Genomic DNA, 57,448 nt, shown 5'->3' with positions numbered 1-57,448 from the left:
CAGCGGCTGGTCAAAGAGGTCTGCGTCATTGGCACTATCAAGAGCAAAGCGAATGTGCGCATCGGTCATTGCGGGAACGAGGATGACCGTGAAACCACCAGCTTTGTAGCCCTTCGAGATGGTCGCAACTTCGTCAGGAGACACAACGCGAACAGTCGCATCAGTTGCGTCATCAATGGTGGTGCAGAACAGTTTATCCTGAACTACAGCACCGCCATTCTCAGTAACAAAGTATGCGGTCGAGCCACCGATCCACTTACCAGTCGGCAATTGGGCCATAAGATTGCTGCTACCAGCTACGACCAGAACATCACCCGACTGGATACGTTCAGCGGCCTCGGCAACACTCAAGAGTTCGTTTTTCATAATTATAACCTTTGTTACCTTAGATGTTTGCCAAATCAGCCGCCAATTGCGGTTTGGTATCAGTGGTTTGCTGAAGTTCAGTCACAACGGCATCAATTGACGCTGGGTTGTTTTGAACTTCAAGGCGCATCCGCGTAAGCATGATGCGAGTGCCCAGCGATGCCTTTGAAAGGTCACTGTTGCTGGTTAGCAGAGCTTTTAGCTTTGCTGATGGAATAGTGGACATGCCGACCTTCTCCCTAATTAAAAAACAAAAAAGGGGGTCGTTCGTGAGTGCCGAGAACCCCTTTGGGTCCTCAACGGCAGTTGTCTAGCTCGTTTTATATATTAAAAAAATTAGATCTATTAAAAAAAACGCCGGCAGTGTGCTGCCGGCGTTTTCTGCATAGATTATTTTTGGCTGACTTACTCAGCTGGCATAGCCGCAACTTCGTTCGTCAGAGGTGCCTTGAGGTGAACGAGCATCTCTTTCGGGCAAACCTGAACAAAGTTCGCTTTCTCCGTCTCCCAGTGCTGAAGGATTTCAGCGGCCTTGCGGCTACCAGTTTCCTTCGCGTGGCGCTCAACCAGATCTTTCAGCTGAGCTTCCCAGTAATCAACGGTGACTGGGCAGGTGACCAAGGTTTCCATGTTCATGAGAGGCTCATTCGCGCCTTCAGGATCATAGAGGTAGGCCATACCGCCAGTCATACCAGCACCGAAGTTCGGGCCGATCGAGCCGAGGATAACCGCAACGCCGCCAGTCATGTATTCACAACCGTTGGAACCACAGCCTTCGACAACCACTTTCGCACCAGAGTTACGGACAGCGAAACGCTCGCCCGCGCGGCCTGCCGCAAAGAGGTAGCCGTCAGTCGCACCATACAGAACGGTGTTACCGATAATGGTGTTCTCAGATGCAACCAGCGGCGAGTTCATCGGAGGACGTACAACAATTGTCGCGCCCGATAGACCCTTACCGACATAGTCGTTCGCGTCGCCAGAGACTTCGATCTTCAGACCCGGTGCGCCAAACGCGCCGAGAGACTGACCCGCAGAACCTTTGAGTTTCACCGTCAGGTGATCGGGCTGCAGCGAGTTGCGCATACCGAAGTTCTTAACGATGTGGCTCGACGTGCGCGTACCGATGGTCCGCAGGGTGTTCTGAACAGCGTATTCCAGCTGCATCTTCTCACCATCGCGCAGGAAGCGCTCGGCGTCCTTAACGATCTCAGCGTCCAGTGTGTCTGGAACAACGTTCCGCGGTTTGTTCAGGTCGTATTTGATCTTTTCCGCGCCATCGACCGTGATCAACAGCGGGTTAAGATCAAGATCGTCGAGGTGAGCAGAACCACGGGATACCTGTGTCAGCAGATCTGCACGGCCCATAACCTCGTTCAAGCTACGCGCACCGATCGACGCGAGGATTTCGCGAACTTCGGTTGCGTAGAAAGTGATCAGGTTCACGACCTTCTCTGCGGTGCCGGTGAATTTGGCGCGCAGTTCAGGGTTCTGGGTACAAACGCCAACTGGGCAGGTGTTCGACTGGCACTGACGCACCATGATACAGCCCATCGCGATCAGAGCAGCCGTACCGATACCGAACTCTTCGGCACCCATCATTGCTGCCATGACGATGTCACGACCTGTCCGCAGACCACCATCGGTCCGCAGGGTAACGCGGTCACGTAGGTTGTTCATCGCGAGCACTTGATGCGCTTCGGTCAGACCCATTTCCCACGGCAGACCCGCGTATTTGATCGAGGTCGCAGGCGAAGCACCTGTACCACCGTTGTGACCCGAGATCAGGATGGTGTCGGCTTTCGCCTTCGCAACACCAGCCGCAATCGTACCAACGCCCGAGGACGCAACCAGTTTCACCGTAACCTTAACAGTCGGGTTGATCTGTTTCAGGTCATAGATCAGCTGAGCAAGGTCTTCGATCGAGTAGATGTCGTGGTGCGGCGGCGGTGAAATCAGCGTCACGCCCTTGGTCGAGTGACGCAGACGTGCGATCAGGTCGGTCACTTTCATGCCAGGCAGCTGACCACCTTCACCCGGTTTCGCACCCTGCGCGACTTTGATCTCAAGCTCTTCACAGTGGTTCAGGTATTCGGCTGTTACACCGAAGCGACCCGAAGCTACCTGTTTGATCTTTGCCGAAGGGTTGTCACCGTTGGGCTCAGGAACAAAGTGTGCTGGATCCTCACCACCCTCACCAGAGTCGGACTTCGCGCCGATGCGGTTCATCGCAACGTTCAGCAACTTGTGTGCCTCAGGCGACAGTGCACCAAGCGACATACCAGGCGTTACGAAACGTTTACGGATCGAAGTGATCGATTCAACTTCTTCGATCGGAACTGGCTTGCCCATCGGCTTGATCGCCAAGAGGTCGCGCAGGTGGATCGGCGGGTTCGACTGCATAACGGTCGAATATTGTTTCCACAGCTCATAGGAAGCGCGGTCACAGGCCGACTGCAACAGGTGCATAGTCGACGCTTCCCAAGCGTGCTTTTCGCCCGAACGACGCGATTTGTAGATACCACCGATCGGCAGCACGTTTGCGCCCGACTTCCAGCCTTTTGCATGCACTTCTTCCAGCTTGTGCTGGATACCGTGCAGACCAATGCCCGAAATGCGGCTGTGCATACCTGGGAAATATTCCGCAACCATTGCACGCGACAGACCAACGGCTTCAAAGTTCAGACCACCGCGATAGGACGCGAGAACCGAGATACCCATCTTCGACATGATCTTCAGCAGACCAGCGTCGACAGCAGCGCGGTAGTTTTCAACTGCGTCTGTCAGCGACAAATCGATCAAGCCACGTTCAATACGATCCGCGAGCGAGTCTTGTGCCAGATAAGCGTTCACGGTGGTCGCGCCACAGCCGATCAGAACCGCAAAGTAATGTGGGTCGATACATTCAGCCGAACGCACGTTGATCGATGTGAACGTCCGCAGACCTTTGCGGGTCAGCCACGAATGGACCGCCGACGTCGCGAGGATCATCGGCATCGGAACTTTGTTTTCGTTCTGATGTTCGTCGGTCAGAACGATGTGACCAGCGCCCGAACGCACCGCATCTTCTGCCTCGGAACGAACGCGAGCCAGGCCCTGACGCAGGGCTTCCTGATCCGATCCAGCTTCGAACGTACAATCAATGAACGCAACGCTATCGCCGAATTGTTCGACCATTTTGTCGAATTCAGCATTGCCAACAAACGGGCTTTCCAGAACCAGAATTTCGGTCTGCGAGCTGTCTTCGTCGAGCACGTTCTTGAGGTTACCGAACCGCGTCTTCAACGACATCACGCGTGTTTCACGCAGCGAGTCGATCGGCGGGTTGGTGACCTGAGAGAAATTCTGACGGAAGAAGTGCGACAGCGGACGGTACTGTTTCGACAGAACCGCAGACGGCGTATCGTCACCCATCGACGCGATGAGTTCCTTGCCGTCCTCGGCCATCGTTGCCAGAACCTGCTCAAGCTCTTCTAGTGAATAGCCAGCAGCAACCTGACGTTTACGCAGTGCGTCGCCAGAGAACAGGGTCTTTTCTTCGACATTGCCCATCAGATCGGTCAGATCGACGACTTTCTCGATCCAGTCACCGAACGGCTGCGCAGATGCGAGTTTGTTCTTCATCTCGACGTCGTGGTAGAGCTTGCCCTCTTTCATATCGACAGCAATCAACTGACCCGGACCGAGCGCACCTTTTTCAACAACGGTCGCCTCATCGGTCGGCACCATGCCAACTTCGGAACCAGCGATCAGCTGGCCGTCGCCAGTAACAACATAACGCAGCGGACGTAGGCCGTTACGGTCCAGACCACCGCAAACCCAACGACCATCGGTCATGGCGAGAGCAGCCGGACCATCCCAAGGCTCCATCACAGCGTTGCAATAGGAATACATGTCCTGCCACGCCTGCGGCATGTCTTCGCCCTGCTTCGACCATGCTTCGGGGACAAGCATCGTCTTCGCCATCGGAGCGTTGCGACCAGCACGAACGAGAACCTCAAACACAGTATCCAGAGCACCCGAGTCGGAGGTGCCAGCAGGGATAATCGGTTTGATGTCTTCAGCCATGTCACCAAAGGTCGAAGAAGCCATGCGAATCTCGTGGCTCTTCATCCAGTTGATGTTGCCTTTGATGGTGTTGATCTCACCGTTGTGCGCAAGCATGCGGAACGGCTGAGCCAAGCGCCACTCAGGGAAGGTGTTGGTCGAATAACGCTGGTGATAAATCGCGAAGGCCGATTCAAAACGTGCGTCCATCAGGTCTGGATAGAATTCCGCAACCTGCTCTGCCAGCATCATGCCTTTGTAGATGATCGAACGGCAGGACAACGAACAGAAATACAGCGACGGGATCTGTGCTGCGAGAGCTGCTTTCTCGATCCGACGACGGATGATGTAGAGTTCGCGCTCGAACTGCTCTTCGTCGATGTCCTTTTCACAACGGATCAGGATCTGTTCGATCTCAGGGCGGGTCGCGTTCGCTTTCTCACCAAGGCAATCAGTTTTCACCGGAACGTGGCGCCAGCCGTAGATGTAGTGACCCATACGGAGCACTTCGGACTCAACGATCGTGCGGCAACGCTCTTGAGCGCCGAAATCGGTGCGCGGCAGGAACACCTGACCAACTGCGATCAGTTTGTTCATGTCTGGCTCGTGACCGGTGCGACGGATTTGGTCGTAGAAGAAGGTCACAGGAATCTGAACGTGGATACCCGCGCCGTCACCCGTTTTGCCGTCAGCGTCGACAGCGCCACGGTGCCAAATCGCCTTGAGCGCGTTGATCCCGTTATCGACCACTTTGCGGGACGGTTTACCATCCAGCGCAACAACAAGCCCAACACCGCAGGACGAATGTTCGTCGTCGGTACGGTAGAGGCTGTTCTTCGACATCCACTCGCGCTTTGCCTCTTCGGCTGCGACCCAGTTTTCATCATAGATGGTCATGAGGCATCTCCTTGGAATTCAGGACATTGTCGGGCGCAACCGTCGCGCAACCGCAGTCATGATTAGTAATCAGGTTCATGAACGCACCGCCTTGGACAGCGTAGCGCCACAGTCATAGATCGGGGTCATGGACAGAAACCCGCCCTCGCCCGGAAAGATAAAGTCGACAGGGCGGTGATCTTGGGTGATCTTTTCGCCGCTGGCGGTCGTGAATGTACGCACACCAGATAGGAACGTGCGCCATTCGGGATGGACGTATTCGTTGCCTTGAACAGTTTCGATGTCACCGTTGGAGCGTTCGATCTGCACCACAAAGCTGGTGACCAGAACATCAACACCATCGATAGTTTCGGTTTCGCCGGTCAGCTGGTCTTCACCAATGTATTGGGTCGCCCCGTTTACATCACCGTTCGTGAAAAACTCGAACGTGTCGCCGCCTGTTGCCAACAACTCGGTCAAGGACGCAGGGTCGAGAGCCCCCGCCATCAGCCGCGTTGTTTCACCACGGGCAGGTGAAAAACTCTCGATCCATTGTGCTTCGGCGTCGATGATACCCAGATAGGTCATGCCTTCCTGATTGAAATCGACACGCCGCTGATAGCCTTCGGGATCATTTGCACAATGAAAGATGTGAGACACAGTGCAGCTGCGTTTCTGCATGCTGACGTAAGCCTCACAACCTTCGGGCAAAGCAACCTGCTGCGCACCCACGGCAGAGCCAGCGGCACAAACCGCTGTCAAAACCAAGGAGAGGGAGCGCAAACCGATCATCGCAAGCCTTATTCCGCTGCTACCGTTGCCGATTGGTTCAGGTAGGACAGGATGGACTGAGCGCAGTCGCGACCGTCACGGATAGCCCAAACAACAAGCGATGCACCACGAACGATGTCGCCCGCTGCATAAACACCGTCCAGGCTCGTTTGGCCTGTGCCAAAGTCTGCTTTCACAGTGCCCCAACGGGTCACGTCCAGACCATCAACGCCCCAGAGTTTCGGCAGGTCTTCGGGTTCAAAGCCCAGCGCTTTGATCACGAGGTCTGCGGGCTCGACATAGTCAGCACCTTCGATCACTTCAGGCATCTGACGGCCAGACGCATCTGGTGCACCCAGACGCATTTTCTGAACTTCAACGCCAGTAACCGCAGCATCGCCCTCGAAACCTTTCGGCGCAGCGAGCCAGACGAATTCGACGCCTTCTTCCTCTGCGTTTTGAGTTTCGCGCTGCGAACCCGGCATGTTTGCACGGTCACGACGATAGAGACACTTCACCGAGGTCGCGCCCTGACGGATTGCCGTCCGAACACAGTCCATCGCGGTGTCACCGCCGCCAATGACAACGACGTTTTTGCCTTCAGCGTTCAATTCACCCGAATCGTATTCAGGAACATCATCGCCAAAGTTCTTGCGGTTCGACGCGGTGAGGTAATCGATCGCACGAACAATACCAGATGCGTCAGAGCCCGGAGCAACCAGATCGCGGGTTTTGTAAACACCTGTCGAAATGAGGATCGCGTCATGTTTTCCACGGATCGCATCAAAAGTCAGATCTTCGCCAACGTTACAGTTCATGACGAACTCAACACCTGCTTCTTCCAACTGAGCGATGCGACGCATCACGACGTCTTTTTCCAGCTTAAAGCCAGGGATGCCGTAGGTCAGCAGACCGCCAGCGCGGTCGTAACGGTCATACACTGTGACCTGAACGCCTTGGCGACGAAGAACGTCAGCCGCAGCGAGGCCCGCAGGACCAGCGCCTATGATGCCAACAGATTCGCTACGCTCTGCGGCAGGAACGATCGGTTTAACCCAACCTTGTTCCCACGCGGTGTCAGTGATGTACTTCTCAACCGAGCCAATGGTGACAGTGCCGTGACCGGACTGTTCAATAACGCAGTTACCTTCGCACAGACGGTCTTGCGGGCAAATGCGGCCACAGATTTCTGGGAAGGTGTTTGTCGCTTGGCTGATCTCATATGCTTCTTGCAGACGGCCAGAGGCAGTCATGCGGAGCCAATCAGGGATGTTGTTGTGCAGCGGGCAATGCGCCTGACAATAAGGCACACCACACTGGCTACAGCGGCTCGCTTGCTCTTCTGCTTTCGCAGCAGCGAACTCGGAATAAATTTCGTTGAAGTCCTCACGACGAACTTCCGCGCCACGCTTTTCGGGCATGTCACGGCCAACCGTCACGAACTTTAGCATCTTTTCAGTAGCCACAGGCATCCCTCCGCAGTCTTCTCGGATTTGCTGATTAATTCCTCTCAAAAGAAAAGAAAAGTCAAAAGTGCTGACCTATTTTTCAATCATCAACCTCCGAACACTCTGTAAGTCAGACAATTGATCAAAATTTAGGTAACTTATACTGACCTTTTAAAGTCACCCGAAATAGATCATGACAATCCTCGTAGACATCAAAATCGCTCAAGGTCGGAAATCATGAGTCTCTACTACCTGCTTTTAGTTGCTGTAATTCAAGGACTTACAGAATTTCTGCCAGTATCTTCCTCAGGCCACCTCGTTCTTCTTCCGCATCTTGTCGGAACCCAAGACCAAGGCCCTGCAATTGATGTCGCCGTTCATGTCGGCACTTTGGGCGCTGTCATACTTTTCTTCTGGCAGGATGTGAAAAGTGCGATTTTGGGCGTTCCTCGTATGCTCACAGGGCGAATCGATACCGATGGTTCGAAACTGGCGTTCCTTTTGATGGTCGCCACGATCCCGGTCGTCATCATTGGCTTGATCCTCAAAGTGACAGGACTTGCTGATCAAATGCGGTCCATCACCGTGATTGGTTGGTCAATGCTGCTGTTTGGCGTCGTGCTCTATTATTACGACCAGATCGGTACTGAAGAGAAAACCATTCAGGACTGGACCTTGGGTGAAGCGATCAAACTCGGCCTTTGGCAAGCCGTAGCACTGATCCCAGGCACCTCGCGCTCTGGCATCACGATCACTGGGGCCCGGAAAATGGGCTACAACCGCAAAGACGGCGCTCGAATTTCTATGCTGATGTCGATCCCGACCATCATCGCGTCAGGTGTTCTTCTTGGCGCAGATGTGATCGGTCAAGCAGATTGGGAACTGCTGAAACTGGCAGGGATTGGTGCTGTATTTGCCTTTGGCGCCGCTATGCTTGCCCTGTCGCTGATGATGAAACTGCTGAACACGATCAGCTTTACGCCTTACGTAATCTATCGCGTGATCCTTGGCGTCATCCTCATCGCAATCGCCTATATGTAAAAAGGCGCACCAATGGCGCGCCCCTTTGAATATCCACAAAACCTGAAATGCTTAGCTGTGTTTCAGGTTTTTCGCTGAGTCCTTGATCGCGTCATACTGACCCGACGGACGGAAGCGCCACAGGTAGTCAGGCAGCACCGCTTCCATGTTTGTCGGAACAATGCCCAGCGCCTCAAAGCCCTGAGCACCTTCGCTCACAACGTTGTCGACACGTAGGTTTTTCACCTGATCACTAGTGATCGGTGCTTTGACGATGCCGAGCGACAGCGCTTGCCCAATGCCACCGAAGGTCGCGATCAATTTTGCGATTCCAAACGGAATGTTGAGAACCAAACGGCGACGATGAACGATTGTCAGCATCGTTTCCATCAGCTCGCGGAACGTCGCGACGACAGGACCACCCAGTTCATAGGTGCCCGACGCCACATCACCGACGACAGCTTTGACTGCAGCCTGAGCCACATCATCCACCCATACCGGCTGGAATTTTGTGTCCGCGCCAACGACAGGCAGGATCGGACCGAAACGGGTCATGCCCGCGAAGCGGTTAAAGAACTCGTCTTCAGAACCGAAAATGATCGACGGACGCAGAATGATTGCCGAAGGGAATGCTGCTAGAACCGCAGCTTCACCAGCCGCTTTGGTCTGAGCATATTCGCTGTCCGCATCCGCATCAGCGCCGATCGCAGAGATCTGAACCAACCGTGCAACGCCATTTTCGGCAGCCAGACGTGCAACGCGAGCCGCGCCTTCTGCCTGGATCGATTGGAATGTGTTGCGACCCGACTCAGCCAAGATACCGACGCAGTTCACAACGGCATCCGCGCCATCCATGACCGCCGCAACGCTCGCATCATCGCGAATATTGCAGAAAACCGGCTCGACCTGACCAACAGCGCCATACGGTTTAACGAACAGCGCCTCATTGGGATCGCGAGTTGCGACGCGCACGCGCCACCCCTGCTGAGCCATACGACGTGCAATATAACGACCGACGAAACCCGATCCGCCGTAGATTGTGACAAGCTTGGACATGGAGCGCCTCTTTCGAAAACTTGGCTTGGTTTACCCCTCGGGCCCTTGGCAGACAAGGCGCAATCGGGGTTTTGCATTTTCTTCATGAAATAGCATTGACAGTGCCACGCGCCACTCGTAGAAGCCCGCCACCATCTGTGCCCAGATGGCGGAATTGGTAGACGCGCTGGCTTCAGGTGCCAGTGACCGCAAGGTCGTGGAGGTTCGAGTCCTCTTCTGGGCACCATAAAACTCCCCATCTCATGTTTTATGGAACAAACTACGCCTAGTACGGCGTGTTTCCGCCGTTTTCGCAGACATCTGCGCTCCATCCCGAGGTTGCGCGATAGCGACAGCAGGACTAGACCCGTTCCAAAGCCTTAGGCCAAAGACTCTGGAACGATATTTATGGCGAACCTCCTGTATCAGAATGACCTCCCCGACGGACTAGACCTCGGGAACATCGTCGCGATTGATTGTGAAACGATGGGTCTGAACCCGCATCGTGACCGTCTTTGTCTTATTCAGATGTCGGGCGGCGATGGGAACTGCCACATCGTTCAGGTCGCCTTTGGTCAGACCGAAGCGCCAAATCTGTGCAAAATGCTGACCGATCCAAACGTCCTGAAACTCTTCCATTTCGGCCGTTTTGATATCGCAGCGATGTACAAAACCTTTGGTGCGCTCACAGCTCCAGTCTATTGCACAAAGATCGCGTCAAAACTGATCCGCACGTTTACGGACCGCCATGGTCTCAAAAGTCTTCTGCAAGAACTCCTGAGCGTCGATATTTCCAAGCAGCAACAACAGAGCGATTGGGGCGCGGAAACACTTACCAACGCGCAGTTAGACTATGCCGCGTCGGACGTACTGTATCTTCATCGTTTGAAAACTGAACTGGATAAAAAGCTCGCCCGCGAAGGCCGCACAGAGATTGCCCAGTCCTGTTTTGATTTCCTACCAACCCGTGCACAGCTCGACATTGCAGGCTGGCCCGATATGGACATTTTTTCGCACTGACATGGATAGAGAAAAGCTCATCAACACCGCCCGCCGCGTGATCGAAGACGAATCGCGTGCGCTAACCGTTCTGGCCGAGACGATTGGTGACAATCTCGCCCAAGCCGCAGAAATGATCCTCAACGCGCCGGGCCGCGTGATCGTGTCGGGCATGGGCAAGTCGGGTCACATCGGGAAAAAGATCACCGCGACTTTGGCCTCCACTGGAACGCCAGCGCATTTCGTACACCCCGCCGAAGCATCGCATGGCGATCTGGGCATGATTACCAAAGGCGATGTCGTTCTGATTCTGTCGAACTCTGGCGAAACACCTGAACTGGCCGATCTCATCGCTCATACGCGCCGATTTGGGATCACGATGATCGGCATCGCGTCTCGCGCAGAGAGTTCCCTTATGCAACAGGCGGACGTTCAGTTGCTGCTCCCGCAGTTGGGCGAAGCCTGCGGTCACGGCGTTGTTCCAACCATCTCGACCACGATGACGCTCGCGCTCGGGGATGCGCTGGCCGTTGCACTGATGGAACACCGCGAATTTGGCGCGGAACATTTCCGCCAATTCCACCCAGGTGGCAAGCTGGGCGCGCGCCTCTCCAAAGTGCGCGATCTGATGCATAAAGACGATACCATCCCACTCATCGAGGAAAACGCAGCGATGGGCGATGCTTTGCTCACCATCAGTCAAAAAGGGTTCGGCGTCGTTGGCGTTCTCAACTCCGATGGTTATCTCTGTGGCATCGTAACCGACGGCGACTTGCGCCGACATATGGACGGTCTACTGGATCATACCGCGGGTGAAGTGATGACCAAATCACCCCGTACCATTGGCCCCGACGCCCTCGCTGAAGAAGCCGTTGCCGTGATGAACGAAAAGAAGATCACCTGTCTATTCGTCGAAGATCCTGTGCAGTCGGGTCGGGTCGTAGGCATCCTCCACATCCACGACTGCCTACGTGCAGGTGTGGTGTAACGGGTGCAAAACGACGCCTACAGCCAGTTCGTCTCTTGGGCAAAGGTGGTTCTCCCCCTGAGCGCAATTGTGCTGTTGTCGACGCTTTTCTTGATTGCCCGAAATGTGGGTGACACAAGCCAGATTCCATATGCCGATATCGAGGAAATCGCGCGACAGCCACGGCTCTCCGCGCCCAAAATGGTTGGCATGAGCGAGACAGGCGGGACCTACACAATTGAAGCAGATGTCGCGCGACAGGACCCCGACACAGATAATGGGCTCATTGCCGAAGCCATTGTGGTCAACATGACCTCCATCGACGGGATTGAGACCACCGTGTCTGCGGGAATTGGGAAACTCGATTCCGATGCAAGGGTTGTCACGCTCGATAACCTCGCTCGGGTGACCACATCCGATGGATATCTGATGGAGACCAGAGGCCTCGTCACATCCCTCACTGATGGTAGTCTAGAAACGACCGATCCGCTTGAGGTCCGCGCTCCGTATGGAAGCCTGACCGCTGGCCGATTGACGATCACGCCAGATTCAGACGAACCGCAGCTAATTGTTTTCAACAATGGGGTCAGGCTGATATATCAGCCCCAACCCGAGGAATAATCATATGTCTTTGAAACGCGGATATTTGTTTGCCCTGTCGCTTTTGCTGGCATCGCCAGCCATCGCGCAAACGAATATTGCGCTGGACGGATTTTCCGCCGATGCGACTGCGCCCGTCGAAATCGCGTCCGAATCTCTTACCGTGAATCGGGACACTGGATCGGCTGTTTTCACGGGCGATGTCGTGATTGCCCAAGGGACCTTGCGCCTATCCGCTGATAGCGTTGAGGTGATCTACCTCGAAGCCAGCGGCGACATTTCCCGCCTTTTGGCCGAAGGTCATGTGATCTTTGTCACCGAAAACGATGCTGCCCAGTCCGATCGTGCTGAATACAACCTCACCGACCGCCGTCTCATCATGACAGGCAACGTTATGTTGACCCAAGGCGCCAGCTCGATTGCCTCAGAACGGATGACTGTGAACCTCGACACAGGCGAAGCGCAGCTTGATGGTCGGGTGCGGACGACGCTCACGCAACAGGACAACAATTGATGACTGACCTCTCTGTCACCGAAGGCGATGTTGGTCTGCAAATCGTCAATCTGCGGAAAAGCTACAAAAAGCGGACCGTCATTCGGGACGTAACGCTGCGTCTCAATCGTGGTGAAGTGGTCGCCCTGCTCGGTCCGAACGGATGTGGTAAGACAACGACCTTCTACTCGATTGCGGGCCTCGTTTCCCCCGAAGGCGGCAAAGTGATCGTGGATGGCCGCGACGTGACTGCCCTACCCATGTATCGCAGAGCCCGTCTTGGCATCGGCTATCTCCCCCAAGAGATGTCGATCTTCCGCGGCCTCAACGTCGAAGACAACATCATGTCGATCCTCGAAATTTGCGAGAGTGACCCAAAGAGCCGCCGTGAACGACTCGAAAGCCTACTCAGCGAATTCAGCATCGAACACCTCCGCCGTGCGCCCGCCCTCGCGCTGTCAGGCGGGGAACGTCGTCGCGTTGAAATCGCCCGCTGCCTTGCTGCGGGTCCGAAATATGTGCTGTTCGACGAACCCTTTGCAGGCGTTGACCCGATCGCCGTAGGTGAAATTCGGCATCTCGTATCTGATCTGAAAAACCGAGGTATCGGCGTTCTGATCACTGATCATAACGTTCGGGAAACATTGGAAATTGTGGACCGCGCATACATCCTTCACGATGGCAAAGTCCTCATGTCTGGCACCACTGAAGACGTGGTGCGCGACGAAAACGTGCGCCGCGTTTATCTGGGCAATACGTTCCGCGTGAACTGACCGATTTTCGCCGCTAGCCGAAGTGGGTCATTGACAAAACTTCGGATCGGTCGTGTCATGAAGGCGATGACACAATTTGTTCCCCTTCGCGTTCCTTCGCAGGCTCACCAGCCTGACGGACGCGCTCAGACCAACTGTCATCTTATCCCACACACCGTCATACCAGCCGCGTTGACTCGCGAATGCTTTTCTATGGTCGTGTAAGCAAGTGAAGAGGAGATACCATGCGTTACCAAATCAGCGGAAAACAAATTGATATCGGCGAAGCCCTGCAGAGCCACGTCAAAACCGAACTCGGTGAGACGTTAGGCAAATACGCAGGTCGACCAACCGATGCGGTTGTTATCTTCTCCAAGTCCGGTCCCGAATTTGTTTGCGAAACCGTTGTCCACCTATCGACTGGCCTCACGGCCCAAGCAAAGTCGCATGCCCATGAAATCTATGCAGCTTTTGACAGCTGCTGCGAAAAAATGGACAAACAACTCCGCCGCTACAAACGTCGGTTGAAGGATCACCACTCCGAAAGGACAACTCCGGTTGAACTTATGGCCAGTTCCTCTTATATCCTCGCCGCAACCGAGGAGTCGGAAGACGAGAGCGAAGCAGCTGTCGCGCCGATGATCATCGCTGAGATGGAAACCAAAATTCCATCCATTTCAGTTGGTGAGGCGGTGATGCAGATGGAGTTGGCCCATAGCACGGTCCAGGTCTTTAGAAACGAAAAACACGGCGGACTGAACGTAGTTTACCGCCGGGAAGACGGAAACATAGGCTGGGTCGATCCGAAGTAATCGACTTATGCCGTCGAAAGGCCCAAGGCGATTTAATGCAACTTTCGGATATTCTGAAGACCGATGCGGTCAAGACAATCACGTCTTCGACCAGCAAGAAACGGTTGTTCCATGACCTCGCCGACTTGGCGCAGAATTGCTACGGCTTTAATGCGTCCGACGTTGTCGATGCGTTGTTGGATCGCGAAAACCTTGGGCCTACTGGCGTGGGACACGGCATTGCCTTGCCCCATGCCCGCTTGAAAGATGCGACCGCCGTGCGCGGCATATTTCTGCGTCTCGAGAAGCCGCTCGACTTTGATTCCGTTGATCGCCAGCCTGTGGACCTCGTGTTTGCACTCTTGGCACCTGACACTGCTGGTGTTGAGCACCTTAAAGCACTCGCTCTCGTCTCGCGCACAATGCGGGACCCTGCAATCTGCGCAAAGCTACGGGCGAATAGCGATCCTGCGACCCTGCACGCTATCTTGACGGAAGTGCAGTCGACACAGGCCGCCTAAGCGCGCCACGCGTCAAAACCAAAACTCATGTAATCGCGTGAATAGGCATCGTTAGATGCCTTTTCCAATTCTGCGTCATAGATGCGTGCCAAACGATCCGCGAAAGGGTCGGTCAGGGATGCAAAATCAGGGGCGTCCGTACGTCCAACAGACGCAGCTAGGTATGCCAAATCCAAGGGAAGTTGGTCTTCGCGGATGATAATGTTTGGCGTCGCGAAATTCGAAAACCCCTGAACAACGGCCCATTGAGAGGCCCATGAGTTATCGACCCTGATCGCCGTCTGCGCCTGCACGTTTGCCTTGAGGAAACTCAGGAACGACAAAAAGGCCGCCCGATGTGCATAGTCGTCGTAAGCCTCGCTCGGAGGGGTGTCTTTTGGAATCGGCACCTTGAACATCTGGCGCAGGGTCTTGCGAATTTCACCATAAACAGGCCCGTCATCCAGCCCGAGGATATGTGTGCAGAACGCAGCGTGGGCGCGTGCCAAGGGATGACGCACTACCGTAAACGCTCTGTGGCCAGGATTAGACCGTTTCCACTGACGCACCGTTTTCTGGGTAAAGCCCTCTATCACAGGAGCACCATCCAAACAGGTTAACCATTCTGCCACAGCAGCCTCTGGCCCACCTTTGATCGGCATATACATCAATGGCGTCTCGGCCGCCGCGATATATTGCGGGATCATGGCCCCACGGCGCGGTTCAAAGTTCGGCGTGCGAGACAGATTGAACCGATCCAAACGCGTGAGCGCCCGCTCCATCGCATCGAAGTTACTCACCTTCTCAGATATCGGCTCTGGGTTCTGTTTCTTGAGCGTCTTGTCAAGAGCCTCAAGCCGTGCATCAGTGCCAAGGAATGCTGCGAGGCCGTTCATCACATCGACGTCTTGCAGGTCCTCGTAGGCCACATAGAACGCTGTTTGACCCGTCTTTTGCAGGCTGTTGAGGAGGTAGATTTGAAACTCCTGTAACGCCGTCAGGTGGTTTTCGAACTCTTCGGCATTGAAGGCGACAGTTTCAGATCGAGCGTTCTTAACATTCGTAAGCTTCCACTGCCCCGTCGCCTGCGCGATTTTCCAACTCACATAGCTATCGACAGGATTTCGAGTCAGGACGATCTTTGCACAACGCGGATCAGACAAAGCAATGTCCAAAACGCGCGGATCGTGGTCGTGGAAATAGCGAAAGCCACCTAGCCCGTCGGAAAGCGCTTTGATCGTATCAATCAGATGGTTCGCATTTGCGTCTCGCTGAGCTTGCGACACCCCCAAGATATTGTCTTTGTTCGGGTAGCCGATGAAGTGCGGGTTGAACGCCTCACCGTGGCATTCAATGCCCTCAAAAGCGTTCAAATTCGCTTCGAGGAAATTCGACCCCGTTCGCATTTCGGCAAAAACAATAAAGTAATCGAATTTCGACATAAACTACCGAACCAAATAGGGTTTTCGCGCACTGCGCGGTTCATTCGTGGCCACGGAATCGACTGGAAAATCGCCCATGAGGTAGGGGTGCATCCCCTGATTCTTCAAATTTTGTAGGAACTGCCCAAAGCCTGTTAGATCAACCATCCGGGGGGCTTCGGTCAGACGACGGACGTTCTTGCCGGTGATTTCGTCCACAACAGTTTGCAGCGCTTCCATCGGCGATTCAATGAACTCGGCCATGGTCCAAATACGGACGCGCGCCTTTGTATAAATCGCACGCAGCGCAAGCAGGTGTTCGCTTTCGATCCTCTGCAGCCGTGCGGCCTCTTCGCGGAGGTCTGCAAAGTTGCGGTTCGATTGGAACAAAGGCACGGCCCATGCACCAGAAATAACACTGACCTGTGCGTTAGGATCACGCGCAACGTCCCAGCTGATATCTTGGGTGTCATGTGGGCCGAATTGAAAACACTGACGTTCGCCGCGGGTATTCCAAACAAGGCTCCGCAAGAAGCTTCGCGTGTTGTAGTCCCGCAACTTCGGACAGTCCGACAATGCACCAACAAAAGTCGCCTGACGCCCCTCGAACTCAACCCGTTCCGGTGCAAACAAGTGACCGTGTACCCGCGCACCTGTCGCCTTCGCCAACCAAGGTTCGAAATCCTCGAACAACTCAGTAAAGCCTTCGAACATCGAATAGGGACCGCAGGTTACGCCATTTTCCCAGTCTTGGTTCGGAAAACGGCTCTGCATGTAAAGACCCGCGCGACCACGGGTTCGACGATCAACCGCTCGGGCAAAAATTCGATCGATTTTACCGGGGTTCGGTTCAGCCGCCTTTAGGCCCGCCGACGGTCCAAGGAAGGCGTCATACAAACGGTTCGCATGAGGCCAAATCTTACGCGCCACAAAACAATCAGACCGCCGCAAAAGCTGCAGGTGGTCGTCGTAGAAAATGTGCGGCTTCCCTTGGAAATCGAATTTCGACAGGGTCAGCGAACGGCTCTCAACGTTTGGTGAATACAAACGAGACAGCGTTTGGAAATAGCTCTCGTCGGGGATCCAAACCTTCTTGAAATACAGATCATAAGTAGGTCGATCTGGGTCTTCGAGGATCGCAGACAACGTCTGACGCGTCAGGCACCACCATTGCGACCCCATATGCGGGACGATGCCCTTGGGGATTTTACGTTTGAATTTCACGCGGCGCTGCAGGTCCACGTAGAAATCGAACAACTGCCGCTGGGTCTTCCACGAAAACGGAAACCGCAGCGTGAAACGTTCGTGATCAAGCCCGCCGACTGTCCAAGGCACGTCAGCCGTTGTCGCGCTCTCGATAAAATCAACGCGTGGACGTTCGGTCAGATAGTCGTGCAGTTCATCAACGGGCCGCAAAGGCAAGCACGAGCCAGATGCCAAATAGACATGCGTAACCGACGGATGGTCCCGCAGGATTTTTTCGCTGGCCTCTTGGGTCGCGGCAACGATGCCCCACGTTCCCCATTCACATTTGTGACGGGGCGAGAAAGTCACTTCTGGCATGTCCGACACGGCACTTACGAATTTGTCGTAGCGCGCCTTATTCACCTTGGCGTCGACATGGACAACGACAGGGCAACCGCTTTTCACCCAATTGCGGATCACCTGCTCTGCACGATGCAGCGCGGTGTGAACCAGCATAACTACCCCAACCTGCGTCATGCCCAGTTCCCCTTGGACATAAGGCCCAGAATTTCGAGCTGACGCCAGTTGATGTATTTTTCGGACCACTTGCACCACAAATCGGTGTTGTCCTGTAGCCCTGCGACGTAGGCCTTATATTCGTGGCTCGCCGCGTAATGTTGTTTACGCGCGAGTTCCTCGTGGGCTTTCACGGTCAGCGTATCGAGGAACTTTGTATGGAGCAGAATGCCCGATGCCTTTTCGCCACCCCATTCATCGTAAACGAGGTTCAGGCCACGCGGGAGCAGCATGTGAGTGCTGCTGACATAGGCGTAACGACGATCCCATTTGACCAGTGGAACTTTATTCAACGCGGGTGCACGCTCTGGGTTATCTTGGAAAAACGCCCGCGCCCGTGGACCACCTTGGATCCAAAGGTTGCCGAATGACGGGTTCCGCTGGATGGCGTAATTTCCGCTATCAAACCAGTTTGCGATCTCTAGGGGGTCATCACCGCGGCGGTATGGGATCGCCGAAATAGGCCCCTTCGGGTACATATCCAACAACATGGCCGAGAACGATTTGATCGATGACGCGTCTAGCCAATCGGTCAAAGCGCGAATAGGTCGCGTATCGCAGAACGGGAAAACAAACAGTTCGTCTGGATCGACGACCAAAGTCCAATGCCCGTGGCCGTAGCGCATCAACAGCCAGTTCACCCAGTCGATGCCAAAGCGGGACCGCTTATAGCTTTTACCCGTCGACCAAATCGAAACGTCCGACTGATCCGCAAGATACTCTCGCCCACCATCATCGCTATCGTTGTCGATCATCAGAAAGTGGTTAACGCCGAGGTCACGGTAATACTGCAGGAAATACGGCAACCGCACGTCTTCGTTGCGCAGCGTCGAGACAAGCAGGATGTCGCTTTTGCGGATTTGAGAGGTGCGATCTGCGATAGGCGTAAGTTCGTGACGCTTGCGCAGCGCACGAACGAGCCAGCGGCGACGCTGAACCCTTAGCCTGTATGATCTCCAAAGCCCCAAAACGGCCCCTTACCTAGTCAGCTTTCAAGCGAAGCTGTCGCTACTCCCAACACAGCCGCAAAGTGATCGTCCCACTTTGGCAATGATACGTAGGCAACCCGCTCCCCGTCTTCGTTTGTCTTTAATTCGTTAACGGTTTCCCGCCAAGAATAGTTATCTTGTGGGTCTAGGTAAACAATCCGATCACCCAAGGTTTCGCGGTAAACGGGTAAATCTGCGCAAACGACAGGCGTGCCCAGCGCGGCAGCTTCAATTGGGGGCATCCCGAAACCTTCTGCAATCGACGGAAAGAGCATCCCCTTAGAACCATGCACGACCGCCGCGAGAGCAGAATCGCTTAGATCGGGCACTTCGATCACATCGGGCACACCACGATCCAAAGCCTCAAAGACCGTTTGGTTCAGCCAACCACGGTTGCCACAGATCAGCAAAAGAGGTCGCTCTTCGGTATCCAAAGACTCCCAAACCTCAAGCAAGAGAGAATGATACTTCCGTGGTTCAATGGTGCCGACTGTCACGAAATACGGCCGAGACAGATCAAGATCTGGCGGAATTTCAGCATACCGCGGCATCACGGGGTCAATACCTGGATGCGCCACAATGATCGGCGGAACACGCCCGTGCCGCTGCAAATGTGGTGTGAGGCTATCGTTCGTGACCTTGGACACTGCGATCACACGGTCGGCTTCTTCGGACACGACACGCAGTTGCCGATTGAAGTCGGTGACGGTTTGCGGACGCTGAACCTCTGGATAATCCAACGGGATCGTATCGTGGATCATCACGTGGACACGCGCATCGACGCTTAACTTGAACGCAGAAACGAATTCGAACTCCAAATTCGTATGCCCAACAATGTAGAGATCGACACCTTTGGGCAGATGCTCTGATAACATCAACGCCAATCGGCTTCGTCCACAACGGGCCACACGATGCTTGCGAACAAAGCTTTGAGCTGCCTGAACACGCTTTGGCATCTTGAACCTAAGACGCGAAAGAAGGTCTGATTGCCCCCACTCACCTTTCAACGTCGCCCGAAGAATGGATTGCCCACCAGAACGATCCAGCAAAACATATCCATAGGACGTTCGGGCGATGAAATAGCAGGGGACATCATCCGCTAGGAAACGGCGCAGATACGCTAGTTCGACACGATCAACACCCGTCAGGACTCGACCCGCACGCCCAACCAGACGTGTGATGTCCAGAACCCTGCCTGAAGCGTTATTTATTATAGTGTCCACTTTGGTGCCAACGCCACGCGTCTGTAATCATTTGACGAAGTGTAGACCGAGACGGCGCCCAACCCAACTCCTCAATTGCACGCGTGCTACCTGATACCAATTTCGTTGCATCACCGGGTCGACGATCCCCTTCGATCATCGGGACCTCTTTGTTCGTGACCTCGGCAGAATGCGCCACGACCTCGCGGACGGAAAAGCCGCTGCCGGTGCCTAAATTGAACACCCGACCATCTTTGCCATCTTCGAGCCACTTAACGCCCAACACATGCGCATCAACGAGATCGCAAACGTGAACATAGTCACGAATGCAGGTGCCATCAGGCGTATCGTAATCGGTGCCAAAGATCGTCAACGCCGCGCGCTTACCGTCAATCGCGTCCAACATGAGCGGAATGAGGTGCGTCTCTGGCTGGTGGAATTCGCCAACCTCAGCTTCAGGATCGGCGCCCGCGACGTTGAAATATCGGAAAATCACTGACCGCAGGCCATGGCTCTGACCAAAATTGACCAACATATCCTCAATGGCGCGCTTCGATGCGCCATAGGCGTTGATCGGCTGCTGAACACAGGTTTCGTCGAGCGTCACACCATCCTGTTCGCCATAGGTGGCACAGGTCGACGAAAATACGAACTGCATACAACCCGCATCGACAGCGGCCTCAATCAGGTTCAGAGACCCGCTAACGTTGTTGCGCCAATAGCTACCCGGGTCTTTCATGCTATCGCCAACTTGGCTCAGCGCAGCGAAATGCATCACGGCAACGGGTTTATGCTTTGCAAAAACCTCGTCCAAACGCGTGCGATCAAGCAAATCACCGCGTTCAAATGGACCGAATTTTACGGCGTCTTCCCAACCCGTGATCAAGTTATCAAAGGTGACGGGCGTATAACCCGCCGCCTTGAGCGCCTTACACGCGTGCGAGCCGATATAGCCCGCTCCACCCGTTACCAGAACAGTTGTCATAAACTTCGCCCTTAAAGTTGGGCCTGACGAACCGCGTAGAGATCATCAAGATACGTTTCGAATTCACCGCGAAGGTCCGACCGAGCAAGACCAAACGCAACAGTTGCCTGCAAGAAGCCTGCCTTAGAACCGCAGTCAAAGCGTTGGCCTTCGAAACGATAGCCAAACACATTGCGGTTCTGACGTAGCTCTTCGGCGATCGCATCGGTTAGCTGCAATTCACCACCCGCGCCACGATCGATGGTCTCAAGGTTCCGCATCACGTCGGGGGTCAGAATATAACGGCCAATAACGGCGAGGTTGGATGGCGCATCCTCCGGCTTTGGCTTTTCAACCATGTTCTTGACCGAAACAACCGAACCCATATCAGCTTTGACATCCAAAAGACCGTAGGACGACGCCTTCTCCTGCGGGACTTCCATCGCGGCAACCATGCAGCCGCCCGTTTCTTCGTAGGCTTCAACCATTTGCTTCAGGCAGGGTTTATCAGCCGCGATCACGTCGTCAGGCAGCATTACAGCAAAGGGTTCATCGCCAATCAAACGACGGGCACACCAGACCGCGTGACCCAGACCCAAAGCACGGTGCTGACGAATATACGCAATCGCGCCGCTTTCCATGTAGGTGCTCTTCAAAACGTCGAGCAGTTCATGTTTGCCCTTCGCTTCAAGATCAGTTTCCAGCTCGACCGAGCGGTCAAAATAATCTTCGAGCGCAGATTTCCCTTTGGACGTAACGAAGATGAAATCGGTAATACCTGCCTCGCGGGCCTCATCGATCGCGTATTGGATCAATGGACGATCCACGAGAGTCATAATCTCTTTCGGGACCGATTTGGTTGCGGGCAAAAACCGCGTTCCGAGACCAGCAACCGGGAAAATCGCTTTGGTTACTTTTCTGCTCATGTCGTACTCCAATTAACTTGGCTAAATTTTTTAACAGCTGCCGCCTATCACAACAAAAATGCCGTTCACATCGCCTTATTCACAATAAGTAACAGTATCGACACGCTCGGCACGTTTCAGCCCATTGCTACGGAAATTTGTCTCTGATCCCAGCCAATCGGCTCATTTCATGTGCGGTTCGTGACTTTTTTGTCCACAGACGGAACATAGGATCTGACCGATCAGAGCGACCAAACAATCCACCGCGTTGTAACCAGATACCGTCTTCTTGGAACCGAACGTGATGGAACAGAGCCGTTAGGCTGTAGCGGAACACAGTCACGCGGTAGCCTTCTTCGCGAGCCATTCGCGCAGCTGCCTTGACCCGAGACCAGGAATACCAACGCCCGACCAACGCCATGTGCCCTGCATCGCCGACGTCTTTTTCAAACTTCAAGAACGGCTCTTTTGACGGCGAAATAGGCGCTAGTGGAGCGATATTCGCGGTTTCACCCTCAAGCAGACCTTGGGTCATCGTCGCCATGAGCACTGACACATCCTTCGGCTCAATCCGGCCTGCGATCATATGTTCAATCAGTCGGCGGCGTTGCGCTTTGACTTCGGAGTAGATGACCGGACCGTGCTTCGCCTCGGGCAAGTGCTTGCGCAGGAAAACCTTCAGGCTCCGACCGATTGGAAAAAGCGTTGTCGGCGCACGGTCCTCACGGCGCTTATCACTGGCTGCGAAACCATGATGAACCTGAGCACGAGGCACAATCGCTGTTGTCATTTCCAATCCTGCCAGACGCATGTTCAGGTCTGTTTCGTCCAAATAGAACTGAAACGCAGGATCAAAGCCACCTAGCTTGCAGAGTACATCGCGATCAAAGGCCATATTCGTGCCTTCGGTTTTGATTCCTTGCTGTGCTGAACCTTCAACACAAATCGGATCATCACTGTCGAGAAGCAGTTCCTCTGACCACCCGTTCGGACGCACGTCGCGGGCTTTCCATTGAAAAGAAATTCCATTGCGACCGCGCACATAGCCCCCAGCAGCAACGGCCTGACGGCTCGCTATTGGTCCGACGAGGTGGTCGAGCCACGTCGGCTCTAGGATCGCATCGTCATCGATAAACGCGACGATGGTCCCTGCCGCCACCTCAAGCCCTGCATTGCGCGCTGCAGCAATGTTGGCCTCATCGAACGGGATCAACTTGATGCTTTTCGCAAATCCACCCGCTGCCATCTCTTCGCAGCCGCGTTGATCCGCGACCACAACGATTTCGAAATTCGGGTGCAATAGCTGCATCAGCCCCTTCACGCACCGCCGCAAATGCTGCGGGCGGTCGCGGCTGACGACAATTACGCTGACAGGAGCCGCGCTCACGCCGCTCCCATTTTCTTGAGCATCGCTTCGATGCGCGGCACGTCTTCGGGGTTATTCAATTCCCAGAATTGGCGACCACGGGCTTCGACCTCAACGCAGAGAACATGCACGCCACGTTCAAGGAAACGTAGCTGCTCAAGCCCTTCCAGTTTTTCCAACGGGCCAGCAGCCCAGCGCGGGTAAGCAGCCAAAGCCGAAGGACGATAGGCATAGACACCGACGTGGTGGAAAACGGGTGTTTCTTCGTCATCAGCGTAAGTCTTGCCAGTGTAGGGAATGACCTCTTTGCTGAAATAGAGTGCGTTATAGTCGATGCCGAACACAGCGGTCGTGCCACCAACACGCCCAGCGCGGCGATCTTCAAGGAACCCGTTGAGAGCTTCACCTTCGGTCCGCAGAACAGGTGTCGCAACTTCGGCAACGGGGCTCGCCTTGAGGCCCTTGATCAGCTCTTCTACGAACCAATGCGGGGTCAGTGGTGCGTCACCTTGAAGGTTCACAACAACATCGTAACCGCCGCCCAGTTTATCAAACGCTTCGGCGCAACGCTCTGTGCCGTTCTGGCAGGACTCAGAGGTCATAACGACCTCGGCACCGAACGCTTCCGCAGCCTCGCGAATGCGGTCGTCGTCAGTTGCAACGACAACCTTGTCCACGCCTTGAACCATCATCGCGGCTTCCCAGCTGCGCTTGATCAGGCTTTTCGCTTCACCCGTTGCGCCTTTTAGCTTAACAAGAGGCTTCCCCGGATAGCGGGTGGACGCAAACCGTGCTGGGATTACGATGAGTGTGGACACTTAAGCCTCCTTGAGATCAACGCCCGGCGCATAGGCGATAAAGAACGGGTTCGCGAAGCCCTCTTTGCCATAGCGAAGCGGCTGATGGTTATCGAAACGCACAACGTCGCCACCTGCGCCGACCAAGACAGCATGACCTGCAGCCGTATCCCACTCCATCGTGCGGCCAACGCGCGGATAGAGGTCGGCTTCACCCGTGGCAACAAGACAAAACTTCAGCGACGAACCTGCGGACTTTAAATCTTTGGCTTTATACTTCGCCAAATAGTCATCTGTTGCCTGATCACGGTGCGATTTCGAAGCGACGACGAACAGCGCCTCATTGTCGGGTTTCGACACACGAATAGGCTTCAATTCGCCAACGGTTTCTTTGTCGAACGGACCGACTTCTTCGACCGCGTTACCGCCGGCATCGGTGTAGAACAAGCGTTCTTTTGCTGGCGCATAGACAATACCGCGCACAGGCGAACCATCCAGAACATAAGCAATGTTCACTGTGAAGTCGCCGCGGCGGTTGATGAATTCTTTGGTGCCATCGAGCGGATCAACGATCAAAAACGTTGAAACATCTTGGCCATGGCTGTCCGCTTGCTCTTCGGTGACAAGGGCCACATCGGGGAACGCCGCGCGGAGACCAGCGGCGATGATCGCATCAGCAGCTTCATCGGCCTCGGTCACTGGGCTCTCGTCGCTTTTGGTCTTAATTTCAAAGTCAGGACTGTTGTAAACTTCCATGATCTTGTCCCCCGCTTCGAGCGAGAGTTGACGCATCACGGTGACGAGTTTTTCTAAATTCATTAAATTCTCCTGACGGACTGCCCGTATTTACCATAAAATTGATCGGCAAAGTCGTGCCTCTTATGGTAGAGGCTTAAGAGAACGGCAAGAAATTCGTTGATATTCGGGCGTAAGACCCGGCCAGTCACAGGCAAGTTTAAGATGTTCCAAGTCAAGCAACCGCGCACAATGCTGGGGTCCCTCGGGTCCATGCTGGAACTCATCTTCCACTCGACTGTGCGCGAAATTCGCAAGAGCCACCGCAACGCAATCGTCGGCCTGTTGATGAACATGGTGCAGGCGCTCGTTTTTGTTGGTGCGTTCTATGCGATGTTCCAACTTCTTGGCATGCGACGGAGCCAGATCCGTGGCGATTTCCTCCTCTACATTATGTCAGGCGTGTTTCTCTTTCTCACCCATACCAAGGCGATGGGCGCCGTTTTTGGGTCTGGCGGATCGACCTCAGCCATGCTCAAACACGCACCACTGAACTCATTAATACTGATCTCATCTGCGGCACTAGGCTCGCTCTACACACAGGTGCTCTCGCTTCTGACTATCCTGTATCTCTACCACGTGATCGGGAACCCGATCTCGATCGATAATCCCGTTGGCGCGATGGCAATGTTGTTGCTCGCTTGGTTCTCGGGCGTGGCAATCGGCGTGATTTTTCTGTCGGTGAAACCATGGCTCCCCGAGTTCACAGGCATTGCACAACAGATCTATGCACGCATGAACATGATCGCATCGGGCAAGATGTTCGTCGCCAACGCAACGCCGAGCTACATTCTCGCCATGTTTGACTGGAACCCACTGTTCCATTGTATCGATCAGGAGCGCGGATTTGTTTTCGTGAACTACTACCCGCACCACAGCAATTACACTTACCCAATCGTCGTCAGTGTCATTTGCATCACAATCGGCCTCATGGCCGAATTCTTTACCCGCAAATATGCATCCGAAAGCTGGAGCGCCGCTCGGTAATCACGTCACCACCCGCAATGTGACGTTGATCCTACCACCATTGGTCAGCAGCGTTGATGTGTTCGGCTTCACTCGGTCAATGCCGTGAAACAGAAGGCGCGAAGGCCCTCCGAGGACACAGACATCGCCGCTTTCCAACCAGATACTCTCGGTCGAACCACCGCGTGTTTCGTTTCCAATGCGGAACAATGCAGAGTCTCCCAAAGAAATCGAAACCACAGGCGCGCTGAAATCCTTTTCATCCCGATCCTGATGCAAACCCATTTTCGCTGTCGAGGAATAGTAGTTGATCAGACAACTTTCAGGACTTCGCTCTGACCGAGAGACCGCATTCCAAACGGCAAGAACTGATTGAGGAATCTCAGGCCAAGCGACACCTGAGGGGTGCTGCTGTTCGTAGCGATAACCATTTGCATCAGACACCCAACCGAATCGACCTGCGGATGTCATCTTAACGCTCATCGACTGCCCGCTTGCCGTTTTCGGCGTAAAGAACGGAGCCACTTGGGCAACCACGCGCAAATCATCAACCATCGCAGACTGCTCGGCTTTCGATAATAGCCCCTTGAACACGTTGACGCCGCGAACAGTCAGGGTTGGCTCTGGTTGATCCTGCATATCTTTGTTGCCCAAGTTGTTTTTTACCATCTTTGCGGCCCTGCCCCCGTTGCAGGCAGCAATTGTCAACCTTATATACCCGTTGATCCACGGTTCGGACCACTTTCCGAGCCAGATTTAACTCCAGATGGTTCAGGTGCCGTTCACCGGGCCTGGGCAGCTCAAACCGCCTAAGAAGAGGGATTTGAAAAATGGGAAAAGTCATTGGTATTGACCTTGGTACCACGAACTCCTGCGTAGCCATCCTTGATGGTTCCAAACCGCGCGTCATCGAAAACGCTGAAGGCGCACGTACCACTCCGTCGATCGTCGGTTTCACCGAAGACGAGCGCCTTGTTGGTCAGCCGGCAAAACGCCAGGCCGTCACCAACCCTGATAACACCGTATTCGCTGTTAAGCGTCTTATCGGTCGTCGCACCACCGACGCTGAAGTCGAAAAAGACAAGAAGCTCGTCCCCTACGCAATTGTAGACGGCGGCAACGGCGACGCATGGGTTGAGATCCGTGGCGAGAAATACTCTCCGAGCCAAGTTTCGGCTTTCATTCTGCAAAAGATGAAAGAAACCGCTGAATCTTACCTTGGCGAAGACGTGACCCAAGCGGTTATCACCGTTCCGGCATACTTTAACGACGCTCAGCGTCAGGCAACCAAAGACGCTGGCAAAATCGCTGGCCTCGAAGTTCTGCGTATCATCAACGAACCGACCGCTGCGGCACTCGCCTACGGTCTGGACAAAGATGAAACCAAAACCATCGCTGTTTATGACCTTGGCGGCGGTACATTCGACGTTACCATCCTCGAAATCGACGATGGTCTATTCGAAGTAAAATCGACCAACGGCGACACCTTCCTCGGCGGTGAAGACTTTGACATGCGCATCGTCAACTACCTCGCTGACGAGTTCAAGAAAGAGCACGGCGTTGACCTGACCTCTGACAAAATGGCTCTGCAGCGTCTGAAAGAAGCCGCTGAAAAAGCCAAAATCGAACTGTCCTCGTCGCAGCAGACCGAAATCAACCAGCCGTTCATCTCGATGGGTTCGAACGGTCAGCCGTTGCACATGGTCATGAAACTGACCCGTGCAAAGCTGGAAAGCCTCGTTGCTGACCTGATCAAGAACTCGATCAAACCGTGTCAGGCTGCTCTGAAGGACGCTGGTCTCACCACTTCCGACATCGACGAAGTCGTTCTGGTCGGTGGTATGACCCGCATGCCTAAAGTTATCGAAGAAGTAACCAAATTCTTCGGTAAAGAGCCGCACAAGGGTGTGAACCCGGACGAAGTTGTTGCAATGGGCGCTGCTATTCAGGCAGGCGTTTTGCAGGGCGACCTGAAGGACCTCGTTCTTCTGGACGTAACCCCGCTGTCGCTGGGCATCGAAACGTTGGGTGGCGTGTTCACCCGTCTGATCGACCGCAACACCACGATCCCGACCAAAAAATCCCAAGTCTTCTCAACCGCAGAAGACAACCAGAACGCTGTGACCATTCGTGTGTTCCAGGGTGAACGCGAGATGGCTGCCGACAACAAAATGCTCGGTCAGTTCAACCTCGAAAACATCCCGCCAGCACCGCGCGGCATGCCACAGATCGAAGTGACCTTCGACATCGACGCAAACGGTATCGTATCCGTTGGCGCGAAAGACAAAGGCACAGGTAAAGAACAGCAGATTACGATTCAGGCCTCTGGCGGTCTGTCGGACGAAGACATCGAAAAGATGGTCAAGGACGCAGAAGAAAACGCAGAAGCCGATAAGAAGCGTAAAGAGTTGGTCGAAGCGAAAAACCAGGCTGAAAGCCTCGTTCACGCAACCGAGAAATCGATCGAAGAGCACGGCGACAAGGTTGACCCGTCGACCATCGAAGCAATCGAACTGGCAGTCGCTGCCCTCAAGGACGAACTTGAAGGTGACGATGCTGGCAAGATCAAGTCGGGCATCCAGAACGTAACCGAAGCATCCATGCGCCTTGGTGAAGCCATCTACAAAGCATCCCAAGAAGGTGGCGACTCTGACGCTGCTGACAACGATGGTGCAGATGACGACATCCTCGACGCTGACTTCGAGGACCTTGGCGAAGACAAGCGCGGCTAATCATAGCCCTGCTGTGAATAGGCCGGCCCAGACTGACTGGGCCGGTTTGTTCCTTTCCCAAAGGGGGAACGCATGTCAAAACGCGATTATTACGAAGTTTTAGGTGTATCCAAAGGCGCGACCGCGGAAGAGCTGAAAAAGGCCTACCGCACGAAAGCCAAAGAACTGCACCCAGACCGTAACTCTGACAATCCGGACGCAGAATCCCAGTTCAAAGAAGTGAACGAGGCCTATGACGTCCTGAAAGACGCCAACAAAAAGGCAGCCTATGACCGTTATGGCCATGCTGCGTTTGATGGTGGCATGGGTGGCGGACCACGTGGTGGTCAAGGGCACGGCGACTTTGCCTCTGCCTTCTCTGATGTTTTCGACGATCTGTTTGGCGACTTCATGGGTGGTGGCCGTCAAGGCGGTGGCCGTTCGCGCGCGCAACGCGGCAACGACCTGCGCTACAACCTGCGCATCACGCTCGAAGAAGCCTTTGGCGGTCTGCAAAAGACCATCAACATTCCAGCATCGAGCCAGTGTGGTTCGTGTAACGGAACGGGCGCCGAAGGCGGCAGCGAACCCATCACCTGTCCAACCTGCTCGGGCATGGGTAAAGTGCGCGCTCAACAGGGCTTCTTTACCGTCGAACGGACCTGTCCGACCTGTAACGGCATGGGTCAGACGATCAAGAACCCGTGCAAATCCTGCCACGGTGCAGGCCGCGTCGAAAAAGAAAAAGCACTGTCGGTCAACATCCCGGCAGGCGTCGAAACTGGCACTCGCATCCGCCTCGCTGGCGAAGGCGAAGCCGGTCTACGCGGTGGCCCATCGGGCGACCTGTATATCTTTATCGAAGTGGCAGAGCACGAGCTCTTTGAACGCGAAGGAACATCCTTGTTCTGCCGCGTTCCAGTATCGATGGTTGATGCAGCACTGGGCGGCGAAGTTGAGGTGCCAACAATCGAAGGTGGCCGTAGCCGCGTGAAGATCCCTGAAGGCAGCCAATCTGGTCGCCAGATGCGTCTTCGCGGTAAAGGTATGCCCGCTCTGCGTGGTGGCTCAACTGGCGATATGCTGATTGAGCTGGTTGTCGAGACACCTGTGAAATTGACGTCCAAGCAAAAGGAACTCCTCCACGAGTTCCAAGAGCTCAGCACCGAAAACAACCCGCATTCGTCGAAATTCTTTTCGGCGGTCAAAGGGTTCTGGGACTCGATGAAAGGCTAATCCAGCCATCATCCCAACGATCAAAGGGCGGCCATCACGGTCGCCCTTTTTCGTTTACTCGGCCTTAATCTGTCATCGGCAATGCTCGCAGTATGACCCAGTCCCCGCACATGGCCGAAGCGCCACTCCCGTTTTTCGACCTCAATGATGAGGTTGTTTTGCCTATTCAGGCAAAAGGGCAGCCATCCTACATCAAAGATCACCGCACCCGCCTACGGGAACGATTCATGACGGGTGGCGCAGCAGCCCTCCCCGACTACGAAATGCTAGAACTCGTGCTTTTTCGCGCCATTCCGCGTCAGGATGTGAAACCACTGGCGCATGCGCTTTTGGATAAATTCGGGGATTTCGGTCGTGTCGTCACCGCGCCAACTGCGACTCTTAAAGGGATCAAAGGCGTCGGTGATGCGGTCGTCGTTGAACTCAAGATCATCGAGGCAGCCGCGCAACGGCTCGCACGATCCAAAATCATGCAACGTCAGGTGATCAGCAGTTGGAGTGAAGTTCTCGACTACTGCCACACGGTCATGGCGCATCGGGAAACCGAACAATTCCGCATCCTGTTTCTCGACCGTAAGAACGTCCTGATTGCAGATGAAGAGCAGTCCAAAGGCACGGTCGATCATGTGCCCGTTTATCCAAGAGAAGTCGTCAAACGGTCCCTTGAATTGAACGCCTCCGCTTTGATCCTCGTTCATAATCATCCGTCTGGCGATCCGACCCCGTCAGAAGCTGACATAACCATCACGCATCAAATCGAGCAGGCGTTAACCGTCATGGGGATCACGCTGCATGATCATCTGATCATTGGAAAATCTCGGGAACTCAGTTTCCGCGCCGAGGGTCTGATCTAGTCACCGACCCAGAGTTCTACGCGGCGATTCATGCGGCGACCCCACTCTGTTTCATCGCAGCCCATCGGCAGGGCCTCACCGAATCCGTTCGCCGAAATGCGCACCCCATCAGGAACGTCGCCACCCAGTGCTGCTGTAAGTTCTGCCAACACCGCATCGGCCCTAGTCTGAGAGAGGTTCTTGTTGATGCTCGCGGCCCCAGTTCCATCGCTAAAACCCGCAAGGGCCAGACGGCGACCGTCAAACTGACCATCGCGTATCGCTTGGGCGAGGAACAGTAGATACGATTCAGAAACAGGTGTCAGAGTGGTCGCGCCCTCTGCAAATCGGAAGGTTGTCGACAATCGGGCTTGCCCATCCAACGTGCGCAACATTTCTTGAAGCTCGGTCAATGAAACTTCACTACCCGCCTGCAAAATAGCGTTTGCAAGCCGCTCGCCTTGCTCATCCCAGCCAATCGGCACTACACCTTGGTCCACAAAACCAGCTCTCCGAATGACGGCTTGAGCCTCGTTGCTACGCAGCCAAGCCAGAAAATCCGCAGCCTGCGGTGCGATCCGGTATTCAGGTAGATAAAGATAAAGCGGCATCGTAAGTGGATAATCACCCGTCTTCAACGAGGTCCTACGAGGGATGGATCTCAACCCACAGACATCCTGCAAAATCATCGGCGCCGCTTTGCCAAAAGCCCCCATCGGCACAACACCGATAGCCAGTGGGTCTTCGGCCACGAGGTTGGTCATTTCGGGCCCGACCTCAATCCGAACAGCATCCTCGACCGCAGCAGAGTCACCCAAAACCATGGATTGGAACCCATGCGCTTGATCGGAGTTTTCGGCGGCCAAGACAGGGTGGACTACCCCATCTTCCCCCTTGAGGTCGGACCAGTTTGTAACGTCGCCACTAAACACAGACGACAGAGCATCCAGAGAAATAGATTTGACGGGTTGGAGCGGGGATACAACGGGCACCAAAGCATCGAGCGCCAATATGCGTCCCCGACCATTCGCGTTAAGCGCCCCTAAACCCGCAGCCATTGATGCCGCGTTTTCTGCTGCCGTCGCGGGACGCGCAGACATGACCACATCGGCTGTTCCTTTGCGCTGCATTTCAAAACCAACCGAACTCTCGTTCAACGCAAAATAGACCTGCAGTTCGGGCGCACCGAGAGGCCCGATCTGATATTGTAGTGCACTTTCGCCTTCAAGCGCCGAGATATTCAGGTTCCGTTGCCGTCCATATGCCTCGACCAACGCGGGAAGAAGGACCTCGCCAATGCGGGGCGATCCTGCGAACCGAAGTTCGGCCGCTCCGTTGGGAGCAGGGCACCGCAATCCCTCGCAAATCACACCAGCATAGGCGACCGTCACAACGCCGTATTCGGTCCGCAGGCGCATGTAGTCGCCATCAAAGCTTAGTACATCGCCAATAATCGCGAGCCCGCCCTCTGTCCGCAGATTAACGGGTTCAGCAGTGGCAATGTCACACGCAAAGAGTGCGGCCAAAGCAGCCGCGCCAATGCGTTTTAAATTCAGGATTTTACAACTTATCCGCGTCATTTCGCGGCGAGTGTTAAGTCCGTGAACATATTTTTCAACACAAGAAAGTCTCCAACTGCATCGCAGTCTGGCATAGTGACTTGTAGGTCAACAGCTTCGGCGTCGTGCTCTGGCCCAATCTGGATACTTTGGGCTGCAACTTCCCGCCCACAGTTGCGGATCGTGATAGACGCTTCAACACTAAGTTCGATCGCTCCGCCGGACGCGGAATGAGCCGTTGGGTAGGTATAGACCTCGGCGATCAGGGGTTCAGGCAAATCATCATTGCCGAGCCGAACAAGGAAACCCTGCCCATTCGCGGCAGCGCTCGGCGACCGTGGCGCATCCGCCCAGACGTGACCGTCCGACCCAAACTCCGCACCGAATTCAAAGGCGTGGATACCGACCGCTGAGTTGCCTTGCCATTGCAGAACAGCGCGATCCAAGTCCGCGACATCAGGAACAATCACGCTCGCTACCGCACCCATCCCGTCGTCAAAAGCCGCAATAAATACGGCGTTATCAGTAAGAGCTGGAACTTCGGCCGCAAACTGGCCGTCCTCATCGGTTGCGACAGAGAACATCATGCCCTGATGGTGCACAGTGAACCGCGCCTGTGGATAGCACGACGCGTCAACCGTCAGATTCACCATGCCAGATGCGCTCGCCTCCGCTGCCATTTCGGGCACACAGTCGACGTTCAACGCAATTTCATCGGCGGGGTCGGAAATTGGCTCGTCTGGAACCGTCGCAGCGACAAGGATCGGCACAATGTCCGTCACGACAGGATCAATGCTGGCGGGCACCTTCAATTCTGTGACCTGAACCTCAGGCGCGACCATGAATGGGCCAGCGTCTTCGGGCAGGGCAACATCGCGCAGCGCCACAGATGGCTCAACTAAAACGCTGCTTTGGACGGGTGCTGGCATCGCCTCAACATCAGTCGAACGTTCAGCAAACGCGTTGCCGTTTTGCATAACAAAACCAACGGCAAGAGCAGCCGAAAACGTGACGCCAGCAGTCATCATTTTTCTAGAGCGGGACAATTCACCCTCCACCAACACTTAAATTCAGTTTTCAACCTAAGGGTGTAAGATGGTGTTAGCTGGACCTGACTGGGGAAAGTTCTGGGCTGAATTGGGGCGTAATTGGTCATTGGATAGAAAAAGGCCGGCGTCATTGCTGACACCGGCCCCTAATTTCACCTGCCACTAAAGCTCAGAACTTGCCGTGGCAGTATTTGAACTTCTCGCCCGAACCACAGGGGCACGGATCGTTGCGCGACGGATCACCCCAAGTCGTCTGATCATTTTCATCGAACCCAGGTTTTGCGTTCGCTGCTGGATGCTTTGGCTGTTCTGCCGCTGCAGCAGCTGCCTGCGCCTGACGCTGCTGTTCCACCATTTGACGCAGCATCTGTTCTTGCTGCTCTTTGGACATCGGCTGAATGCGCGAAAGTTTCTGGGTCACGTCCTCACGCAAACCATCCAAGAGGCTTTCGAACAACTGGAAGGCTTCGGTTTTGTATTCGTTGAGCGGGTCACGCTGCGCATAACCACGGAAACCAACAACCGACCGAAGGTGTTCGAGCGTCAACAAATGCTCGCGCCATTTACCGTCGATGGTTTGAAGCAGGATCTGCTTTTCGATCTGGCGCATAGTCTCGGCACCAAAGGCTTCGGCTTTTTCTGCCATAAGCGCATCGGTCGCCTCATAGAGACGGTCGCGGATATCGCTGTCGTCCACGCCCTCTTCAGACGCCCATTCAACGACAGGCACGTCAACGCCCAGCTTATCGAGACATGCAGCCTTCAGCCCCTCAGCATCCCACTGATCCGCATAGGAGCGCGCAGGAATGAACTGGTCGACCAGATCGTCGACAACGTCCTGACGCATATCACCAACAATCTCGGACAGGTCCGCCGCTTCCATGATTTCGCGGCGCTGCTTAAAGATCACCTTACGCTGATCGTTCATCACGTCATCGAACTTCAACAGCTGCTTACGAATGTCAAAGTTGCGGCCTTCGACCTTAGCCTGCGCACGTTCGAGCGATTTGTTCACCCACGGGTGAATGATCGCTTCGCCCTCTTTCATACCGAGGCCAGAGAGGACTTTCTCTAGACGCTCGGACCCAAAGATACGCATCAGGTCATCGTCAAGCGACAGGAAGAACACAGAACGACCAGGGTCACCCTGGCGGCCCGAACGGCCGCGCAGCTGGTTGTCGATACGACGGGATTCGTGACGTTCCGTAGCCAGAACAAACAGACCACCGGCCTGTTTAACCGCCTCTTCGTCACCCTTGTGCGCTTCTTCGATCTGCGCACGGATGGCTTCGGGGTCGGCCTCAGGGTTCGCGGCAATCGCCTCGAGAACTTTATGCTCAACGTTACCGCCGAGCTTAATGTCAGTGCCACGGCCCGCCATGTTCGTCGCAATCGTCACAGCGTCGAGCTTACCAGCCTCTGCAACGATCTGCGCCTCTTGCTCGTGCTGACGCGCGTTCAGAACGTTGTGCGGGATTTTTGCAGCGGTCAGAAGCTGGGACAGGAATTCCGATTTCTCAATCGAGGTCGTACCGACAAGGATCGGCTGGCCTTTTTCATGGGCGATACCGATTTCTTTGACGATGGCATCAAATTTTTCCTGTGCCGAACGGTAAACCTGATCATGTTCATCTTTGCGCGCAATCGGACGGTTGGTCGGAACTTCGACAACGCCAAGACGGTAGATTTCCATGAACTCGTCGGCTTCGGTCATCGCCGTACCCGTCATGCCACCCAGTTTTTCATACAGGCGGAAGTAGTTCTGGAATGTCACCGACGCGAGTGTCACGTTCTCGGGCTGGATCGCGCAGTTCTCTTTGGCTTCGATCGCTTGATGCAGACCGTCGGACAAACGACGACCCGCCATCATACGGCCCGTAAATTCGTCGATCAGCACAACGTTGCCGTCACGAACGATGTAGTCTTTGTCCTTGGTGAACAGCTTGTGAGCACGGAGGCCTTGGTTCACGTGGTGAACAATGGTGGTGCTTTCCGGATCGTAGAGCGACTGGTCGGCAGGCAGGATACCTGCGGTCCGCAGACGCTCTTCGAGGAATTCGTTACCCTCATCGGTAAAGGTCACCTGACGGGACTTTTCATCGATGGTGTAGTGCGATTCAGCCAGCTCTGGGATCAACGCGTCGATGGCTTTGTACAGCTCCGAACGGTCTTGCGCTGGACCAGAAATGATCAGCGGGGTCCGCGCTTCGTCGATAAGGATCGAGTCGACCTCGTCCACAATCGCGTAGTAGTGCTGACGCTGCATCATCTGGCTCAGCTCTGACTTCATGTTGTCACGAAGGTAATCGAAACCGAGTTCATTGTTGGTCGTGTAGGTGATGTCGCAGGCATAAGCCGCGCGCTTTTCGTCTTCGGGCTGCTGAGGAACCACAACGCCCGTGGTCAGACCCAAAGCACCGTAAACTTTGCTCATCCATTCCGCGTCACGACGTGCGAGGTAGTCGTTCACCGTCACAACGTGAACGCCTTTGCCCGTGAGCGCATTCAGATAGGCCGCGAAGGTCGCCATGAGCGTTTTACCTTCACCGGTCTTCATCTCGGAAATGTTACCTTGGTGCAGGAAAATCCCGCCCATCAACTGCACATCAAAGGCCCGCAGACCCAATGCACGCTTGGCGGCTTCGCGACAGTTCGCAAAGGCCTCGGGCAGCAGCGAGTCGAGTGATTCACCACCCTCGATGCGTCCCTTAAATTCGTTGGACTTCTCGATCAGCTGTTCATCTGTCAGCTTCTCGAATTTGGGCTCCAGCGCGTTGATCTTTGCGATGATCGGCTTGGTTGCCTTGATCTTGCGGTCGTTCGCGGTGCCAAACACCTTTTTGGCCAGCGTTCCGAATCCCAGCATGTTCTCTCCGCGCCCTCAATTTGGGGCCTAATGACGTCGTTATGATGAGGAGGTTGCTTGTCGCTTACAGCAGCAACGCCTAAACAGGTGACAAGACGGTCCCTCAATGCCTCTTCGGGATGTAAGGGGAGGGCCATAAAGTGTCAACGCTGCGGGGCTTTCGCAGCCGAATTGGGAAAGATTTGATGAAGAAATTCGCTACATTCGCAGCAGCAAGTGCCCTCGCCCTCTTTGCGGCCACTGCACAGGCTGAGGAAGCGACCGGAAATACCGTCGTCGCGACTGTAAACGGCACCGATATCACACTGTCGCACATGATCATCACAATGGCGCAACTGCCCGCCCAATATCAGCAACTCCCGCCCGAAGTTCTCTGGGACGGTATCCTCGAACAACTGATCCAACAACAGTTGCTCGCCGATGAAATGACTGATCTGCCTGCGCGCGCTCAATACGCGATCGAAAACGAAACCCGTTCGATCAAAGCGGGCGAGCGCATCTCTGTTTTGTCCGAAGCTGCAGTCACCGAAGAGGCTCTACAGGCTGCCTATGACGCGCAATTCGCTGACGCAGAGCCGACACCTGAATACAATGCATCGCACATCCTCTTGGCCACCCAAGAAGAAGCGCTCGCCGCGAAAGCACGCATTGATGCAGGCGAAGACTTCGCAACCGTTGCTACCGAACTGTCGACAGGTCCATCTGGCCCGAACGGTGGCCAGCTCGGTTGGTTCGGTCCAGGCATGATGGTCGAACCGTTCGAACAAGCCGTCGTCGCTATGGAAGTCGGCACTGTATCTGAACCCGTTGAGACTCAATTCGGCTGGCACATCATCAAACTGAATGAGACTCGTGATCAGGCAAACCCGACCCTCGACGATATGCGCGACGAACTCGCCGCTAAGATCCAAGAGGAAATGATCACCACCTATCTGGCTCAGATCACCTCTGATTCTGACATTACACGCATCGAAGCTGGCTCGATCGATCCAGCCGCTCTCACCAACCTCGACCTGTTGGAGCAGTAAAACTATGCCCGTCTCGCCTCTTGCCCCTACGGCATTCCCCGACCTTCCGGTCATTGATGGCGTCCGTTTTGCATCGGCTATGGCTGGTGTGAAATACAACAACCGCACCGATGTGATGCTGGCCGAATTGGTCGAAGGCAGCACCGTTGCAGGCGTTTTCACACGGTCGGCCACACGGTCGGCGAACGTTTTGGACTGTCAGGCCAAAAACGGGAAAACACAGGCGGGACGGGCCGCCATCATCGTGAACTCGGGCAACTCGAACGCCTTTACAGGCGCTCGTGGTGTTGAAGCTGTGACCGCTCTATGCGCTGGCGTTGCGGAACAGACTGGTATCGACGCTGATCGCATCTTTACCTCGTCAACTGGCGTAATTGGCGAACCCCTACCCTACGACCGTATCACCGCGAAAATTGGCGAGCTATCCGCAAACCTCAACGCGGGCGGCATCGAAGGCGCTGCAAAGGCAATCATGACCACCGATACCTTCCCGAAGGGGTCCGCGGCTGAAATCACCGTGAACGGTCAGACGGTCAAGATTGCAGGCATCGCCAAAGGTTCAGGCATGATCGCGCCCGACATGGCCACCATGCTCGTCTACATCTTTACAGATGCGAAAATTGGCTACGAAGCGCTGCAGGGTGTCCTGTCGAAACTCACCGATAAGACCTTTAACTGCATCACCGTCGACAGCGATACATCGACTTCTGACACGCTCCTCATCGGTGCAACAGGCGCATCTGGCGTGGATGTCACCGGCAATGCTGACTTTGAGGCCGCGCTTCACAAGGTGATGCTCGACCTATCTCATCAAGTGATCCGCGACGGCGAAGGCGCAACCAAGTTCGTTGAGATCCAAGTTACAGGCGCAGCCAACGACGCAGACGCAAAACGCGTCGGCCTTTCAGTCGCGAACTCTCCGTTGGTTAAAACCGCGATTGCTGGCGAAGATGCCAACTGGGGTCGTATCGTTGCCGCTGTCGGTAAATCTGGTGCCGAAGCCGACCGTGATCGTCTCTCCATTCGGTTTGGCGACATCACCGTAGCCGAAAACGGATGGCGCGCGCCAAATTATTCCGAAGCGGACGCAAGCGCTTACATGAAAAACGCTGAACTGATCATCGGTGTTGATCTCGGCATCGGGATTGGCGCGTCAACGGTTTGGACCTGTGACCTGACCTACGAATACATCCGGATCAACGCGGACTATCGCTCGTGACGAAGAAAATCATCCTCGTTTCCGCAGTCGCGCTCATCGATGTCGATGGGCGCGTTCTGCTCGCTCAACGGCCCGAGGGAAAGTCCCTAGCGGGCCTATGGGAATTCCCAGGTGGTAAAGTCGAAACAGGCGAAACGCCCGAGGCCGCACTGGTCCGCGAACTCCACGAAGAACTCGGTATCGAAACGTGGAATTCCTGCCTCGCGCCGCTGACGTTTGCCTCGTACAGCTACGACGATTTCCACCTTCTGATGCCTTTGTTTGCGTGCCGGCGCTGGAATGGCACACCACAGCCCAAAGAGGGCCAAAAGCTGGCTTGGGTCCGCAAGGAACATCTGAACGATTACCCGATGCCTCCTGCCGACATTCCGCTCATCCCAATTCTACGCGACTGGCTCTAAAATCATCCTTTGGGATAGCTATTTTTAACAGCCACCCATCAGGTAGCTTTACCTCTAGGCGACAACCTGAGGTGTTAGATATGTACCGTACAATTATTATCGGCAGCAGTGTGTCCTTGCAGGGCAAGTTTCTGCGCGACGCGGATAACGGCAAAGTTGTAATCAGCGTCGGCAAGCGCACTTACGTTGGGCGTCCAGCAAACGTTGCGGCCTAAGATCGGAACCTGTTCCGACATGACAAAGAAAAAGGGACGGTCCGCTTTGGACCGTCCCTTTTCTTTTGTGCGAAACGCGGCCTGATTACAGGCTGCGCTCGATTTCTTCACGTTCAAAGATCTCGATAACGTCACCTGGACGGATATCGTCGTAGTTCTCGAACGCCATACCGCATTCCTGACCGGACTGAACCTCGGCCACTTCATCTTTGAAGCGCTTGAGGGTCTTGAGCGTACCTTCGTGAATAACAACGTTATCACGTAGCAGACGCACACCAGCCGAACGACGGGCCACGCCTTCGGTGACCAGACAGCCAGCAACTTTGCCGACGTTGGAAACCTTGAACACCTCTTTGATGTTCGCGTAACCGATAAAGTTCTCGCGGATTTCTGCGGACAGAAGGCCAGATGCAGCAGCTTTGATGTCGTCCACGAGGTCATAGATGACCGAGTAGTAACGAATTTCAACGCCCTTCTGGTTCGCGGAGTTACGTGCCGGCGCGTTCGCACGGACGTTAAAGCCGATAACCGGGGTGCCCGATGCTTCTGCAAGACCAACGTCAGTCTCGGTGATCGCACCAACGCCGTAGTGAATAACGCGAACGCGGACTTCGTCGTTGCCGACTTTTTCCAGCGCCTGAACGATTGCTTCGGCGGAACCCTGAACGTCAGCTTTAACAACAACTGGCAGCTCAGAAACGTTCTCGTCTTCCTTCGCTTTCGCCATCAGCTGTTCGAGGGTGGTCGCTGCACCCGCCGCTGCGCGTTTTTCTTTCGCAGCATGAGCACGGTATTCAGCAATCTCACGCGCCTGCGCTTCGGTTTCGGTCACGTTCAGAACGTCACCTGCTTCCGGAGTGCCGTTGAGGCCAAGAACCTCAACAGGAACAGACGGACCAGCCTCGTCAACACGCTCACCTTGGTCGTTGATCAGCGCGCGGACTTTACCCCACTGCTCACCCACAACGAAGATATCGCCGCGTTTCAGAGTACCGTTCTGAACCAGAACAGTTGCAACCGGACCACGACCCACATCGAGCTGAGCTTCGATCACAGCGCCCTGAGCAGCGCGGTTCGGGTTCGCTTTGAGTTCGAGGATTTCCGCCTGAAGCGCAATTGCTTCGAGGAGGCTGTCGAGACCCATGCCAGTTTTGGCCGAAACTTCAACGTCCTGAACGTCACCAGACATCTTCTCGACCACGATTTCGTGCATCAAGAGATCTGTACGGACCTTATCAGGGTTCGCTGATGGTTTATCGCACTTGTTGATCGCAACGATCATCGGAACTTTCGCCGCTTTTGCGTGAGCGATTGCTTCGATGGTCTGCGGCATCACGGCGTCGTCAGCCGCAACAACGAGAACAACAATGTCCGTTACCTGCGCACCACGAGCACGCATTGACGTAAACGCAGCGTGGCCCGGAGTGTCGAGGAACGACAGAACAGCGCCAGAGTCGGTGGTTACCTGATACGCACCGATGTGCTGGGTGATGCCGCCAGCTTCGCCAGATACAACGTTCGCCTTGCGGATCGCGTCGAGAAGCGAAGTCTTACCGTGGTCAACGTGGCCCATGATGGTGATGACCGGCGGACGCGGTTTCAGATCTTCAGCTTTGTCCTGAACCTGCTCAATCGCTTGTTCAACGTCAGCATCCGACACACGTTGTACACGGTGGCCGAACTCTTCAATGATCAGTTCTGCGGTATCGGCGTCGATCGTCTGGTTCTGTGTCGCCATGATGCCATTCTGCATCAGAGCTTTCACAACATCAGCCACGCGTTCGGCCATACGGTTCGCAAGTTCTGCAACGGTGATCGCTTCAGGAAGTTGGACGTCACGCACGATTTTCTCGCGCTGCATTTGTCCACCCATCGCTTTTTGACGGGCTTTCTCTTGCTTACGCTTCATAGCTGCCATCGAGCGGTGACGACCGTCACCACCTGCCAGCGCATCATTCAGCGACAACTTACCAGAGCGGCGGCCGCCATCACGCGACGCTACTTTGGCTTTCGCGTTTTTCGCGTCATCACGGGCGTCGTCACGTTGACGATCAACCTTGCGCGGGCCAGCGCCCACGGAACGACCAGAGCGGTCATCCTCACCACCTGCAGGCGCAGCAGCGGCAGCAGGTGCCGGCGCAGCAGCGGCAGCTTTCTTTACTTCAGCAGCACGCGCGGCTTCTTCAGCTTCACGCTTTTTGCGCTCTTCTTCTTCCGCTTTCGCACGGAGAGCTTCTTCGCGCTCGCGCTCTTCGCGTTCTTTTGCTTCGATTTCGGCACGACGACGATCACGCTCTTCTTCGCGTGCTTTGTCTTCGGCCTCACGCCTTGCGGCATCTTCGGCTTCGCGGGCTTTCGCTACCGCGAGTGCCTTCATACGGCGTTCCAGTTCGGCATCAGAAATACCGGCTGGACGCTTGGAGGGGTCACCTACAGTTGGTCGTGTAGTGCCGCCTGGTTTGGCTGCACCTGGCTTGGGAACCACAACGCGTTTGCGCTTGGTCTCAACCACGACGTTCTTGGTGCGTCCGTGGCTGAAGCTCTGCTTCACATTTCCCGAACCGCCACGCAGACCAAGAGGTTTTTTTCCGTCGTTATCGCTCATCTAGCTACTTTTTCCTTTCCGGTGGCCGAATTGCCGCCGTCAGTTATACGCATGCTTTTCAGCTTTGCGGCTTCCTCTACAACACGGTCGCTGAGTCCGCCATAAGCGAGCGCGCCATGTATCACACTTTGACGCCCGAAAGCCAAACCCAATTCATCAGCCGTGAGGCAGTCGAAATATCGGGCGCCTTCCGGCGTCCAGAGTTTGGTTTTTCCGCGCGCGGATCCATCGCTGGCCTGCAAGAGAACGCGAACACGTTCCCCGCCTGCCAACCAGTCCTTAACTTTCTCAAAGCCCCCGATGGCATAGCCGCCCTTTCGAGCCAGTGCGATCAAATCAGTCACACGGCGCACAAGTTGACGCTCTACGTCATCGGCGAGCCCTTCAGGCACCGTCACCGGAGCCTTTGCAGATCGCGAAAAATGACCCTTTCCAGCCTGTTCCAGAGCACTGCGAGTGGCTGAAACCCACATGCCCCGACCGGGAAGTTTCTCCATCACATCAGGATAGACCTGATTATCAGGACCAACCACAAAGCGGATCAACCCAGACACAGGCTGAACTTCGCCAGTGACGATGCACTTGCGTTCAGTTTCCATATCCCGATTTTTATGTTGTCCGCCACGGGTCATTCTCAAGAACTCCGAGGATTACTCCTCAGCCCCCTCTTCAATCTCATCTTCTGCGTCCGCTTCGAGCTCTTCAGGGTCAACCCAGCCAAGCATGACGCGAGCGGTCATGATCATGTCCTGAGCTTCTTCGAGGCTCACGTCGAACTTCTCGAGGACGCCATCGTCCTTGACGCGTTCGCCGTCCACAGTGGTCCAGCCGCCAGCCAATTCCCAGTCCGCGCAGGTCGCGAAATCTTCGAGCGATTTCACGCCGTCTTCGGCAAGGGCTTCGATCATTTGCGGTGTCAGACCTTCGAATTCAACGAGGCTGTCTTCGACGCCCAACTCACGTGCACGTTCCATCGCTTTGCGGTTCTGGGCTTCCAGAACGTCGCGAGCGCGTGCCTGCAATTCGTTTGCAGTGTCGTCATCAACGCCGTCGATCACGAGCAGTTCGTCAACGTCAACGTAGGCAACTTCTTCGAGGTTGGTGAAGCCTTCTGAAACCAGCAACTGAGCAAAGAATTCGTCGAGATCGAGGTTTTCCATGAACAACTTGGTGCGCACTTCGAACTCGGCCTGACGACGCTTGGATTCTTCTTCCTCGGTCATGATGTCGATGTCGAGACCCGTCAGCTGAGACGCCAGACGCACGTTCTGACCACGGCGACCAATCGCAAGCGACAGCTGCTCTTCAGGAACAACAACTTCGATTTTGCCTGCCTCTTCGTCCAGAACCACTTTCGACACTTCTGCCGGCTGCAGTGCGTTCACGAGGAAGGTTGGTGTATCTTCATTCCACGGAATGATGTCGATTTTCTCGCCCTGAAGCTCGTTTACAACGGCCTGAACACGGCTACCGCGCATACCGACGCAAGCGCCAACCGGATCGATCGAGTTGTCGAACGAGATAACTGCGATCTTAGCGCGCGAACCTGGGTCACGAGCAACCGCTTTGATCTCGATGATGCCTTCGTAGATTTCCGGCACTTCCATTTTGAAGAGCTCAGCCATGAACTCAGGAGCGGTACGCGACAGGAAGATCTGCGGGCCACGAGGTTCACGACGAACGTCTTTAACGTATGCACGAATACGGTCACCTGGGCGGTATGCTTCGCGGCCGATTTTCTCGTTGCGACGCAGAACAGCTTCACCAGCACCTACGTCGACGATGACGTTGCCGTATTCTTCACGCTTAACGGAACCGTTGATGATGGTGCCTGCGCGGTCTTTGAATTCTTCGTACTGCTTGTCGCGCTCAGCTTCGCGGACTTTCTGAAGGATAACCTGTTTAGCGGACTGAGCAGCAATACGGCCCAGTTCAACAGGCGGAACTTCCTCAGAGAATTCGTCACCAATTTGCGGGTCAGCCATATATTGCTTCGCCTGATCGACGGTGAACTCAGCCTGATAATTCTCAAGATCTTCGTCAGCAACAACGGTACGGACACGGGTAAAGGTTGCTTTACCAGTTTTGCGGTCGATCGACACGCGGATGTCCATTTCCGAGCCGTAACGCGATTTCGCTGCACGAGCGAGCGACTCTTCCATCGCTTCGACGACCAGGTTCGGGTCGATCATTTTCTCGCGGGCTACGGCTTCGGCTGTTTGCAGCAGCTCAAGCTGGTTGGCAGAGGTAATTGCCATGTCTCTTACTCCTCGTCGCCATCAATGATGGTTTCAACTTCATCATACTGGGCCTCATCGATTTGGCCCTTGTCTTTGCGACCGCGCAGAACTTCGCGGATCAATTCATCTGTCAGAACCAGTTTGGCATCTGACAGCCAGTCGAATTTCAGACCGATGGTGATGTCTTCGCCCTGCTCATCAAGCGTGATCAGAACTTCATCACCTTCGACGCCAGCAAGCTGGCCTTTAAAGCGCCGACGACCGTCGATCATCTCGCTGGTTTCGATCTTGGCCTCGTTGCCGGCCCATTGCTCGAAATCCTTGAGACGTGTCAGCGGACGATCGATACCGGGGGACGATACTTCGAGGCTGTAGGCCTCAATGATCGGGTCCTCGACGTCGAGCGTTGCCGAAAGCGCGGTCGAAATCTTAGCGCAGTCGTCAACCTCGATGGTGCCATCGGGTTTCTGCGCCATAACCTGCAAGGTGGTTTCCTTGAGGCTTTTCATCAAACGGACGCGCACAACTTCGTACCCCATGTCCTCAATGACAGGGGTAATAATTTCTGCGATCCGGCGGTCCAATGCCGCCTTGGCGATCAGATCAGTCATCTGTTCTCCAAAAACAAAAAAACGGGCTCGCGGCCCGTCGATCTTTCCCGGTGGAGCGTCGGGTCGGAACCGTCAGCGCCGCTGTTGAGAGGCCATATAGGCCCATACTGCTGAGTCTGCAAGGGAAACCGTCAGGCCACCCACCACCGTTCTGCCATGCGCGCGTTATCCATGGGCCAAAGGTTGCCAATCGACGTGGGGATTGCGACCCGATCCGAGGTTGCACCGATCCAATTTGCAAACGCGGGAATAATTGCACCGCCCTGATCGCGTAGGATTTTCTGCATTTCAGAGTAGAGTTCTGACCGCAGATCAGGGTCAAATTCGGCCCGCGCTGCGACAAGCAACTGTTCGAACCGTCCATCCGCCCAGCGCGTATCGTTCCAAGGGCTACCTGCATGATAGGCCGTCGAGAGCATCCAGTCTTCGGTCACTCGACCTGACCAATAGGTCGCTGCGAATGGCTGGCTCCCAAAGGTGTCGCCCCAATACCCAACAGATGCCGCCTCTTTGATCTGAATATCAATGCCCGCTGGCGCGGCAGCCGTGCGGAACAGGTCGATCGCAGACGAATTCATCGCGACATCGGACGTGAACAGATCAACTGAGACGTTCGACAGCCCAGCCCGACGCAAATGCCATGCGGCACGCTCAGGGTCATGAGCCAGAGGCGCAAGCCCCGCATAGAACTGGTTCGCAGGTCCAATCGGGCTATCCGCTGCAACACGTCCATGACCATGCAGCACCTGATCAACAATCGCCTGCCGATCGATGCCATGCTTGAGCGCAAGCCGAACATTCAGATCGTCAAACGGAGCCGTATCTGTTCGCATTCCAAACGCGAGGTGCATATTCCCCGTCGTCTCAACGATATTTATCCGAGGATGGGTCGAAAGCCGCGATACGGCAGCAGGGTCCACCCGATCAACAGCATCCACCTGACCTGTAAGAAGCGCATTCATCCGCCGCGCACGATCATTCATCGCCACGTATTCAACGCGGTCGAACCAACCTGCCGATCCGTCTTTGTAATGGCTCTGCACGCGACGCCCAACAAACCGCACCCCCGGCTCAAAGCTCTCAACGCGGTAGAGGCCAGTGCCAATCCCGTGGGCGATCGCTTCATCGATCTGACCAGAGGGGTAGATGATCAGGTGATAATCGGACAGCAAATAAGGAAAATCGGCGTTCCCAGAAGTCAGCGTGAATCGCACCTGATGGTCCGACAAACGAGATATGTCCTGAATGCCATCAACAATAACCCGCGCACCTGATGCCGTTCCACGATGGAGATCAAAACTGTCGATCACATCCTGCGCGACAAACGGTTTGCCGTTGTGAAAACTCACGCCACGCCGCAACGCAACCGTCCAAATGCGACCGTCCGCCGATGACTCCCAGCTTTCGGCGAGCTCACCGACCAACGATCCATCCGCCGTCACTTCGGTCAGACAATCAAAAACAGCGCCCTGCCCGCAGGCTATCATGAAACTGTCTGAAAACGTCCGAGCATCCCAACTGTCCAGCGGCGATGCCCCCGACAGGCCAACAGTGAGTCGTCCACCGACAGAACCCGCACGCGCCGATACGCCCGAAGCAGTCAAAACCGCAGCGGCGATACCGTATTTCAGCAGGTTTCTTCGTTTGTAAGACTGCACCTGTGCAGACTCCGTTTGGATTCAACTTTAATACCGTAGCGAAGCAAATCGCTTGGGTCCATGCCATCCACGAACTTGTTGGGAGCCATCAGGTTACCCGCAGCCTCCTTATGGGTGAATGGCTATTAAAACTCCGCCGCGATCTCATCCATGATCCGCACCAATTCCCGCGTGATCCCCGGCTCAGACAGCGCATGACCCGCCTGAGGGATCATCCGCATCCGCGAGCCGAACCAGCCTTTGTGCAGTTTGTATGCCGAGGTCGGCGGGCAGATCATGTCGTAGCGACCTTGGACAATATGGCCTGGGATACCGCGCAGGCGGTGGAGGTTGTTCAGGATCGCAGTGTCTTCGGTCAGGAACCCCTTGTTGATAAAGTAATGGTTCTCTAGCCGCGAAAATGCCCGCGCGTATTCACCGGGTGCTTCGCCTGCAAAACCATTGGACTCGATGGATGCCAGCGCGTTCTCCCAATTGGCCCAAGCCCGCGCGAAGCGAGTCTCCTCCATCAGGTTTCCGCTGAACAAACGGCGGTGATAGGCGCCGATCATATCGTCCCGCTCTTCCTCAGGAATGAGGCTTTCGAAACGGGCCCAAAGGTCAGGCCAGAATGCACCCGCACCACCACCATAGAACCAATCCAGCTCTGGATCGGTCATCAGGAATACGCCGCGCAGGATCAAACCCAACACGCGTTCAGGATGGGTCTGCGCGTAGATCAAGGCCAGCGTCGCGCCCCAACTTCCGCCAAAGGCAAACCAGCGCCCGATATTCAGGGTCTCACGGATCTTCTCCATATCCGCGACAAGGTCCCACGTCGTGTTCGCCTCGATGCTCGCATGAGGTAAGGACCGACCACATCCACGCTGATCGAACAGAACGATACGATACACGTCTGGGTCGAAATAACGCCGCATCGCAGGGCTACAACCGCCACCCGGTCCGCCGTGAACAACGATGACAGGCACACCGTCGCGGCGGCCGCACTGTTCGACATACACTCTGTGCCCGTCGCCCACATCCAGCATCTGCTGGTCAAATGGGTCGATCGGGGGATAAAGGTGCGGCACCGCGCGTCTTTGACCTGAGACTTTGTCCATGTCACCTCTATATAGCACGGTAAACCGCCAGACCATTCCCCCTTTGGAGGCAAAGATGACCCAGACGACCGTTGATCCCGCAGAAGTTGCCAAATTCGAAGCTATGGCAGCGGAATGGTGGGATCTTGAGGGCAAGTTCAAGCCGCTCCACATGATGAACCCGATCCGGCTGAAATACATCACCGAACAAATCGCAGCGGAGTTTGGTCGTGATCTGGACGACGACAAACCGTTTGCGGGGCTGCGAATTCTGGATATCGGGTGCGGTGGCGGCCTGTTGTGCGAACCCATGGCGCGTTTGGGTGCCACGATTGTTGGCGTCGATGCGGCCGAACGGAACATTCCCGTGGCCCAAGCCCACGCCCGTCAATCTGGCCTCGACATCGATTACCGTTGGACCACCGCGGAAACGATGGCTGCTGCGGGTGAACAGTTTGACGTAGTTCTCAACATGGAAGTAGTGGAACATGTGGCTGATCCACTGGCCTACCTGACCGCCTGCCAGCAACTCTTGAAGCAAGGCGGGCTGCACATCTGTTCGACTATCAACCGCAACCCCAAGAGCTTTGCCGTTGCGATTTTGGGTGCGGAGTATGTGATGCGCTGGCTGCCGAAAGGCACGCACGAATGGTCAAAGTTCATCACGCCAGACGAACTCTATGACCTGATCCGCAAGGGTGGCCTCGACCCCGTTGATCGCAAAGGGTTCGTGTTCAATCCAGTGCTATGGACATGGTCGATCAGTGATCGCGACTTGTCGGTGAACTACGTCACCGCATCGATCAAACGTTAATCGTTTTCGCTGAGCTGCAATCGCAGCTCACGCAGCACAGGCAGGACGGCGCGGACTTTTTCTGCGCCGACCTTATCAACGAGCCCCGCAATCACTGGCGTCATCGCCGCAAGCGCCGCATCACGCGCGGCAAGACCCGCAGGGCTGATAGCCACCAACTTGCGTCGTGCATCGTCCCAGTCAGGGCGAATATGCACCCAACCTGCCCAATCTAGTTTCCCCAAGGTATTCGTCATCGCACCTCGGGTCAGGTGAAACGTCTTTGCCAATTGCGCTGGCGTGCGTTCATCACCAGCATGAGCAAGGTGATTCAGGACGGAAAAATGGGACAGTTCCATACCCTTGGGCAGCACGCGAACCACATTGGCGCGGGCCAACTGATCAACGGTCAAGATCTCGCTAAAGAGCGAAACGGCAAGGTTATTTGAATTCTTGTCCATCCGGTCCCCTAAAAACTCGATCATGCAACAAAGACGGTACGCGCGCCCGCGCTTGTGCCACCTCATCGGGGTTCAAATCAATGAAAACAATGCCTTCGTCTACTCCAGCATCGACTAAAACCTCTCCCCAAGGAGAGATTACCATCGAATGACCGTAGGTTTGACGTGGTTTGCCCGAACGCACAGCGTGATTGCCTGTTTGTGCTGCAGCCAGAACATAAGCCCCATTTTCAATTGCTCGCGCCCGCAAGAGAGGTTCCCAATGCGCGGCGCCCGTGACGGGTGAAAACGCAGCGGGGGCCAGTAGGATCGTCGCACCCGCCTGACACAGAACGCGATGTAGATACGGGAACCGAACATCGTAACACACCGTCAGCCCCAAGGTGCCAAAGGGCGTTTCGCATGTTACCGCCTCTTCGCCTGGTCGGAACCCTGCGGATTCGCGAAACGTCTCGGTCTCAGAAACCTGAACGTCGAACATATGGATTTTATCATAACGGGCGCGGATCGACCCATCGGGCGCGATCACGAAGGACCGATTGGCAAAACGCCCATCTTCATCCCCCGTTTTGATCGCGAGCGACCCGATAGCGAGCCAAATTCCATGCATCGCGGCGGCTTCACGCAGCCCTGCCAAAACGGGATCATCTGATTCGAGGTGTAGAACGTCGTTCTGATGCTGCCGATCTTGGCTAATGATGTTCGTCACTTCGGGCGTCAGGACGAACCCAGCACCACCAGCAACGGCCGATGCAATCATCTCTTTGACCCGCGACAGGTTCGTCAGCGGATCGTCACTTGAACTGATCTGTAAAAGCGCGGCCCTCACGCCAGCATCGGGTCGAGCTTACCCGCGCGCTCAAGGGCAAACAGATCATCGCAGCCCCCAACATGGGCGCCATCAATGAAAATCTGCGGCACGGTGCGGCCACCATTCGCACGCTCCACCATTTCAGCGCGGCGATCTGGGTGTTCGATCACGTCGATCTCAGTAAAGGCGACACCTTTGGAGGTCAGCATGTGCTTTGCGCGGTGGCAAAAGCCACAAAACGGGGAGGAGTAGATTTCTACGGGTTTCATAACGGACCTTTCGTGTTCACCCGTATATTTAGGTTTCTTTATACGCTCGCGCCAGTGTCAGAACGCAAACCTGCTTTGCGCCAGCCAACCGCGCCCCTTCTGTCGCCGCAGCAAGAGTAGCGCCAGTGGTCATCACATCGTCGATGATCAGAACGGAACGCCCCCGCATACGGCAGCCATTTTTAGGATGTGGTCGGATTGAACCTTGCTGGACAGCAAGCCGGGCCTCGCGCGACATACCTTCAGTCGGCCGCGTGCGGTGCACTTTTGCCAAACCATCTACGACAACGGGACGACCCAAAATACGACCTGTTTCAACGGCTAAAAGGGCCGATTGGTTGAACCTGCGCCGAAACAACCGCGTCCAATGCAGCGGAACCGGAACAATCACCGTATCACCGCTCAACAACGGACGTGCCGCGCGGGACAGCATCGCCGACAGCATTGGCACAAGGTCTTGTCGGTCCCCGTGCTTGAGCGAAAGAACCAGCTTTCGCCCTCCCCCCGAATACCCAAACACGGTCCGCCCAGTTGCCCAAGGTCGCGGCTCGGCCAGACATTCGTCGCAGAACGCGGCTTCATCCTCGCCCATCAGCGGCACACCACAATGATCGCAGACCAAACCATTCACGAAATCCGTGGTGGCCCAACAGTCAGGACAAAGGCCAAAGTCAGCGTCGGTGAGTTGATCACATAGGCCACACTGACGCGGCAGAACCATGCGGACAACACTATGCAACATCGTTGGTATTCCCTAAACAAAGGGCATGAGAACCCCGCCAAATATCGCCGACCGCGCATCGCTAGACCGCAACCGGTCTCGTATGACTGCAACATTCATGCTCGATGCTGTGGCAGACGAGATTCAGGAAAGACTGATCGAGGTTAACAGGCCGTTTAACGCGCCCGCGATTGTCTCTGGTCAGCCTGAATATTGGGCGACGCACTTCCCTGATGCGGTCCAAGTGACGGACACCGATTTACTAGCCCTTGATGCAGGTCGGCATGATCTCGTGATCCATGCGATGTCGATGCATTGGGCCAACGACCCCATCGGCCAAATCGTCCAGTCTCGTCACGCTCTCAAACCCGATGGCCTGTTTTTGGGCGCCATGTTCGGGGGACAAACGCTCCACGAACTACGGAGCGTTTTAGCCGAAGCCGAAAGCCGCGTGACGGGCGGCCTATCGCCACGCGTCGCCCCAATGGCAGAGATCCGCGACCTAGGTGCGTTGTTGCAACGGTCAGGCATGGCGTTGCCCGTTGCGGACGCGATGCCACTGAATGTGACCTACGAGGATGCTTGGGCGCTGATGCGTGACCTTCGTGCGATGGGTGAGGCCAACGCGCTGTCGCAACGACTACGAAAGCCGACCCGCCGCGCAGTCTTTGCGGAGGCGGCAAAGCTATATGCAGAACACTTTAGCGATGCGGACGGGCGTATTCGTGCAACATTCGAAGTGATCTTTTTAACGGGCTGGGCTCCTGATGAGAGCCAACAAAAGCCCCTCCGCCCAGGATCAGCCACGGCGCGACTGGCGGACGCACTTGGTGCAAAAGAACTCAACCTGCCCCAGACGGATGATTGACCCATCGGGGTTTTGACATATCTCTGGCCCAAACTACGGAACGGGACTGACATGAAAGACGTAAAGAACACTGGCGGATTGGCGAAATGCCCCGTCCACGCACCAGCCGACCACCCCGCCATCAAACCGCGCCGTATCGGCATTTTGCTGGCAAACCTAGGTACGCCTGATGCGACCGATTACTGGTCGATGCGCCGCTACCTGAGCGAATTTCTATCTGACAAGCGTGTCATCGATTATCCCGCATGGAAATGGCAGCCAATCCTGCAGGGCATCATTCTGTCGATCCGTCCGCAAAAATCTGGTGCTGCCTATCGCTCAATCTGGAACACCGAGAAAGACGAAAGCCCGTTGATGACCATCACGCGGGACCAAACCACTGCGATCCGCGCAAGCTTGCAGGGGTTGTTCGGTGAACAAGTGATTGTCGATTTCTGCATGCGCTACGGCAATCCATCAACGGAATCGAAGGTCCGCGAGATGGTTGATGCGGGCTGTGACCGCATCCTGTTTTTCCCTCTCTATCCGCAATACGCGGGCGCGACATCCGCCACGGCGAACGATCAGTTCTTCCGTGCGCTGATGAAAGAAAAATTCCAGCCCGTCGCCCGTATCGTACCACCCTATTTCGAAGATCCCTCCTATATCGACGCACTAGCGGCATCAGTTCAGCGCGCCTACGACGCGATGGACGAAAAGCCATCGATGTTGGTTTGCTCATACCACGGTTTGCCGAAACGATACCTGACCAAAGCGGGCGACCCCTATCACTGCCATTGCGCCAAAACCACGCGCCTCTTGAAAGAACGGCTTGGTTGGGATGACACGCAGATCAAAACGACCTTCCAGTCGAAATTTGGCCCAGAAGAATGGCTTCAGCCCTACACCGTCGAAGAGGTCGCGCGCCTTGCCGAACAAGGGCACAAACACATTGCAGTGATCGCACCTGCCTTCAGCGCCGATTGCATCGAAACGCTGGAAGAAATCAACGAAGAGATCAAAGAGAGCTTTGAAGAGGCGGGGGGCGAGCATTTCAGCTACATTCCATGCCTCAACGATGACCCAGCGCATATCGAAGCGCTGACTGGCGTCATCATCCAGAACCTCAAAGGCTGGATTGGGTAAAAGAAAAGGGCCGGTTGCATCGCAACCGGCCCAATCTTGTCACTGAGACTTCGAATTAGTTCGAAGCTGCAGCAGCGATCAGAGCAACCAGGATCAGCGGAATGATCAGGCCCGAAGCGGACGACGAAGTCGCTGCTTCTTCAACAACTACTGGCTCAACAGTTACAACCGGAGCCATGCCACCTGCGAAAGCAGCAGAAGCGAAACCGGTGAAAGCAGCGGCGAGAGCGATTTTTTTCATAACAATTCTCCAATTTTCTTGTCGCAGGAACCTAAGTGTTGAGGACGGTCCGCGACAGTCAAGACTTACCTCGTGTACGAGTGTAAACTAGATAATCAGGCGTTCTGCCAAGAGGTTTTCTTATTTTCGCCACAAAAGATTTTGTGATTGTGGTTAAATCAGCAACACCTGAGTGCCTACTTTGGTCAATCCATAAAGCTCGGCGATGTGTTCATTGTACAGGCCGATACACCCGTTCGACGATCGACGACCGATTTTGCGTGTGTCGTGAGTGCCGTGAATTCGGTAATACTGCCACGACAGATAGAGGGCGTGGGTCCCAAGTGGGTTATCTGGCCCCGGCCCAATGTAGTCTGGCCATTCGGGGTTCCGCTCTAGCATCGACGGTGTAGGACGCCATTCAGGCCCAATAACGCGACGCACAATCTCTGTTTTACCCAAGCGGGTAAGGTCGGCCGTCAACGGCACAGAGGTCGGGAAGAGCTTGTAAACAGACTGATCCTCGGACCAGAAATGAAGTGCACGGCTCTGCGTATCGACCAATATCGCGCCGTTGCGAAGGGTGTCGAAATACGGGCGCCAATCCAAGGATCGGAAGCTCGAGATGTTCCGTTGAACCGAATGCGAGATATCGCTTTCGATTTCTGTCGAACCTTCGGTCTGCGCGACGCTACGGGTGCCGATGGTTGCGGCGGCAGCGGCCACAAATGCACGGCGGCTAAATTTCGGGTCGGTCATGTCTGTACGCTCCGGCGTGGTAAGGGCCACGGTTGTTTGATGATGAAATACGCTTTTGTGCTGTTTCATTCAATTCACACATAGCGGAGATCGGCCAAACCTTGCGCAACTGGGTTTGAATTGCCACGAATCAACGGATATGAGTTTCGCGTCTAACAGGAGTTCATCATGAATCGTCGTCACGTTATGTTCGGGTTCGCGGCTTTGGGTCTTGCGGGCTGCACGTTGGGTAACGGGCCGCGTCTTGGTCCAGATGGGCTCCCTCTGCCGTCTATCTATGTCATCGAACCAAGCGACGAGGCCGCGATCGAGTATCGGATGCTCGACGGTGTGAACGTTCTGCGTCAGGCACGAGGCCTGACACCGCTTACGCTGAACGCCCAATTGAACGCGGCTGCCGCGACTCATTCGCGTGACATGTCCCTCCAGAACCGTCCGTGGCACTTTGGATCGGACGGCTCCTCGCCGCTCGACCGTGGTCGTCGCGTTGGCTATTCGGGCCAGATCTTGGGTGAAAACATCTCTGAAACCTTCGAGACAGAGATGCAAACCTTGGCTGCCTGGCTTGAACAGGCAGACACGCGCGATGTGATCCTTGACCCCAACGCCCGCGAAATGGGCTTTGCATGGTTCCAAGAATCCAACGGCAAAATCTGGTGGACCTTTGTGACGGGCAAGCCCCTTTAAGGGTAGATAAAGATCGGCGTTCCGTTCGGGACCATCGCGTAGATCTCTTCGATTTCAGCGTTCGAGACAGCAATACAGCCCGCCGTCCAATCAATGCTGCTATCCGCGATAGATGGCGTCCCGTGGATGAAAATTTCACCACCGGGGGCGCGGCCTTGCGAGGCGGCATAGGCTCTGTCCTGAGCGTTCGGATATGAAATGCCGAGCGACAGGTGATAAGCCGAATTCGGATTCCGACGGTTGATCACATAGGTTCCTTCGGGCGTCTTACCGTCACCTTCGAACTGTTTATGACCTTCGGGGGCAAAGCCCATACGGATGTCATAGCTCCGCATCACATCGGTATCGTGCATAAGATACATGCGACGCGCACCTTTGTTCACCACAATCGACGTCACCTCTGGTCCGTCATAGGACACAAATTTCGACGTGCGCCCGCATGACGATAGGCCAAGCGCGATGGTTAGGATCAATAAAATCCGTGTGAACATTGGGTACTGCCTCGATGCGATTTTCGCTTTTGTTGCGCACCGTTTACACGAATTTAAATCCGCCGCCTAGCTACCCAAATTGACATCAATTGCGCGTAAATGCAGCAACGACTTCGGTGTGGTGTGACCAGCGGAACTGATCGACAACCGTCACGGGGCCAAGGGTAAAGCCCGCATCAATCAACGTTCTCGCATCACGAGCAAACGTCACTGGATTGCACGACACCATCGCCACAGTAGCAACTTTGGACTCAGCAATTTCAGCAACTTGCGCCTCTGCACCCGCACGCGGCGGGTCAATCACGATAGCGTCGAATTCATTAAGTTCGTCGGGCAAAAGTGGACGGCGGAACAGGTCACGCGTCTCAACGGAAACGCGGTGCAACCCGCCAGTGCTGCGCCAACCACGGTCCAATGCGTCCATCATCTCTCGGACGCCCTCAACCGCATAAACCGAGGCCTTCCGCGCCAAAGGCAGGGTAAACGTGCCCGACCCCGCAAAGAGGTCCACGACCTTATCCGCGTCGCCGACAATCGCGCTCACCGCATCTTGCAGGGCTTTCTCACCATGCTTTGTCGCTTGTAGGAATGCCCCAGGGGGTGGCACGACGAGTGATCCACCGAAATCCTGACGCGGCGGGTGGATGGTCACAACGGGTTCATCAACCCAAACCAAACGGGCGATCCCGAATTGGTTCGCCCACTGCGCCAGATCGACCCGCAGATCGGTCGTGAGTTCTTTTTCCGTCTGAATATGGACATCGGGACCATCGACACTCAGGCTAACAGTCATCGCGACTTCAGCCTTACGGCTCGCCGCGAGGGCGGTTAGTGCATTGAGCGCGGGAAGTGTTGCGATCAGTTCTGGCGCCAAAAGCTGGCAATCGGGCACCTCAACCAGCGTGTCAGAGGCGCGCGCGTGGAACCCGACCAGAGTTCCCTTTTTCGTGCGACGACCAGCCAGTTTTGCACGGCGACGGGATTTGATCGGGCTTGTGATCGTTCCTGCGATGGTCGCTTCAATCCCCTGCGCCGACAGAGCGCGTTCAACAGTCGATGCCTTCCAAGCCGCAACAAAGGCGTCAGACGCATGCTGCATCGCGCAGCCGCCGCAGGATTTATAATGGCGGCACGGTGGGCTAACGCGGTCAGCCGAAGGTGAGACGATGCGAACGCCGTCATCTGTCACTTCAACTTCTTCCAAGGGAAGCGTGCGCGGAACCATCGTGCCATCCTCGGCGCGACCTAAACCAGTGTGTGTGAGGCTTTGAATTTTCATGGCGCTTCCTTAGCGGGGCAATTCATCCAGCGCTAGAGATCAGAGCATCTCGCGACAACGTAAATCTAGAGGCAATCCAATCCGCTTCGAGTTTACGAAGCCGTTCGCCCAATGCAGCCCCCGTAAATGCTGGCATAAGATCAGCCGCCTTGACGGGAAACGATTGCTGCATGGCATGATGCAAGATCGCCAGTTCGTCGGGATCAATTGGTTGTCCCATTGATGCCTGCCGCACGAGGTAGCTGTCTTCGGCAGTATCTTTGCACCGATACCCTAGTTCGCCCAAATCCATACTGATGCCAGCCTGAATAGCCTCGAGCCGCCGTTTGTCCGCGTTCGACAACCGCAACCGTTCAGGAACATCCTCGCCCCCAATCACTGCCAAACGACGGATCGGATCAGGGCTACGGTCGCCCTCTAAATGCACAAGGATCGCTAGGCTTTGGGCCTGCGCACCGGGGAGGACCGAATAAAGAACCCCGCTCGCCGCCATTGCAGCCATCGCGGGCGCAGGGTCAGCAGCAGACAGTAGTTTACGCATTTCAGAACCAACACGCTCCGCCGACAATTGCGCCAACCCGTCGAGGTTCTCAGCACAGGCAGCCAACCCATCGGCATCAATGCCCAACGAAGGATCGCCATACCATGCCGAAAAACGGAAGAACCGCAGGATGCGCAAGTAGTCTTCGCGAATACGCTGATCCGCATCACCGATAAAACGAAGGTGCCCAGCGCGGAGGTCGGGCAAACCATTCACGGGGTCAAACACCTCACCATTCGGCGCGGCATACAGCGCGTTCATCGTGAAATCTCGGCGGCGGGCGTCCTCATCCATCGTGTCGGCAAAATCGACGACCGCGTGACGACCATCGGTGTCCACATCCCTGCGAAAGGTTGTGATCTCAAACGGGATGCCATCAGCGACCACGGTGATTGTGCCGTGATCAATGCCTGTCGGGATCGCCTTCAAACCGGCCTGTTTTGCCCGCTTTAGAGTCTGTTCTGGCCGCGCATCGGTCGAAATATCCAAATCCGACACGGGTTTCCCGAGCAGGGCATTTCGCACGCACCCACCGACAAAATAGGCCTGAAAACCGCCGTCCGTCAGCGCCTTGCAGACAGCTTGCGACGCGGGGTGCGTCAACCACTCTGCCGTCAGTCGCATAGTCGTTCCGCCAATCCGCGCAACATCCGCGCAGTGGCCCCCCAGATGTAATACGGCCCATAGGGCGCGGTGAAATAATACCGTCGGCGTCCCTGCCAACGACGCCCCTCAATCCGATAATTCGTGCGATCAGCGATATGGTCAAAGGGGACGGTAAAGACCTCCTCAACCTCGCCAAGTTCAGGAACGGGGGTCCAGTCGCCACGGATCATCGCGACAACTGGTGTCGCGATGTAGCTGGTGACGGTTTCGTGTGACGGCAAGGCTCCCAAGACACTGACCTGAGCAGGGTCCAAACCGACCTCCTCCTGCGCCTCACGCAAAGCTGCGTCGATCAAGGTCTCGCCCTGCTCTACCTTACCACCAGGAAAGGCGATCTGACCTGGGTGATGTTTCAGTCGCGCAGATCGCTTGGTCAGCAAAAGCCGACCGTCCTCGTGGAACGCAACCAAAACTGCGGCTGGCTTGAGCACGCGGTTTTCAGGGAGCTTTGTATCAGGGTTCAGGTCGAAATCAGAGGTTTCGCCGCCCTGAGCATGCAAGGCGGCGATCAGGCGGTCTTCTGCCTTATTCCTCTGAATCATCCGGTTTTTCCGTTGCTTCGAACCCGAGCGTTTTCGGGTCAAACTGGTAATGCGCGCCACAGAATTGGCAATCT

The 57,448-nt window shown here is 55.3% G+C and carries 56 protein-coding genes and 1 tRNA gene (2 of these 57 running past the window's edge); 21 read left to right on the top strand and 36 right to left on the bottom strand.

Annotated elements, in window-relative coordinates; genetic code table 11:
* The 5 genes from QWY83_RS00560 to QWY83_RS00540 form a co-directional block, all read right to left on the bottom strand.
* Window positions 1–366, bottom strand: the beginning of a protein-coding gene (locus QWY83_RS00560) for a DUF6976 family protein (protein WP_249946648.1). The gene continues 615 nt to the left of window position 1, outside the view; 366 of the gene's 981 nt are visible here — the first part of the coding sequence; its start codon is at window positions 364–366; its stop codon lies beyond the left edge, outside the window.
* A 19-nt stretch (window positions 367–385) separates the two neighbouring features.
* The gene (locus tag QWY83_RS00555; protein WP_158664567.1) at window positions 386–592 is read right to left on the bottom strand and encodes a hypothetical protein; all 207 of its coding nucleotides are present in this window, start codon (window positions 590–592) and stop codon (window positions 386–388) included.
* Window positions 593–771: 179 nt separating this feature from the next.
* Complete coding sequence (gene gltB, locus QWY83_RS00550) at window positions 772–5,310, bottom strand: glutamate synthase large subunit (protein ID WP_249946647.1); 4,539 nt, start codon at window positions 5,308–5,310, stop codon at window positions 772–774.
* 75 nt (window positions 5,311–5,385) lie between these two features.
* Complete coding sequence (locus QWY83_RS00545) at window positions 5,386–6,051, bottom strand: hypothetical protein (RefSeq protein ID WP_158664568.1); 666 nt, start codon at window positions 6,049–6,051, stop codon at window positions 5,386–5,388.
* 38 nt (window positions 6,052–6,089) lie between these two features.
* Window positions 6,090–7,526: an NAD(P)-dependent oxidoreductase gene (locus tag QWY83_RS00540; RefSeq protein ID WP_249946646.1), complete on the bottom strand. Its 1,437-nt coding sequence runs from the start codon at window positions 7,524–7,526 to the stop codon at window positions 6,090–6,092.
* Between the two features lie 219 nt (window positions 7,527–7,745).
* On the opposite strand from QWY83_RS00540, the gene QWY83_RS00535 reads away from it, so the two are divergent.
* On the top strand, window positions 7,746–8,549 hold the full coding sequence (locus QWY83_RS00535; protein ID WP_249946645.1) for an undecaprenyl-diphosphate phosphatase: 804 nt from the start codon (window positions 7,746–7,748) through the stop codon (window positions 8,547–8,549).
* Window positions 8,550–8,600: 51 nt separating this feature from the next.
* Here QWY83_RS00535 and QWY83_RS00530 read toward each other — a convergent pair whose 3' ends face one another.
* A complete protein-coding gene (locus QWY83_RS00530; protein ID WP_249946644.1) occupies window positions 8,601–9,584 on the bottom strand; it encodes a complex I NDUFA9 subunit family protein in 984 nt (327 codons plus the stop codon).
* A gap of 139 nt (window positions 9,585–9,723) precedes the next feature.
* Between QWY83_RS00530 and QWY83_RS00525 the strand changes: the two genes are divergently transcribed.
* The 8 genes from QWY83_RS00525 to QWY83_RS00490 all read left to right on the top strand — a co-directional run bounded on the left by QWY83_RS00525 (window position 9,724) and on the right by QWY83_RS00490 (window position 14,686).
* Window positions 9,724–9,810: transfer RNA gene (locus tag QWY83_RS00525), tRNA-Leu, on the top strand.
* 161 nt (window positions 9,811–9,971) lie between these two features.
* Window positions 9,972–10,583, top strand: a complete 612-nt coding sequence (locus tag QWY83_RS00520) for a ribonuclease D (protein WP_249946643.1) — start codon at window positions 9,972–9,974, stop codon at window positions 10,581–10,583.
* Window position 10,584: 1 nt separating this feature from the next.
* Complete coding sequence (locus tag QWY83_RS00515) at window positions 10,585–11,550, top strand: KpsF/GutQ family sugar-phosphate isomerase (protein WP_249946642.1); 966 nt, start codon at window positions 10,585–10,587, stop codon at window positions 11,548–11,550.
* Window positions 11,551–11,655: 105 nt separating this feature from the next.
* Complete coding sequence (locus QWY83_RS00510; RefSeq protein WP_249946641.1) at window positions 11,656–12,150, top strand: LPS export ABC transporter periplasmic protein LptC; 495 nt, start codon at window positions 11,656–11,658, stop codon at window positions 12,148–12,150.
* A 4-nt stretch (window positions 12,151–12,154) separates the two neighbouring features.
* On the top strand, window positions 12,155–12,643 hold the full coding sequence (lptA, locus tag QWY83_RS00505; RefSeq protein ID WP_249946640.1) for a lipopolysaccharide transport periplasmic protein LptA: 489 nt from the start codon (window positions 12,155–12,157) through the stop codon (window positions 12,641–12,643).
* Window positions 12,643–13,395, top strand: coding sequence for an LPS export ABC transporter ATP-binding protein (lptB, locus tag QWY83_RS00500; RefSeq protein ID WP_067552580.1), 753 nt, complete (start codon window positions 12,643–12,645; stop codon window positions 13,393–13,395). Before lptA ends, lptB begins: the two co-directional genes overlap by 1 nt.
* Window positions 13,396–13,619: 224 nt before the next feature.
* Window positions 13,620–14,186, top strand: a complete 567-nt coding sequence (gene hpf, locus QWY83_RS00495; protein WP_105236142.1) for a ribosome hibernation-promoting factor, HPF/YfiA family — start codon at window positions 13,620–13,622, stop codon at window positions 14,184–14,186.
* 35 nt (window positions 14,187–14,221) lie between these two features.
* The gene (locus QWY83_RS00490; RefSeq protein WP_249946639.1) at window positions 14,222–14,686 is read left to right on the top strand and encodes a PTS sugar transporter subunit IIA; all 465 of its coding nucleotides are present in this window, start codon (window positions 14,222–14,224) and stop codon (window positions 14,684–14,686) included.
* Here the strand turns inward: QWY83_RS00490 and QWY83_RS00485 are convergent.
* The 9 genes from QWY83_RS00485 to cysQ form a co-directional block, all read right to left on the bottom strand.
* Entirely contained in the window at window positions 14,683–16,107 is a 1,425-nt protein-coding gene (locus tag QWY83_RS00485) for a sulfotransferase family 2 domain-containing protein (RefSeq protein WP_249946638.1), read from the bottom strand. The genes QWY83_RS00490 and QWY83_RS00485 overlap by 4 nt on opposite strands.
* 3 nt (window positions 16,108–16,110) lie before the next feature.
* Window positions 16,111–17,808 carry a beta-1,6-N-acetylglucosaminyltransferase gene (locus QWY83_RS00480; protein WP_249946637.1) on the bottom strand — a complete coding sequence of 566 codons (1,698 nt, stop codon included), beginning with the start codon at window positions 17,806–17,808 and terminating at the stop codon, window positions 16,111–16,113.
* Entirely contained in the window at window positions 17,805–18,815 is a 1,011-nt protein-coding gene (locus tag QWY83_RS00475) for a glycosyltransferase family 2 protein (RefSeq protein ID WP_249946636.1), read from the bottom strand. The genes QWY83_RS00480 and QWY83_RS00475 overlap by 4 nt, the downstream gene beginning before the upstream one ends.
* 17 nt (window positions 18,816–18,832) lie before the next feature.
* Entirely contained in the window at window positions 18,833–20,059 is a 1,227-nt protein-coding gene (locus QWY83_RS00470; RefSeq protein ID WP_249946635.1) for a glycosyltransferase family 4 protein, read from the bottom strand.
* Window positions 20,040–21,023, bottom strand: coding sequence for a UDP-glucose 4-epimerase GalE (gene galE, locus QWY83_RS00465; protein ID WP_249946634.1), 984 nt, complete (start codon window positions 21,021–21,023; stop codon window positions 20,040–20,042). Before galE ends, QWY83_RS00470 begins: the two co-directional genes overlap by 20 nt.
* 11 nt (window positions 21,024–21,034) lie before the next feature.
* Complete coding sequence (gene galU, locus QWY83_RS00460; protein ID WP_105236148.1) at window positions 21,035–21,928, bottom strand: UTP--glucose-1-phosphate uridylyltransferase GalU; 894 nt, start codon at window positions 21,926–21,928, stop codon at window positions 21,035–21,037.
* Between the two features lie 127 nt (window positions 21,929–22,055).
* Entirely contained in the window at window positions 22,056–23,294 is a 1,239-nt protein-coding gene (locus QWY83_RS00455) for a glycosyltransferase family 2 protein (protein ID WP_249946633.1), read from the bottom strand.
* Window positions 23,291–24,091 (bottom strand): 3-deoxy-manno-octulosonate cytidylyltransferase, encoded by an 801-nt coding sequence (locus QWY83_RS00450; protein ID WP_249946632.1) that lies wholly within the window; start codon window positions 24,089–24,091, stop codon window positions 23,291–23,293. Before QWY83_RS00450 ends, QWY83_RS00455 begins: the two co-directional genes overlap by 4 nt.
* Window positions 24,092–24,889, bottom strand: coding sequence for a 3'(2'),5'-bisphosphate nucleotidase CysQ (gene cysQ, locus QWY83_RS00445; RefSeq protein ID WP_249946631.1), 798 nt, complete (start codon window positions 24,887–24,889; stop codon window positions 24,092–24,094). It lies immediately after the preceding gene.
* 141 nt (window positions 24,890–25,030) lie between these two features.
* Here cysQ and QWY83_RS00440 point away from each other — a divergent pair, with 141 nt between their 5' ends.
* A complete protein-coding gene (locus QWY83_RS00440; protein ID WP_249946630.1) occupies window positions 25,031–25,852 on the top strand; it encodes an ABC transporter permease in 822 nt (273 codons plus the stop codon).
* On the opposite strand, the gene QWY83_RS00435 is transcribed toward QWY83_RS00440, so the two are convergent.
* On the bottom strand, window positions 25,853–26,500 hold the full coding sequence (locus QWY83_RS00435; protein ID WP_249946629.1) for an alpha-ketoglutarate-dependent dioxygenase AlkB: 648 nt from the start codon (window positions 26,498–26,500) through the stop codon (window positions 25,853–25,855).
* Window positions 26,501–26,661: 161 nt separating this feature from the next.
* On the opposite strand from QWY83_RS00435, the gene dnaK reads away from it, so the two are divergent.
* From dnaK to radC, 3 genes are all read left to right on the top strand, one after another.
* Window positions 26,662–28,563 (top strand): molecular chaperone DnaK, encoded by a 1,902-nt coding sequence (gene dnaK, locus QWY83_RS00430; RefSeq protein WP_249946628.1) that lies wholly within the window; start codon window positions 26,662–26,664, stop codon window positions 28,561–28,563.
* A gap of 72 nt (window positions 28,564–28,635) precedes the next feature.
* Complete coding sequence (gene dnaJ, locus QWY83_RS00425; RefSeq protein WP_249946627.1) at window positions 28,636–29,778, top strand: molecular chaperone DnaJ; 1,143 nt, start codon at window positions 28,636–28,638, stop codon at window positions 29,776–29,778.
* A gap of 92 nt (window positions 29,779–29,870) precedes the next feature.
* Window positions 29,871–30,632: a RadC family protein gene (gene radC, locus QWY83_RS00420; RefSeq protein WP_249946626.1), complete on the top strand. Its 762-nt coding sequence runs from the start codon at window positions 29,871–29,873 to the stop codon at window positions 30,630–30,632.
* On the opposite strand, the gene QWY83_RS00415 is transcribed toward radC, so the two are convergent.
* The 3 genes from QWY83_RS00415 to secA form a co-directional block, all read right to left on the bottom strand.
* A complete protein-coding gene (locus QWY83_RS00415; protein ID WP_249946625.1) occupies window positions 30,629–32,191 on the bottom strand; it encodes a phosphate ABC transporter substrate-binding/OmpA family protein in 1,563 nt (520 codons plus the stop codon). The genes radC and QWY83_RS00415 overlap by 4 nt on opposite strands.
* The gene (locus tag QWY83_RS00410; protein ID WP_290245123.1) at window positions 32,188–33,195 is read right to left on the bottom strand and encodes a hypothetical protein; all 1,008 of its coding nucleotides are present in this window, start codon (window positions 33,193–33,195) and stop codon (window positions 32,188–32,190) included. Before QWY83_RS00410 ends, QWY83_RS00415 begins: the two co-directional genes overlap by 4 nt.
* Before the next feature lie 193 nt (window positions 33,196–33,388).
* Entirely contained in the window at window positions 33,389–36,085 is a 2,697-nt protein-coding gene (gene secA / locus QWY83_RS00405; protein ID WP_249946623.1) for a preprotein translocase subunit SecA, read from the bottom strand.
* A gap of 185 nt (window positions 36,086–36,270) precedes the next feature.
* Here secA and QWY83_RS00400 point away from each other — a divergent pair, with 185 nt between their 5' ends.
* From QWY83_RS00400 to QWY83_RS00385, 4 genes are all read left to right on the top strand, one after another.
* Entirely contained in the window at window positions 36,271–37,113 is an 843-nt protein-coding gene (locus tag QWY83_RS00400; RefSeq protein ID WP_249946622.1) for a peptidylprolyl isomerase, read from the top strand.
* A 4-nt stretch (window positions 37,114–37,117) separates the two neighbouring features.
* Entirely contained in the window at window positions 37,118–38,332 is a 1,215-nt protein-coding gene (gene argJ, locus QWY83_RS00395; RefSeq protein WP_249946621.1) for a bifunctional glutamate N-acetyltransferase/amino-acid acetyltransferase ArgJ, read from the top strand.
* A complete protein-coding gene (gene mutT, locus QWY83_RS00390; RefSeq protein WP_290245120.1) occupies window positions 38,329–38,733 on the top strand; it encodes an 8-oxo-dGTP diphosphatase MutT in 405 nt (134 codons plus the stop codon). Before argJ ends, mutT begins: the two co-directional genes overlap by 4 nt.
* A gap of 80 nt (window positions 38,734–38,813) precedes the next feature.
* Window positions 38,814–38,948, top strand: a complete 135-nt coding sequence (locus tag QWY83_RS00385; protein WP_290245118.1) for a hypothetical protein — start codon at window positions 38,814–38,816, stop codon at window positions 38,946–38,948.
* Between the two features lie 85 nt (window positions 38,949–39,033).
* On the opposite strand, the gene infB is transcribed toward QWY83_RS00385, so the two are convergent.
* The 6 genes from infB to pip all read right to left on the bottom strand — a co-directional run bounded on the left by infB (window position 39,034) and on the right by pip (window position 47,162).
* Window positions 39,034–41,553 (bottom strand): translation initiation factor IF-2, encoded by a 2,520-nt coding sequence (gene infB, locus QWY83_RS00380; RefSeq protein ID WP_105236161.1) that lies wholly within the window; start codon window positions 41,551–41,553, stop codon window positions 39,034–39,036.
* Window positions 41,550–42,185: an RNA-binding protein gene (locus tag QWY83_RS00375; protein ID WP_067552522.1), complete on the bottom strand. Its 636-nt coding sequence runs from the start codon at window positions 42,183–42,185 to the stop codon at window positions 41,550–41,552. The genes infB and QWY83_RS00375 overlap by 4 nt, the downstream gene beginning before the upstream one ends.
* Before the next feature lie 18 nt (window positions 42,186–42,203).
* Window positions 42,204–43,811: a transcription termination factor NusA gene (gene nusA / locus QWY83_RS00370; protein WP_249946620.1), complete on the bottom strand. Its 1,608-nt coding sequence runs from the start codon at window positions 43,809–43,811 to the stop codon at window positions 42,204–42,206.
* A gap of 5 nt (window positions 43,812–43,816) precedes the next feature.
* Window positions 43,817–44,404, bottom strand: coding sequence for a ribosome maturation factor RimP (gene rimP, locus QWY83_RS00365; RefSeq protein ID WP_067552516.1), 588 nt, complete (start codon window positions 44,402–44,404; stop codon window positions 43,817–43,819).
* 131 nt (window positions 44,405–44,535) lie between these two features.
* Window positions 44,536–46,062, bottom strand: a complete 1,527-nt coding sequence (locus QWY83_RS00360) for an ABC transporter substrate-binding protein (RefSeq protein ID WP_249946619.1) — start codon at window positions 46,060–46,062, stop codon at window positions 44,536–44,538.
* A 125-nt stretch (window positions 46,063–46,187) separates the two neighbouring features.
* Window positions 46,188–47,162 carry a prolyl aminopeptidase gene (gene pip, locus QWY83_RS00355; RefSeq protein ID WP_249946618.1) on the bottom strand — a complete coding sequence of 325 codons (975 nt, stop codon included), beginning with the start codon at window positions 47,160–47,162 and terminating at the stop codon, window positions 46,188–46,190.
* Between the two features lie 55 nt (window positions 47,163–47,217).
* Here pip and ubiG point away from each other — a divergent pair, with 55 nt between their 5' ends.
* Entirely contained in the window at window positions 47,218–47,955 is a 738-nt protein-coding gene (gene ubiG, locus QWY83_RS00350; protein WP_249946617.1) for a bifunctional 2-polyprenyl-6-hydroxyphenol methylase/3-demethylubiquinol 3-O-methyltransferase UbiG, read from the top strand.
* Here ubiG and QWY83_RS00345 read toward each other — a convergent pair.
* From QWY83_RS00345 to QWY83_RS00330, 4 genes are read right to left on the bottom strand one after another with little or no spacing between them, the layout of a single operon-like run.
* Window positions 47,952–48,395 carry a MarR family winged helix-turn-helix transcriptional regulator gene (locus QWY83_RS00345; RefSeq protein ID WP_067552504.1) on the bottom strand — a complete coding sequence of 148 codons (444 nt, stop codon included), beginning with the start codon at window positions 48,393–48,395 and terminating at the stop codon, window positions 47,952–47,954. The two genes, ubiG and QWY83_RS00345, sit on opposite strands and share 4 nt — an antisense overlap.
* Window positions 48,376–49,224, bottom strand: coding sequence for a carbon-nitrogen hydrolase family protein (locus QWY83_RS00340; RefSeq protein ID WP_249946616.1), 849 nt, complete (start codon window positions 49,222–49,224; stop codon window positions 48,376–48,378). Before QWY83_RS00340 ends, QWY83_RS00345 begins: the two co-directional genes overlap by 20 nt.
* Window positions 49,221–49,475 (bottom strand): glutaredoxin 3, encoded by a 255-nt coding sequence (gene grxC / locus QWY83_RS00335; RefSeq protein WP_249946615.1) that lies wholly within the window; start codon window positions 49,473–49,475, stop codon window positions 49,221–49,223. The genes QWY83_RS00340 and grxC overlap by 4 nt, the downstream gene beginning before the upstream one ends.
* Before the next feature lie 28 nt (window positions 49,476–49,503).
* The gene (locus QWY83_RS00330) at window positions 49,504–50,217 is read right to left on the bottom strand and encodes a double zinc ribbon domain-containing protein (RefSeq protein WP_249946614.1); all 714 of its coding nucleotides are present in this window, start codon (window positions 50,215–50,217) and stop codon (window positions 49,504–49,506) included.
* Window positions 50,218–50,242: 25 nt separating this feature from the next.
* On the opposite strand from QWY83_RS00330, the gene QWY83_RS00325 reads away from it, so the two are divergent.
* Together QWY83_RS00325 and hemH are read left to right on the top strand one after the other, a co-directional pair.
* On the top strand, window positions 50,243–51,064 hold the full coding sequence (locus QWY83_RS00325; RefSeq protein ID WP_435404485.1) for a methyltransferase domain-containing protein: 822 nt from the start codon (window positions 50,243–50,245) through the stop codon (window positions 51,062–51,064).
* Between the two features lie 51 nt (window positions 51,065–51,115).
* Window positions 51,116–52,189 (top strand): ferrochelatase, encoded by a 1,074-nt coding sequence (gene hemH, locus QWY83_RS00320; RefSeq protein ID WP_249946612.1) that lies wholly within the window; start codon window positions 51,116–51,118, stop codon window positions 52,187–52,189.
* 55 nt (window positions 52,190–52,244) lie between these two features.
* Here the strand turns inward: hemH and QWY83_RS00315 are convergent, their stop codons facing one another.
* Together QWY83_RS00315 and QWY83_RS00310 are read right to left on the bottom strand one after the other, a co-directional pair.
* Window positions 52,245–52,430: a hypothetical protein gene (locus tag QWY83_RS00315; RefSeq protein WP_067552489.1), complete on the bottom strand. Its 186-nt coding sequence runs from the start codon at window positions 52,428–52,430 to the stop codon at window positions 52,245–52,247.
* 153 nt (window positions 52,431–52,583) lie between these two features.
* On the bottom strand, window positions 52,584–53,168 hold the full coding sequence (locus QWY83_RS00310; RefSeq protein ID WP_067552486.1) for a L,D-transpeptidase: 585 nt from the start codon (window positions 53,166–53,168) through the stop codon (window positions 52,584–52,586).
* 168 nt (window positions 53,169–53,336) lie between these two features.
* Between QWY83_RS00310 and dalA the strand changes: the two genes are divergently transcribed.
* A complete protein-coding gene (gene dalA / locus QWY83_RS00305; RefSeq protein ID WP_249946611.1) occupies window positions 53,337–53,855 on the top strand; it encodes a divisome-associated lipoprotein DalA in 519 nt (172 codons plus the stop codon).
* Here the strand turns inward: dalA and QWY83_RS00300 are convergent.
* From QWY83_RS00300 to hslO, 5 genes are all read right to left on the bottom strand, one after another.
* Window positions 53,852–54,346 carry a L,D-transpeptidase family protein gene (locus QWY83_RS00300; protein WP_249946610.1) on the bottom strand — a complete coding sequence of 165 codons (495 nt, stop codon included), beginning with the start codon at window positions 54,344–54,346 and terminating at the stop codon, window positions 53,852–53,854. The two genes, dalA and QWY83_RS00300, sit on opposite strands and share 4 nt — an antisense overlap.
* An 85-nt stretch (window positions 54,347–54,431) precedes the next feature.
* Window positions 54,432–55,625, bottom strand: a complete 1,194-nt coding sequence (locus QWY83_RS00295; protein WP_249946609.1) for a class I SAM-dependent RNA methyltransferase — start codon at window positions 55,623–55,625, stop codon at window positions 54,432–54,434.
* A 22-nt stretch (window positions 55,626–55,647) separates the two neighbouring features.
* The gene (locus QWY83_RS00290) at window positions 55,648–56,790 is read right to left on the bottom strand and encodes a CCA tRNA nucleotidyltransferase (RefSeq protein WP_249946608.1); all 1,143 of its coding nucleotides are present in this window, start codon (window positions 56,788–56,790) and stop codon (window positions 55,648–55,650) included.
* Entirely contained in the window at window positions 56,781–57,374 is a 594-nt protein-coding gene (locus QWY83_RS00285; RefSeq protein WP_249946607.1) for an NUDIX hydrolase, read from the bottom strand. The genes QWY83_RS00290 and QWY83_RS00285 overlap by 10 nt, the downstream gene beginning before the upstream one ends.
* Window positions 57,358–57,448: the 3' end of an Hsp33 family molecular chaperone HslO gene (gene hslO, locus QWY83_RS00280; protein ID WP_249946606.1), read on the bottom strand. Its footprint extends 914 nt past the window's final position; the window shows 91 of its 1,005 coding nt (coding positions 915–1,005); the start codon falls outside the window, past its right edge; the stop codon is at window positions 57,358–57,360. The genes QWY83_RS00285 and hslO overlap by 17 nt, the downstream gene beginning before the upstream one ends.

The organism is Marivivens donghaensis (assembly GCF_030410045.1).
Classification (GTDB): Bacteria; Pseudomonadota; Alphaproteobacteria; order Rhodobacterales; family Rhodobacteraceae; genus Marivivens; species Marivivens donghaensis.
This window is presented reverse-complemented; position numbering and strand designations above follow the sequence as displayed.

Excerpts from the sequence above, each read along its gene's own strand:
- pip (WP_249946618.1), bottom strand. The coding sequence starts at position 47,162 with ATGGACAAAGTCTCAGGTCAAAGACGCGCGGTGCCGCACCTTTATCCC.
- QWY83_RS00330 (WP_249946614.1), bottom strand. The coding sequence starts at position 50,217 with ATGTTGCATAGTGTTGTCCGCATGGTTCTGCCGCGTCAGTGTGGCCTA.
- QWY83_RS00315 (WP_067552489.1), bottom strand. The coding sequence starts at position 52,430 with ATGAAAAAAATCGCTCTCGCCGCTGCTTTCACCGGTTTCGCTTCTGCT.
- QWY83_RS00435 (WP_249946629.1), bottom strand. The coding sequence starts at position 26,500 with ATGGTAAAAAACAACTTGGGCAACAAAGATATGCAGGATCAACCAGAG.
- QWY83_RS00485 (WP_249946638.1), bottom strand. The coding sequence starts at position 16,107 with ATGTCGAAATTCGATTACTTTATTGTTTTTGCCGAAATGCGAACGGGG.
- QWY83_RS00410 (WP_290245123.1), bottom strand. The coding sequence starts at position 33,195 with ATGACTGCTGGCGTCACGTTTTCGGCTGCTCTTGCCGTTGGTTTTGTT.
- QWY83_RS00490 (WP_249946639.1), top strand. The coding sequence starts at position 14,222 with ATGCAACTTTCGGATATTCTGAAGACCGATGCGGTCAAGACAATCACG.
- dalA (WP_249946611.1), top strand. The coding sequence starts at position 53,337 with ATGAATCGTCGTCACGTTATGTTCGGGTTCGCGGCTTTGGGTCTTGCG.
- hemH (WP_249946612.1), top strand. The coding sequence starts at position 51,116 with ATGAAAGACGTAAAGAACACTGGCGGATTGGCGAAATGCCCCGTCCAC.
- QWY83_RS00290 (WP_249946608.1), bottom strand. The coding sequence starts at position 56,790 with ATGCGACTGACGGCAGAGTGGTTGACGCACCCCGCGTCGCAAGCTGTC.
- QWY83_RS00515 (WP_249946642.1), top strand. The coding sequence starts at position 10,585 with ATGGATAGAGAAAAGCTCATCAACACCGCCCGCCGCGTGATCGAAGAC.
- galU (WP_105236148.1), bottom strand. The coding sequence starts at position 21,928 with ATGAGCAGAAAAGTAACCAAAGCGATTTTCCCGGTTGCTGGTCTCGGA.
- hpf (WP_105236142.1), top strand. The coding sequence starts at position 13,620 with ATGCGTTACCAAATCAGCGGAAAACAAATTGATATCGGCGAAGCCCTG.
- grxC (WP_249946615.1), bottom strand. The coding sequence starts at position 49,475 with ATGAAACCCGTAGAAATCTACTCCTCCCCGTTTTGTGGCTTTTGCCAC.
- gltB (WP_249946647.1), bottom strand. The coding sequence starts at position 5,310 with ATGACCATCTATGATGAAAACTGGGTCGCAGCCGAAGAGGCAAAGCGC.
- nusA (WP_249946620.1), bottom strand. The coding sequence starts at position 43,811 with ATGGCAATTACCTCTGCCAACCAGCTTGAGCTGCTGCAAACAGCCGAA.
- QWY83_RS00285 (WP_249946607.1), bottom strand. The coding sequence starts at position 57,374 with ATGATTCAGAGGAATAAGGCAGAAGACCGCCTGATCGCCGCCTTGCAT.
- QWY83_RS00300 (WP_249946610.1), bottom strand. The coding sequence starts at position 54,346 with ATGTTCACACGGATTTTATTGATCCTAACCATCGCGCTTGGCCTATCG.
- QWY83_RS00385 (WP_290245118.1), top strand. The coding sequence starts at position 38,814 with ATGTACCGTACAATTATTATCGGCAGCAGTGTGTCCTTGCAGGGCAAG.
- QWY83_RS00555 (WP_158664567.1), bottom strand. The coding sequence starts at position 592 with ATGTCCACTATTCCATCAGCAAAGCTAAAAGCTCTGCTAACCAGCAAC.
- QWY83_RS00400 (WP_249946622.1), top strand. The coding sequence starts at position 36,271 with ATGAAGAAATTCGCTACATTCGCAGCAGCAAGTGCCCTCGCCCTCTTT.
- galE (WP_249946634.1), bottom strand. The coding sequence starts at position 21,023 with ATGACAACTGTTCTGGTAACGGGTGGAGCGGGCTATATCGGCTCGCAC.
- ubiG (WP_249946617.1), top strand. The coding sequence starts at position 47,218 with ATGACCCAGACGACCGTTGATCCCGCAGAAGTTGCCAAATTCGAAGCT.
- QWY83_RS00345 (WP_067552504.1), bottom strand. The coding sequence starts at position 48,395 with ATGGACAAGAATTCAAATAACCTTGCCGTTTCGCTCTTTAGCGAGATC.
- QWY83_RS00440 (WP_249946630.1), top strand. The coding sequence starts at position 25,031 with ATGTTCCAAGTCAAGCAACCGCGCACAATGCTGGGGTCCCTCGGGTCC.
- secA (WP_249946623.1), bottom strand. The coding sequence starts at position 36,085 with ATGCTGGGATTCGGAACGCTGGCCAAAAAGGTGTTTGGCACCGCGAAC.
- QWY83_RS00375 (WP_067552522.1), bottom strand. The coding sequence starts at position 42,185 with ATGACCCGTGGCGGACAACATAAAAATCGGGATATGGAAACTGAACGC.
- QWY83_RS00415 (WP_249946625.1), bottom strand. The coding sequence starts at position 32,191 with ATGACGCGGATAAGTTGTAAAATCCTGAATTTAAAACGCATTGGCGCG.
- QWY83_RS00520 (WP_249946643.1), top strand. The coding sequence starts at position 9,972 with ATGGCGAACCTCCTGTATCAGAATGACCTCCCCGACGGACTAGACCTC.
- QWY83_RS00325 (WP_435404485.1), top strand. The coding sequence starts at position 50,243 with ATGAGAACCCCGCCAAATATCGCCGACCGCGCATCGCTAGACCGCAAC.
- QWY83_RS00535 (WP_249946645.1), top strand. The coding sequence starts at position 7,746 with ATGAGTCTCTACTACCTGCTTTTAGTTGCTGTAATTCAAGGACTTACA.
- lptA (WP_249946640.1), top strand. The coding sequence starts at position 12,155 with ATGTCTTTGAAACGCGGATATTTGTTTGCCCTGTCGCTTTTGCTGGCA.
- dnaK (WP_249946628.1), top strand. The coding sequence starts at position 26,662 with ATGGGAAAAGTCATTGGTATTGACCTTGGTACCACGAACTCCTGCGTA.
- QWY83_RS00295 (WP_249946609.1), bottom strand. The coding sequence starts at position 55,625 with ATGAAAATTCAAAGCCTCACACACACTGGTTTAGGTCGCGCCGAGGAT.
- rimP (WP_067552516.1), bottom strand. The coding sequence starts at position 44,404 with ATGACTGATCTGATCGCCAAGGCGGCATTGGACCGCCGGATCGCAGAA.
- cysQ (WP_249946631.1), bottom strand. The coding sequence starts at position 24,889 with ATGAATTTAGAAAAACTCGTCACCGTGATGCGTCAACTCTCGCTCGAA.
- radC (WP_249946626.1), top strand. The coding sequence starts at position 29,871 with ATGACCCAGTCCCCGCACATGGCCGAAGCGCCACTCCCGTTTTTCGAC.
- infB (WP_105236161.1), bottom strand. The coding sequence starts at position 41,553 with ATGAGCGATAACGACGGAAAAAAACCTCTTGGTCTGCGTGGCGGTTCG.
- QWY83_RS00310 (WP_067552486.1), bottom strand. The coding sequence starts at position 53,168 with ATGACCGACCCGAAATTTAGCCGCCGTGCATTTGTGGCCGCTGCCGCC.
- QWY83_RS00480 (WP_249946637.1), bottom strand. The coding sequence starts at position 17,808 with ATGACGCAGGTTGGGGTAGTTATGCTGGTTCACACCGCGCTGCATCGT.
- argJ (WP_249946621.1), top strand. The coding sequence starts at position 37,118 with ATGCCCGTCTCGCCTCTTGCCCCTACGGCATTCCCCGACCTTCCGGTC.
- lptB (WP_067552580.1), top strand. The coding sequence starts at position 12,643 with ATGACTGACCTCTCTGTCACCGAAGGCGATGTTGGTCTGCAAATCGTC.
- QWY83_RS00530 (WP_249946644.1), bottom strand. The coding sequence starts at position 9,584 with ATGTCCAAGCTTGTCACAATCTACGGCGGATCGGGTTTCGTCGGTCGT.
- dnaJ (WP_249946627.1), top strand. The coding sequence starts at position 28,636 with ATGTCAAAACGCGATTATTACGAAGTTTTAGGTGTATCCAAAGGCGCG.